Source organism: Amycolatopsis sp. NPDC043885 (assembly GCF_056435685.1).
In genome coordinates, this window is sequence record NZ_JBWKEA010000018.1 from 1 (window position 1) to 41,419 (window position 41,419).

Annotated in this window: 30 protein-coding genes and 5 pseudogenes; 11 read left to right on the plus strand and 24 right to left on the minus strand. The window is 66.6% G+C overall.

The genetic code is table 11. From position 1 onward, the window contains the following. Positions 1–185: 185 nt before the first annotated feature. Positions 186–1,067 (minus strand): RNA polymerase sigma factor, encoded by an 882-nt coding sequence (locus AC069I_RS35205; protein ID WP_478267321.1) that lies wholly within the window; start codon positions 1,065–1,067, stop codon positions 186–188. A gap of 159 nt (positions 1,068–1,226) precedes the next feature. Here AC069I_RS35205 and AC069I_RS35210 point away from each other — a divergent pair, with 159 nt between their 5' ends. Continuing rightward, positions 1,227–1,994, plus strand: coding sequence for a GntR family transcriptional regulator (locus AC069I_RS35210; protein WP_478225902.1), 768 nt, complete (start codon positions 1,227–1,229; stop codon positions 1,992–1,994). Here AC069I_RS35210 and AC069I_RS35215 read toward each other — a convergent pair. The 13 genes and pseudogenes from AC069I_RS35215 to AC069I_RS35275 all read right to left on the minus strand — a co-directional run bounded on the left by AC069I_RS35215 (position 1,946) and on the right by AC069I_RS35275 (position 14,202). Beyond that, the gene (locus AC069I_RS35215; RefSeq protein ID WP_478267322.1) at positions 1,946–2,512 is read right to left on the minus strand and encodes a hypothetical protein; all 567 of its coding nucleotides are present in this window, start codon (positions 2,510–2,512) and stop codon (positions 1,946–1,948) included. The two genes, AC069I_RS35210 and AC069I_RS35215, sit on opposite strands and share 49 nt — an antisense overlap. Positions 2,513–2,631: 119 nt before the next feature. After that, complete coding sequence (locus AC069I_RS35220) at positions 2,632–3,042, minus strand: hypothetical protein (protein ID WP_478267323.1); 411 nt, start codon at positions 3,040–3,042, stop codon at positions 2,632–2,634. A gap of 115 nt (positions 3,043–3,157) precedes the next feature. Next, positions 3,158–3,475 carry a hypothetical protein gene (locus tag AC069I_RS35225; protein WP_478225899.1) on the minus strand — a complete coding sequence of 106 codons (318 nt, stop codon included), beginning with the start codon at positions 3,473–3,475 and terminating at the stop codon, positions 3,158–3,160. A gap of 277 nt (positions 3,476–3,752) precedes the next feature. Next, a pseudogene (locus AC069I_RS35230) lies at positions 3,753–4,676 on the minus strand (ATP-binding protein); the annotation flags it as partial. Between the two features lie 87 nt (positions 4,677–4,763). Next, a pseudogene (locus tag AC069I_RS35235) lies at positions 4,764–5,438 on the minus strand (carbamoyl phosphate synthase preATP-grasp domain-containing protein); the annotation flags it as partial. After that, on the minus strand, positions 5,422–6,681 hold the full coding sequence (locus AC069I_RS35240) for an MFS transporter (RefSeq protein WP_478225898.1): 1,260 nt from the start codon (positions 6,679–6,681) through the stop codon (positions 5,422–5,424). The pseudogene AC069I_RS35235 and the gene AC069I_RS35240, both read right to left, overlap by 17 nt. A 23-nt stretch (positions 6,682–6,704) precedes the next feature. Then, positions 6,705–7,523, minus strand: coding sequence for an inositol monophosphatase family protein (locus AC069I_RS35245; RefSeq protein WP_478225897.1), 819 nt, complete (start codon positions 7,521–7,523; stop codon positions 6,705–6,707). Next, positions 7,520–7,978 carry an NUDIX hydrolase gene (locus AC069I_RS35250; RefSeq protein WP_410602526.1) on the minus strand — a complete coding sequence of 153 codons (459 nt, stop codon included), beginning with the start codon at positions 7,976–7,978 and terminating at the stop codon, positions 7,520–7,522. The genes AC069I_RS35245 and AC069I_RS35250 overlap by 4 nt, the downstream gene beginning before the upstream one ends. Then, positions 7,975–9,147 carry a DegT/DnrJ/EryC1/StrS family aminotransferase gene (locus AC069I_RS35255; RefSeq protein ID WP_478225896.1) on the minus strand — a complete coding sequence of 391 codons (1,173 nt, stop codon included), beginning with the start codon at positions 9,145–9,147 and terminating at the stop codon, positions 7,975–7,977. The genes AC069I_RS35250 and AC069I_RS35255 overlap by 4 nt, the downstream gene beginning before the upstream one ends. 31 nt (positions 9,148–9,178) lie before the next feature. Next, positions 9,179–10,168 (minus strand): NAD-dependent epimerase/dehydratase family protein, encoded by a 990-nt coding sequence (locus AC069I_RS35260; protein WP_478225895.1) that lies wholly within the window; start codon positions 10,166–10,168, stop codon positions 9,179–9,181. Continuing rightward, a complete protein-coding gene (gene hypF, locus AC069I_RS35265) occupies positions 10,165–12,459 on the minus strand; it encodes a carbamoyltransferase HypF (RefSeq protein WP_478267324.1) in 2,295 nt (764 codons plus the stop codon). The genes AC069I_RS35260 and hypF overlap by 4 nt, the downstream gene beginning before the upstream one ends. Positions 12,460–12,529: 70 nt before the next feature. Continuing rightward, positions 12,530–13,555, minus strand: coding sequence for a hydrogenase expression/formation protein HypE (gene hypE, locus AC069I_RS35270; RefSeq protein ID WP_478225893.1), 1,026 nt, complete (start codon positions 13,553–13,555; stop codon positions 12,530–12,532). Between the two features lie 56 nt (positions 13,556–13,611). Beyond that, positions 13,612–14,202 carry a cysteine hydrolase family protein gene (locus AC069I_RS35275; RefSeq protein ID WP_478225892.1) on the minus strand — a complete coding sequence of 197 codons (591 nt, stop codon included), beginning with the start codon at positions 14,200–14,202 and terminating at the stop codon, positions 13,612–13,614. 505 nt (positions 14,203–14,707) lie between these two features. On the opposite strand from AC069I_RS35275, the gene AC069I_RS35280 reads away from it, so the two are divergent. Continuing rightward, positions 14,708–14,905 carry a hypothetical protein gene (locus AC069I_RS35280; RefSeq protein WP_478225891.1) on the plus strand — a complete coding sequence of 66 codons (198 nt, stop codon included), beginning with the start codon at positions 14,708–14,710 and terminating at the stop codon, positions 14,903–14,905. A gap of 393 nt (positions 14,906–15,298) precedes the next feature. Here the strand turns inward: AC069I_RS35280 and AC069I_RS35285 are convergent, their stop codons facing one another. Beyond that, positions 15,299–18,451 carry an AfsR/SARP family transcriptional regulator gene (locus AC069I_RS35285; RefSeq protein ID WP_478267325.1) on the minus strand — a complete coding sequence of 1,051 codons (3,153 nt, stop codon included), beginning with the start codon at positions 18,449–18,451 and terminating at the stop codon, positions 15,299–15,301. 584 nt (positions 18,452–19,035) lie between these two features. On the opposite strand from AC069I_RS35285, the gene AC069I_RS35290 reads away from it, so the two are divergent. Then, complete coding sequence (locus AC069I_RS35290; RefSeq protein ID WP_478225890.1) at positions 19,036–19,437, plus strand: hypothetical protein; 402 nt, start codon at positions 19,036–19,038, stop codon at positions 19,435–19,437. Positions 19,438–19,962: 525 nt separating this feature from the next. On the opposite strand, the gene AC069I_RS35295 is transcribed toward AC069I_RS35290, so the two are convergent. Continuing rightward, complete coding sequence (locus AC069I_RS35295; RefSeq protein ID WP_478267326.1) at positions 19,963–21,537, minus strand: hypothetical protein; 1,575 nt, start codon at positions 21,535–21,537, stop codon at positions 19,963–19,965. Positions 21,538–22,222: 685 nt separating this feature from the next. Further along, positions 22,223–24,165, minus strand: a pseudogene (locus AC069I_RS35300) (error-prone DNA polymerase); the annotation flags it as partial. A gap of 160 nt (positions 24,166–24,325) precedes the next feature. Here AC069I_RS35300 and AC069I_RS35305 point away from each other — a divergent pair. Together AC069I_RS35305 and AC069I_RS35310 are read left to right on the plus strand one after the other, a co-directional pair. Continuing rightward, on the plus strand, positions 24,326–25,507 hold the full coding sequence (locus tag AC069I_RS35305; protein ID WP_478225888.1) for a tyrosine-type recombinase/integrase: 1,182 nt from the start codon (positions 24,326–24,328) through the stop codon (positions 25,505–25,507). After that, complete coding sequence (locus tag AC069I_RS35310) at positions 25,504–27,441, plus strand: site-specific integrase (RefSeq protein ID WP_478225887.1); 1,938 nt, start codon at positions 25,504–25,506, stop codon at positions 27,439–27,441. The genes AC069I_RS35305 and AC069I_RS35310 overlap by 4 nt, the downstream gene beginning before the upstream one ends. On the opposite strand, the gene AC069I_RS35315 is transcribed toward AC069I_RS35310, so the two are convergent. The 5 genes and pseudogenes from AC069I_RS35315 to AC069I_RS35335 form a co-directional block, all read right to left on the minus strand. Continuing rightward, positions 27,388–27,801, minus strand: coding sequence for a hypothetical protein (locus AC069I_RS35315; protein ID WP_478225886.1), 414 nt, complete (start codon positions 27,799–27,801; stop codon positions 27,388–27,390). The two genes, AC069I_RS35310 and AC069I_RS35315, sit on opposite strands and share 54 nt — an antisense overlap. A 556-nt stretch (positions 27,802–28,357) precedes the next feature. Beyond that, positions 28,358–29,226, minus strand: a pseudogene (locus tag AC069I_RS35320) (IS5 family transposase). Between the two features lie 47 nt (positions 29,227–29,273). Then, positions 29,274–29,915: a response regulator gene (locus tag AC069I_RS35325; RefSeq protein ID WP_478267327.1), complete on the minus strand. Its 642-nt coding sequence runs from the start codon at positions 29,913–29,915 to the stop codon at positions 29,274–29,276. Further along, positions 29,912–31,033, minus strand: coding sequence for a sensor histidine kinase (locus AC069I_RS35330; protein ID WP_478225884.1), 1,122 nt, complete (start codon positions 31,031–31,033; stop codon positions 29,912–29,914). The genes AC069I_RS35325 and AC069I_RS35330 overlap by 4 nt, the downstream gene beginning before the upstream one ends. Position 31,034: 1 nt before the next feature. Continuing rightward, entirely contained in the window at positions 31,035–31,715 is a 681-nt protein-coding gene (locus tag AC069I_RS35335) for a hypothetical protein (protein ID WP_478225883.1), read from the minus strand. Between the two features lie 430 nt (positions 31,716–32,145). On the opposite strand from AC069I_RS35335, the gene AC069I_RS35340 reads away from it, so the two are divergent. After that, positions 32,146–32,598 (plus strand): hypothetical protein, encoded by a 453-nt coding sequence (locus AC069I_RS35340; RefSeq protein ID WP_478225882.1) that lies wholly within the window; start codon positions 32,146–32,148, stop codon positions 32,596–32,598. 201 nt (positions 32,599–32,799) lie between these two features. Here the strand turns inward: AC069I_RS35340 and AC069I_RS35345 are convergent. Continuing rightward, positions 32,800–34,176, minus strand: a pseudogene (locus AC069I_RS35345) (PHP domain-containing protein); the annotation flags it as partial. Between the two features lie 633 nt (positions 34,177–34,809). Here AC069I_RS35345 and AC069I_RS35350 point away from each other — a divergent pair. From AC069I_RS35350 to AC069I_RS35370, 5 genes are all read left to right on the plus strand, one after another. Further along, positions 34,810–35,238 carry a hypothetical protein gene (locus AC069I_RS35350; protein ID WP_478225881.1) on the plus strand — a complete coding sequence of 143 codons (429 nt, stop codon included), beginning with the start codon at positions 34,810–34,812 and terminating at the stop codon, positions 35,236–35,238. Positions 35,239–35,315: 77 nt separating this feature from the next. Further along, positions 35,316–35,963, plus strand: a complete 648-nt coding sequence (locus AC069I_RS35355; protein ID WP_478225880.1) for an HdeD family acid-resistance protein — start codon at positions 35,316–35,318, stop codon at positions 35,961–35,963. 1,087 nt (positions 35,964–37,050) lie between these two features. After that, on the plus strand, positions 37,051–37,722 hold the full coding sequence (locus AC069I_RS35360; RefSeq protein WP_478225879.1) for a hypothetical protein: 672 nt from the start codon (positions 37,051–37,053) through the stop codon (positions 37,720–37,722). 331 nt (positions 37,723–38,053) lie between these two features. Then, entirely contained in the window at positions 38,054–40,648 is a 2,595-nt protein-coding gene (locus AC069I_RS35365) for a CHAT domain-containing protein (protein WP_478267328.1), read from the plus strand. A 69-nt stretch (positions 40,649–40,717) separates the two neighbouring features. Continuing rightward, positions 40,718–40,987, plus strand: a complete 270-nt coding sequence (locus AC069I_RS35370; protein WP_478225877.1) for a hypothetical protein — start codon at positions 40,718–40,720, stop codon at positions 40,985–40,987. Between the two features lie 217 nt (positions 40,988–41,204). Here the strand turns inward: AC069I_RS35370 and AC069I_RS35375 are convergent. Further along, positions 41,205–41,419: hypothetical protein (locus AC069I_RS35375; RefSeq protein ID WP_478267329.1), on the minus strand; the 215-nt coding region annotated here is incomplete at its 5' end.

Genomic DNA, 41,419 nt, shown 5'->3' on the forward strand with positions numbered 1-41,419 from the left:
AGCGAACAGGACCATCACCTGGCCACCCGAGTCAGCTGCGTGCCCGGCTACGCCCTCGTCCCCGCCCGGCGCGAGCGATACAGCGCCGACGCTGAACTGCCGCTCACCATGCCAAACACCCTCCCCACACTGGCAAGACGCCGAGGGCACCGTGGTTCAGCCTGGCTCAGGCGGGAATCTCTGGCTCAGGCTGGAATTTCCTGGCGCAGCTCGGCGACAACGGCGCCGCAGGCCACGCACTCCCTCACGTGATGACCGACCCGCGTGCTGTCCCGATGCCGCAGCCCGCCCCGAACCCACGCGCCCAGCTTTGCCGCCGTCTCCACACAGCCCCGCGAGCTTTCATCCGGCTCGGGCACGTGCGCCTGAAGGTATTCCTGCCTCAGGCGTTCACGAGCCCGGTAAGCCAGGGCGGATACCCCGTTCGGGGTCAGCCCCATCATCGGAGCGACCTGAAGGGGAGTCAGTTCCTCGACTTCAAGATGCCACAGCACTTCCTGATGCCGCTCGGTGAGCCGGGTGAAGGCACGCACGGCGAGCAGGCGGTCCAGGCCAGCGAGCACGGTGTCCCGGAACGGCTCGGTGATCGCGCCCGGGTTTCCCGTGTCGATCGCGGCGGCCTCGACGTCCGCGGTGAAGGCGATCCTGCGTTCCCGGCGTGTCCTGTCGTAGGCGACGTGCCGCAGGGTCGTGAGCAGGTACGCGCGGAACCTCGCGTCCTCCGGACCACGGTCCCCGCCCTGCAGGATGTCCAGCACTCGAAGGAATGCCTCGGAGACCAGGTCGTGGGCCTCGTGGTCCGGACAGGCCAGCTGCCCGGCCAGGTGGTACGCCGAGGCGCGATGCCGCAGGTACAGCGCGCCGAAGGCGGCCGCGCTCGTGGCGGGCTCTCCCTGACGCACGATCCGCAGCAGGTCTGCGTCACTCCGCTGTCCGGCGGGAACATCGGGCGTGACGACTGGTGCCGCGGCCTGGTGGCGATTCTGAGGGGTCGTCCGCCGACCGGCGGTTCGCTGAACGCGGAGGGCAGTGGCCGGCCGCTTGCTGGGCAACACGATGGTGGACACGACTGACTCCCCCGCTGGACGTGGTACACGACGTGGTGCGAGGTACCGACCGGATACCAGCGCAGATTCAAAGTCCTAGGACTTTGAGAATTGCATGCCGAGCTTGGATGCGCAATAGTCCTAGGACTTTGGTTTCGGCGGCGTCGAGGGGCTGGTGTGATGGTCAAGAAGCCGACGTACGAGGTGATCGCGGCGGAGCTGCGGGACTCGATTGTCGACGGCACGTACCAGCCGGGTGACATGCTTCCGCCGCTCAGCCAGCTCACCCGCCAGTTCGACGCGTCGAAAGAGACAGTCCAGCGTGCGGTGCGGGAGTTGATCGCGGAGGGCCTGGTCGAGACGAGGCGCGGGGTGGGTGGCGGCACGGTGGTGACGGCCGCGCCCGTGCGCGAGGTGATCGTGCGGGAGCGCAAAATCTTCCGCGACGAGCGGGGATACTTCTTCGACCTGGCGGCACAGTCCTGGGTCGCTGTTCGTGAGCCGCAGGTCCGGACAGTGCCACCCCCAGCCGATCTCGCCGTGCTACTGGGGACCACACCGGGTCAACCGGTGGTCATCCGCGATCGCGTGATGGGCGACCCCGACACCCGCCAGGTGCACCACGTCTCCCTCAGCTACCTGCCACCGTGGCTGGTCGACGAACTCCCTGTCATCGCCGAAGCCGAGACCGGGCCGGGCGGGATCCTCGACCGGATGGAGGAGCACCTGCAGGCGGAGCTGGACATGGAGGAGCGAGTCGGCGCCCGCCCGCCGTCCGCGCGCGAGCGCGAACTGTGGGCCCTCCCACCCAGTGCGCCGATGCTGCGACTGCGGCGGATCGCCCGCAGCCCGGACGGACGGATCTGCGAGGTCAACGAGACCGCGTTGCCAGGCCACCTTTACGAGATCGGGTACGCGCTCGAGCGCACGGACACACCGGACCGGTGAACTCGTCCAGACCAGAAGAACACGACGACGTGCGTGGGCCGATACATGCCCTGCCAATCAGGCACGCGACGATGGGAGCGATGACAATGGCTGCCGCACGGCGACAGAAGGGCCCGCCAGGAATGCGGCCGGATTCTGCCAAGGTCCAGCCGCACTCCGGCACGGCGCAGCACGCCGTGGGCCGCCGCGGCCGCCCACGGCTGTCCGCGGCGAGCGTCGTGCAGTTGGACCAGGAGCATGTCGTGCTCGGCGTCGCGCGGGTACTCGGTGGTCATGTACTCGAAGTCGGTGCGGATCATCGCCGGGCTAACCCGACGGACACCTCCTCCGCGCACGATCCTGTCCTCGATCAGCCAGAGTTGCTTCGTTTTGACCCGCGCCCGGTTCGGATTCGTCTCCCGATGGCAGATGTGCGCGTGGGGCGACCTGCAGTCCCCGCACGCCGCCCCCTCACGCAAGTGCAGATCGACCAAGTGCATCCCGCACAGCTCGCCGATGCGGAACCCGCCGTTTGGCATGCACGACAGTTCCGGTCACATCGCCGTTGACGAGGTAGTGCGCCCCGGACCGGTCAAGCATGCACCGGCCGGTGCGGTACCACCGGATCTCGATGGCGGTCGCCGACGGCAGATCGTTCTTAAATGGACGCGCGGGCAGCCCGTGAGGCGTCGGTCAAGGTGGTGCCCACACCGGAGACCAGACCGGTGTCGACGCAGGTGAGGGTGACTTTGTAGCCACCCGGAGTCGTTGCGTACACGAAGGCGCTGCAGGTGTCGCCACCGCCGAGCGCGATCTGTGCCAGGGCACGCGCTTCCGTACTGGCATCGGTGAGGGTGGTGCCGAGCCCGTCGATGAAGGAAAGCCCGATGCCCTTGCAGTTGAGGGTGGCTTTGTAACCGCCGTTGACCGCGGAGTTCATGAAGGCCGAGCACCCGGCGGCGGGTGCGGCGTTCGCGGTGGCGGGCAGCGCAAGGCTCGCAGCGGTGAACGCTCCGATCATGACCATCGTTCCTTTGGCCAGGCCGATCTTGCTGATGCTTTCGCGCATCGACACGTCCTTCCCTCTCTTGCGGCGCGAGGCGCCGGATCCGACGGGCCGAGCGGGCTGTCGGCCTGTCGGTGGTTCGACGTTCGGAAACCCTTGTCGGTTCCGGAAGCGGGCCTCAGCCAGGGCGGGCGACGAACCGGTTTCCCCAGAAGCCGCCGAACTCCACCGGTTTTTCCGCGATGCTCCAGCCGAAGATGTTGTCCTCCCCGATACTCACCAGCACGTCCCGGATGACGCTCGTCATCGGCCCGGGATGCTCCTCGTGCCAGGCATCCCGATCGTGGTAGACGACCGGCCACTCGTCCGGATCCGCCTGCCCGGTGATCCACCAGAACGTTCCGCCCGCACCGTCGTTCCCCCAGGGGTAGAGGCCACCGGGGTTCCGGGAACAACCGGTAAGGGACACCGCGCAGGTAGCCGAGGTCTTCGTCACGGAAGAACCCCAGCATCTGGTGGTTGTTCCTCTTGACGTTCGCGCATTCCTCGGCGCTTTGGCCGGGATTCGAAGTCTCGATGACGTCACGAAAACCGCCGGAAGGGAACCGCGTGAGCAACTCCTTGTAGTCACTGGGCAGCGGTGTTCCCAGTTCGCGTTCGACGGTGGTCCAGTCCAGCTCCGGCCGGAAGTCTCCGGCCCGCCAGCCGACGAGCTCGCAGATCTCGTCGACGTGCGACCGTCTCGGCGGTGTGTCACATCTTCTCCTGGTCGGTCAGACTGGTTTCCCCCGTGGGGAATCCTGCCAGGAATGGGCCGGCCACAGATCGGCGATGTGCTCCTGAAGCGAGATGACGCTCGAGTGGCCGCGGGTGACGGCCTCGATGCCTTGTACCGCGGCGGCCAGTCCCTGGACCGTCGTGAGGTACGGGATTCCGCGGGCCGCCGCTGCGGAGCGGATTTCGTCTTGTTGTGTCCCAGGCAGGGTGTCGACGACCAAAACGATCTCGCCTGCCACAACAAGGTCCACAAGGGAGTGTTCGCGGGCGATCGTGACCGGTACCCCCAGGTACTGGAGGATGGTGCCGGTTCCTTCGGCGGCCAGGATTTCGAAACCGTTGTCCGCCAGTGCTTTCACCGGGAAGATCATCGACCGGTTGTCGCGGGCGGCGAACGCGGCGTAGATCCGGCCCTTGGTGGGCAACGGACCGGACGCGGCGGCCTGCGCCTTGGCGTAGGCGGTGCCGAAATTCGAGTCGATCCCCATCACCTCGCCCTGTTTGACCGCGACGGCGGCGTCCGGCGGGAGGGTGCCGCCGTCTCCGATGAGCGGCAAGATGCCCTCGGCGCGCAGGTCGGCGATGCGCGCGCCGAGCATCACCCGTGCGGCGGCCCTGGCCAGCGGCACGCCGGTGGCCTTCGACACGAACGGGATGGTGCGGTCTTCCCGCGGATTCGCCTCCAGGACGGACAAAGCACCCGGCGTGAGCGCGTACCGGACGTTCAGCGGCCCACGCAGCCCCGTGCTTTCGCCCAGGACTCGGGTGGCCTCGCGGATCCTGGCGAGATCGGCGCGGCCGAGGGTGATCGGCGGCAGCACGCAGGCCGGGTCGCCGGGGGCTTCGAAGCGCTCCATCACCCCGCCCAGATACAACTCCTGGCCGTCGTAGAGGGCGTCGACGTCGATCTCGAGCGCGTCGCCGGTCGAGCCTGCGCCCGGCGGCCGCGGCGCTGTCACGAAACCGAGGTCGCCCAGGGTGTGACCGACGGCCAGTTTGACGGCGAGCGCACTGGACCCGGCCACCCGGGAGTCGAACCCGGTCACGACCACACGGCCGCCGGGCGGGTCGACCGCGAACCGGACGGTGCAGCCACCGGGCCCGGCACCGACCGCCCGGGTCACCGCGACGGCGAAGTCGCACATCCGCCGGTACACCCGGTCGGTCAGCGAGCCGGATCCTTCCGTCGAGCAGGCGACGGCCGCCGTGTCTTCGTGGTCACGGACCACCTCGAGCTCGAACTTCTCCCAGCCGGGCACGGACGCTTCCGGCACCATCTCGGCCCCCGCCCGCCCGGCGATCCGGGCGAGCTCCTCGGGGTTCTCGCCTGCCAGGATCGCGTCGATGCCGGTGCCGATCAGCTCGACGCCGTACCGGGTCAGCACGCCGGACTCGTACAGGGCGACCGTGGTGTCGAGCGCGGCCTGCCCGCCGAGGGTGGGGAGCAGGGCGTCCGGCCGTTCCCTGGCGATGACCTGCTCGACCGTGCCGGGGTCGATCGGCTCCAGGTAGGTGGAATCGGCGAACTCCGGGTCGGTCGTCATCGTCGCCAGGTTGCTGTCGACCATCGTGACCCGCAGGCCCTCCGCCTTGAGCACCCGGCACGCCGCGGCGGTATGCCGGAGCACGATCGGACCGGAGCCGATCACCAGCACCGACCGCGGTTCAGGACGCCGCGGCATGGGTGTCGTCGGGGGCGGGCCAGCGCCTGCCCGCTTCCCAATAGGACTGGACCTCGTCGAGCGACCGGCCCTTCGTCTCCGGAGCGAGAAAGAACACGAAGATCCAGGCCAGAGCCGTGATGGCGAAGAGGACGAGGAAGGTCAGCAGGCCGCCGATGGCGTTGAGCACGTCGAGGAAGAACTGGGCCACGAACAGGTTCGTCGTGAGATTCGTCAGCAGCATCACCGACGCCCCGGCGCCTCGAAGGTGATCCGGGAAGCCTTCGGCGGCGAAGACCCACACCAGCGCCCCGAAGCCTGAGTTGAAGCCGACGATGAACGCGATGAGACCGAGAAAGCCGACCACACCGGGAGAATCGGTGGCGAAACCGATCACCAGCAGCGCGTGTCCCAGCCCCATCAGGGTGGTCCCGGTGAGCAGCACCGGCCGCCTGCCGAACCGGTCGATCGTCAGCGCGCAGACGAGCGCCGCAGCGGCACCGGCGAGCTGGACGAAACCGGGCAGGACGAGCAGTCCGAAGTCATCGGTGTAGCCGATGTGCTGAAAGATCCGCGGGCTGAAGAAGACCATCGCGTTGATGCCGGTGGCCTGGACGAAAAAGCCCAGTGTGACGACGAAAAGCGTGAGTCTCCGGTAGCGGGGACCGAAGATCGCGCGCACGACGCCCACCTGGCGTGCGGCTCCCTCCCGCCGGAGCTGCTGCCAGCGTTCGGTCTCGGGCAGCCCCAGCAGCCACAACGCGGTGGCGAGGGCGAGGACGCCGGGAATGGCGAGCATCAGCCGCCACTGCCCGCTGTCCGCGAGGAAGTAGCTGCCGAAGTAGCCCATCGCGATCCCGACGGAGGTCGCCACCTGGTAGAGGACCGCGATGCGCCCGCGAGCTCGTGTGGTTGCCGATTCGGCGATGAAGATCGGGGTCGTCACGATGGCGATGCCGATCGCGGTGCCCTGCCCGAACCGGCCCGCGCCCAGCCACAGTGGATTCGCCGCCGTGACGGCGATGCCGGTGGCCACGAGGTACAGGAGTGTCAAGCCGAGCAGGGTCTTGCGGCGGCCGAGGACGTTGACGAGCTTGCTGCCCAAAACGGCGCCGGCGATCCAGCCCGCCGCCGTGGCGGCGTACAGCGAACCCTGCTGGGTCGTCGTGAGGTCGAAGTGGTCGGTGACCAGCAGCAGCGCTCCCGCCATCGCGGTGGCGTCGTAGCCGCAGGTCAATCCCAGGATCAGGGCGAAGATACTCACTCTGGCGTCCTGCGAGTATCCCCTCACGCCGGGGCCGCCGCTTTCAGCGCGGTCATCACGGCTGGATGCACACTGACCGAAGCCAGGCAGACTTCGAAGACCCGATCCGCATTCGTCAGCGGGTCTGTGAGATCCAGCGGCCGCCCGTCGAGATCGGTGCAGACCCCGCCGCACTCCCCCAGAACGCACAACGCTGCCGCCACGTCCCAGATTCGGCAACTGCGATGCACGAACGCCCCGTAAGCGCCGTCGGCCACCATGCAGATGTCGAAGACGCTGTTGCTCATGCGGACGCCGAGGCACGCCGTCCCCAGTGCGGCGGCGAGCCTGCCTTCGGCGGCCATCAGGCCGGGCGGGCCCTTGTCCATTCCGAAGGCCACCAACGACTTCTCCGGACCGGTGGCCGGGAGCGGTCCGAGCGGCTGCCCGTTGCGCGTGGCACCCTTGCCGGCTTCGGCGACGTAAACGGTGTCGAACGCCGGCAGCGCGAGCCCGCCCGCGAGGACGCCCCCGGCGCCGACCGCCGCCATCATCACCCCGTAGAGCGGGCTGCCCGCGGCGTAATTGCTCGTGCCGTCCAACGGATCCACGATCCAGGTGACCTCGTCGTCGCCGGGGGTCGCCCCGCTCTCCTCTTCCAGGATCGCGTGCCGCGGATACCGTTCCCCGATCCGCCCGGTCAGCAGCGCACCGACGGCGAGGTCCGTGTCGGTCACGAGCTGGTTCACGTCCGACGGCTTGACCGTCGTCTCGCCGGTGCCCCGCATTCCCACGGCCACTTTGGACGCCTCGCGAAGGCAGATCTCGATGAACTCCGCGAATCCGGGATCCCGTCCGGTCATGACGCGACCTTGGCGTATTCCGCGATGATGGGCTGCTCCGGAGTGATCACGGTGTCCGGGATCTCGTCCAGCCCGAAGAACCGCCAGGTGCTGTTCTCCGCGGTGTCCAGGACGATGGTGGCGTCTTCCGGCAGGCGGGCCACGTACGCGGCGGTGATGTTGTAGATCTCGTCGCCATGCGGATAGCGGTAGTAGTACTCCGCTCCGGAAAAGAGCCCCAGCAGGTTCAGGTCGCCGATCTCCAGGCCGATCTCCTCCTTGACCTCCCGCCGTCCGGTCTCCTCGAACGACTCCCCCGGCTCCATGAGGCCGCCGGGCAGCCCCCAGCCGCCGGTGTCGACCCGCTCCAGCAGCAGGACGCGGTCGGCCGGATCGGTGATCACGACCGAGGTCCCTGGAAGGATCAGCGGCCGGGTTCCGACCAGTTTCCGCAGTTCCGCCACGTAGTCGTTCACGATGCTCTACCGCCTGCTTTCTGTGCTGTCGCGGATATTTCGCGGACGAGGTCGCAGATCTCGTCGACGACCCCCGCGGGCATATGAGAGTAGAGCGGCAGCGTGATCATGCTCGAAGCCAGTTCCTCGGTCACCGGTAGCTCCGCGACGGCGGGGACGTCCAGATAGGCGGTCTGCTGGTGCAAGGCCGGGCTGAAGTACTTGCGAGTGCTGACGTTCTCCTGCGCCAGCCGCTCGGCCAGCTCGTCGCGGGTCATCCCGAAGCGGGTGGCGTCGACGCGGATCCCCAGGTCCTTGTACGAAGTCGCGGCGCCCTCCGGAATCGTCTGGAACTCCAGGCCGGGCAGTCCGTCCAGCCGGGAGCGATAGCGCTCCGCCAGGGAACGCCTGATGCCGATCCAGCGGGAGAACCGTTTGAGCGCGTGTACGCCCATGAACCCGGAGACCTCCGTCATCCGGCCGTTGAGCCCGGCGAACCGGCTGTCGTAGTCGCCGGGATTGCCGTATTCGCGCGCCATCCTCAGCTTGGCGGCGAGAGCGGCGTCGTTCGTCGTGATCAGCCCGCCCTCGCCGGTGCTGAGGGTTTTGGTCGGGCTGAGGCTGAACACCTCGGCCACCCCTTTGGTGCCGACCATGCTCCCGTCGGAGTAGCGGCTGCCGAAGCCGTGCGCGGAGTCGAAGACGAGCGGAATCCCCCGGGAGTCGCACAAGTCCTGCAACGGGCCGGTGTCGCACGGGACCCCGAACGTGTGCACCGCCAGCACGGCGGCCGCCCCCGGCAGGAGCGGGGCCACGGCCTCCGGGTCGAGAGTCCAGGTGCGGGGATCCGAGTCGGCGAACCGGATCCCGTGCCCTGCCCAGCGGAGGGCATGGCCGGAAGCCATGAAGGTGAAACTCGGGACGACGACGTCACCGGTCAGCTCCAGGCAACGGAACACGAGCATCAACCCGGTGGTGCAGTTGCTGACCGCGACCGCGTGATCGACCCCCAGGTACGCGCTCGCGGCCTCCTCGAATTCCCTTACATACCGCCCGTTGGTGAGCATCCCCGACTGGAGGATCTCCTTGACGGCCAGCTCCATCTCGGCATCGGCTTCCACGGTCGGGCGGACCATGGGAACGAGTTCGGGAAAACGTCTCGGCCGGGTGTTCGGGCTGAGGTCGGTCATGGTCGGGCTCCTGAGGGTGGAAGACGGAAACTCACGCCGAGACCGGGTCAACGCGCTGGGCCACCGCGGTCAGGTAGTTGCTGTACCGAGGCGAGGTGAAGTCCGAGTACTTCCCTTCGCGCATGGCGTCCCGGATTTCCCGCGCGGTGTCGACGACCCGGCGGCTCGGGGTGAAGCCCAGTTCCCGCCGGATGGGATCGAAGTTCACCCGGTAGTTCCGTGGATCGGTGTGCTCTTCGAGAATCTCCATGCGGACGCCGTCGATCTCCTCGGCGATCAGCTTGCCGATGGAGTCCATGCGGTAGTTCTCTTCGCCGAAGCCGCAGTTGTAGATGCTCGGGGCGGCGGGCCGGTCGTCCTGGAGTACCAGGTGCACCGCCGCGGCCGCGTCCTCGACGTGCAGGAAGGGCCGCCACTGGGTCCCGCCGTGCACGGTGACCCGGCCGTGTTCCACGGCGTTCGCCGTCATGATGTTGACGGCGAGGTCGAACCGCATCCGAGGGGAAAGGCCGTGGATGGTGGCGAACCTCAGCAGACGAGGGGAAAACTCGTCACGGGGCAGGGAGAGCAGATAGTGCTCGGACAGCACCTTGGATTCGGCATAGACCGACTGGGGCGCCATGGGTGACAGGACACCCACTTCCGCGTCCGCCGTGAATCCGTAGTTGCTGCAAGTGGAAGCGAAGACCAGCGACCGGATCCCGGCCCGCCGGCACGCCTCGGCGACGCGGATGGTGCCGAGATAGTTGACGTCCCAGGCGGTGTCCGTGTCGACACCGCAGGCCGGATCGCCCACGATCGCCGCCAGGTGCACCACCGCGTCCACACTGTCGAGGGCCTTGTCCCAGGCACTCGTGTCGAGGACGTCGCCGTCGATGTAGGTGACCCCGGGCAGTTCGAGTTCCGGACCGCCGACCAGACCGTTGTCGACGACCACGACCTCTGCTCCGGTTTGGCAGAGTCGCCTGGTCAGGACCGATCCGATATATCCTCGCCCGCCGGTGATCAGGTACTTCTTCATCGCGCGTCGTCTCCCAGCCTGGCGTCGGCCACCACGATCTGACCGAGCGAAATGCCGCCGTCGTTGGTCGGCACCTGCTGGTGGCAGTACGGGTCGAATCCCGCTTTCCGCAGTTCCACCATGCAGTTGACCAGCAGGAACTCGTTCAAGAAGACGCCGCCGGAGAGCACCACCCGGTGCGTTCCGGACTCCCGGAGCGCCTGGCATCGGTCGACGACCATGTCGACCACGGCCGAGTGGAAACGACGGCTCAACGTGGCGGAGTCCGGCCCCGCCTCCCGGTCCGCGGCGAGCGCCCTGATCACCGGCCGAGGGTCGATTTCCCGGTCGTTCAGGCCGAATCGGTACCGGTGTGCTTGCTCGGCCATGGTGAAGTCGCGTTCGAGTAGACCTTCCAGCTCGATCGGGCCCTGCGCCTCGTATTCGGCGTGTGTGGTGATGGCGAGCAACGCGGCGACGCCGTCGAACAACCGGCCCATACTGGACGCGGGTGGAGCGTTGATCCCACGCTGCGCCATGGTCGCGAAGACGTGCCGCGCCTGCTCGTCGAGGGTCTCCAGCACCGGAAAGGCGTTGACCGCGGCGGATGTCTCGCCGAACGCGTCCAGCGCCAGCGCGAACCCCGTCCTGATCGGTTCGGTGACCGCCTTGTCGCCACCCAAAAGCGGCACGGTCCGCAGATGCGCGACGCGGCGTGCATCGCGATAGCCGCCGACGAGGAACTCGCCACCCCAGATGGTGCCGTCGTCGCCGTAGCCGGTGCCATCGAAGATGACACCGATGGTCTCGCCGTCGAGCCGGTTCTCCGCCATACAGGAGGCCATGTGCGCGTGATGGTGCTGGACCGGGACGACCTGCTCGAAGGTTTCGCCCTGCTCCTGAAAGGCGAACCGGGTCGCGCGGAACTGCGGATGCAGGTCCACCGCGGCGTGCCGCGGATGCAGGTCGTGGAGATCGGCGAGATGCCGGACGGCCTCTCGATGCGCGCTGAAGGTCTCGTCGTTCTTGATGTCGCCGATGTGCTGGCTGACGTAGACACGTGAGCCGCTGCTCAACGCGACGGTCGTCTTCAGTTCGGCGCCGTAGGCCACCAGCGGCGCCAGTTGCGTGCCGACCTCCACGGGATACGGCGCGTAGCCGCGGGACCGACGGATGAAACCGACCAGTGGCTCGCCGAGTTCGGGATGCTCGGAGTACCGGACGATCGAGTCGTCGACCCGGACTTCGATGTCGCGGTCGTTGTAGAGGATCAGGTCGGCGACGGCGAAGAGCTGCGCCAGCGCGTCTTCGTCGCGGTACACGATCGGGTAGCCGGAAATGTTGCCGCTGGTCATGACCAGGGTGTCCAGTCCGGCGTGGTCGAGCAGAAGGTGGTGCACCGGCGCGGACGGAAGCATGACGCCGAGATTGGGGTTGCGCGGGGCGATCTGCTCCGGCAGTCCTGGGGATCGCTTGCGCAGCAACACGATCGGCCGGGAAGGCGAGAGCAGCAGCTCGGCCTCGGCGGGACGGACCTCGGCGAACCCTTCGACCGTGCCCAGGTCGCGAGCCATCACCGCGAACGGCTTGGAATCACGCCGTTTACGGGTCCGGAGCCGGGCGACCGCTTCGCCGTCTCGGGCGTTGACCGCGAGATGGAACCCGCCGACGCTCTTGACCGCGACGATGCCGCCCTCGGCGAGCGCCGCCGTGGCCGCGGCGAGCGCTTCCTCCCCCGAAGCCGTCTCACCGCCGGAACCGGCCAGCAGCAACCGGGGACCGCAGTCGGGGCAGGCGTTGGGCTGGGCGTGATAGCGACGGTCCAGCGGGTCCCCGTACTCGGTGGCACACGGGCGGCACATGGTGAAGCCCGCCATCGTGGTGACGGCCCGGTCGTAGGGCAGCTCGCGGATGATCGAGTACCGCGGGCCGCAGTTGGTGCAGTTGATGAACGGATACCGGTAGCGGCGGTCGGCCGGATCACGCAGCTCGGCGCGGCAGTCAGCGCAGACGTAGGAGTCGGCGGGTACGACCGTGGTCCGGAGGCCGCTGTGCCTGCTTTCCCGGATGGTGAACCCCTCCGGCCGCACCTCGGCCTCGGGCAGGTCGTTCACCTGGACCGCCGTGACCCTGGCCTGGGGCGGCGCCTGCGTGCTGAGGCCTTCGGTGAAGCGGTGCACCTCCTCCGGCCTGCCGGTGACCTCGATCAGCACACCCTCCGGGTCGTTGAGCACCCAGCCGGTCAGGTCGCAGTTCAACGCGAGCTTGTAGACGAAGGGCCGGTACCCCACGCCCTGGACCACGCCTGCCACGCGAATACTCCGCCGGACACTCACATCACTACTCGGCATCTCGTCATCTCCCCGCTCAGCACTTCACTGATCAGCACAGACGCGGCAGCTCGGCACCCTGAAGTTCCTCGACCACGGAATCCCGTCCGTCCGCGTCGCGCCTCAGCACGATCGGATCCGCGTCCTCCGTCACCTCGCCGATCGTCGTCGCCTCGGCGCCGTACTTGTGCGAGCGGAGCACGGCCAGCACTTCCTGCTCCGCCGCCGGATCGACGAACAGGCACAGACAGCCTTCGTTGGCGGCGTGAATCGCGTTGATTCCCAGCATGTCCGCGGCCATCACGGTCTCGAACTGAATGGGTAGCCGGTCCTGTTCGAACCGGACGGCGTGCCCGGACGCCCTTGCGTACTCGTGCAGGACGGCGGCCAGCCCGCCGCGGGTGACGTCCCGGACCGAATGCACCACGCCCTCGCCGACCGTCGTCAGCAGCGTGTCCATGAGCCCGTTGAGCGGCGCGCAATCGCTCAGCACGCGCTGTTCGAAGCCGAGGCCCTCGCGAATCGACAGCAGGTGCACCGTGTGGTTGCCGATCGGTCCGCTGAGGATCACCCGGTCACCGGGCCGGACGTCGCGCATCCGCAGCGGCGCGCGTTCGAAGACGCCGATGCCGGCGGTGTTGAGGTAGATCTGGTCGACCTCGCCCTTGCGGACCACTTTGGTGTCACCGCAGACGATCTGGACGCCCGCCTCGAGCGCCGTCTCCCGGATCGACGTGCACACCTGGTGGAGCCGGGCCATCGGCAGGCCCGTCTCCAGGATCATCCCGAGCGTCAGGTAGAGCGGCCGCGCGCCGACCACGGCGAGGTCGTTCACCGTGCCACAGACCGAGATCTTGCCGATGTCCCCGTTGCCGAAGAACGGCGGATCGGCCACGAACGAGTCCGTGGTCATCGCGATCCGCCCGGCGGGAAGGGACAGCATCGCGCTGTCCTCCATCTCGCCGATGTACACCTCGCCGAGTGTCTCGACGACGAAGGAGATCAACTCACCGCTGAGCTTGGCTCCGCTTCCGTGGTCCAGAACGACCTCGTCGAGGCCGGTCACCGAGTCTGTCATCGGGCGTCCTACCTTCCTTTCTTCGAGCGAGGGCCGGAAGCCCTTTCGGACAGTGCTCAAGGAAGGGTCTTGACGACCATTCGGGGCAGTTCACCCATCGCGTCGAGGGTCTCCAAGATCTCTTTCGAGCTCGCGACCGTGGCGCAATACCCGGCGAGCCAGGCGAGGGAACGGTCACGATCCGCCGTCTTGTCGGAAACGACGCATTCGGCGGGCACCCAGACGTTGTAACCGCGGAAGAACGCGTCGGCGGCGGTGGTCTGGACACAGATCTGGGTCTGCAATCCGGTGACCACGACGGTCTCGATACCCTCCGCCTGAAGCAGATCGTGCAATTTCGTCTCGTAGAAACCGCTGTCCTTGTTCTTCTCCACGACGACGTCGCCCTCACCGAGGAACGCGGGGAGAATCGCCGCACCTTCGGTTTCGCGTTGCAGCGGCAGGGTTCCGTCCGCCCGGCGGTTCGCGTTCGGGTCGTCGGGCAGGTTGATCAGCTGCAGGTGGTAGACCGTGTGGCCGCGGCGCCGCATCTCGTCGAGGAAGGCGATGTAGTGGGGCTGCGCGTCGGTCATCACCGCTGTGCGTTCGGGGGTTAGATAGACCACGTCACCCTGAAGATCGTTGGTGATGACGGCGATTTTGCCCATGACAGCTCCTTCTCAAGAGGAATGACGAATAAAGAAAACACCCATGAGACACAGAAAACGATCCAGCAGGATCGAACAAAGAAGTCCCCAGAGAGCGACCCGAGGCCGCAAACGAATCCCGTCAGAAAGACTCGCTCCCCCAGTCCCCCTTTATTTTCAGATTCCCGCCCCAGCTGTTCAATGGTCGAGACCACTGACACACCTTTGTCTACCCAGCGAATGCCACCATGTCAAGCCCCGAATTCGGCGCCGAAAGATCAATTACCCGAACTTCGGAGAATTCCACAGATTTCCGTCCCGTCACGTACGGATACCCGCGTCGACGAGGGCCATCACACATCTGCGGCAGCTCCGAAATCCGTAGGGCGACAAAAGGATCAAGCCCTTCGGGATCCCTGCGTCATCAGTCATCGAACCACTTCGCCCACCTCCCGGAACCGATTACTTACAACAAATGGCTCACTCCTTTCGTCCCCTGGGGAGCCAGACATCGGAACCTTCGGCCATGCGACTGTTCTTCTCCGCCGGTACGGGTTACAGCCATATCGTCCCGCTGCTGCCGCTGGCCGTCGCCGCCCGGGAGCACGGCCACGACGTCGTGTTCGCGACCGGGTCGAACGCGGTCGAGCACGCACGGGCGAGCGGCTCGCCGACGATCGGCGTCGGCGGAGCGGTCGACGAAGCCGCCGCCCGTCAGGCCTGAGGGAAGCGCTCGCCCGCCGAACTCGCCGTGATGCCGCCGGGCGAAAACTGGCGTACGTGCTCCGTGAGATCCTGCCAGGTAGGACGGCACTAGCTGTCTCAATCACTTGGCGGATCCGCCAAGTGATTTGAGACCCTACAGCGATGTAGGGTCACGCCGCGGACAACATGTCGATCTTGTGCGACCTGCAGGTCCAGAGGCTGTCTCACGGTGATGTCACCATGATCAGTCTCAGTCTGCGTGTTCCTCCGATGCTGCCGCAGTATGTGTGGTGAACGAGCAACTCGTGGCGGCGCTTGCCGAGACTGAGGCGCCGTTCCGGACGCTCGTTGATGACTCCGGCTGGGTGCACGCGAGCATGAAGGGCTGGTGCTCGACCAAGGCCAGTGGCGCTCAGGTCGTTTCGTCGCGTCCAGCCGTCATGGTGAGCAGCAGGGCCTGTGCCTCGCCCAACAGGTGCCCCGTCTCTGCGTGGATCAGTCGTGCCTGTTCGGCGTGGTCGGCGCCTGGCCGGTGGTCGCCTCGGTGCACATGGACCGCAGCGAGGGCAGCGTGGGCGTGGCCCTCGTGAGGTCGATGGCCGGTGTGGCGGGCCAGGTCGAGTGCCGAGGTGGCGTCATGGACGGCGGACGCCAGGTGGCCGCGGTGGTGGTGGACCGCCGCCAGGCCGAGCAGTGCTTCTATCCGCCCTTGTCGGTAGTGCGAGTGGTCGGCGGCTGTGAGTGCGTGTCGGTGCAGCGACTCGGCTTCGTCGAGCCGCTCTCTGAAGCAGTGCATCGCGGCGAGTGTGTTCTGTGTGTCGACCGCGACGGCGTGGTGGCCTTCTGCGGCTCCCACTGCCTGTTCGAGCAGGATTGCAGCCTGGTCGTAGTCGCCGCGGAGAGCGACGAGCCTCCCTCTCACCCCTAGGTACCAGGCGGTCTCGTAGCCAGCCGAGACCCGTCGAATGTGCGGAGCCGCCGAGTCGAGGAGTTCCTCGGTCTTCTTGAGGTCGCCGAGGTGCAAGTGGGTTTCGGCCAGGTCCGTCAGTGTGGCGCCGCGTCCTCGGTAGTGGCCGGACGCGTCCTGCGCGGCGCGTGCCCTGGTGAGGTAATCGAGCGCTTCCGTCGGGCGGCCGAGCCTCAGCGTGGTCATCCCCAGGTTGATCAGGACAGAGCCGGTGTGGATCAGGCACGTGGATTCGGCGATGGCGATCTCGTCGGCTCGACGCAGGTGTTCCAACGCTGCCGGCAGAGTACCGGTGTAGTAGTGCAGGGTGCCGAGATTGGACAATGCGGTGCACCTGCCCAGGGGCCAATCGGCGCCTGTCGCTCCGGTCAACGCCGACTCGAAGTGGTCGACCGCCGAGGCGTGGTCGCCCCTCATTAAGTCGAGCACGCCGGCGCTGTTGTCCATCGCGGCCACCGCGTGTGGGTTGCCGTCGGTTTGCGCGGCATGGCGGGCACAGCGGACGACGGTCTCCCACTGCGCGGTGTTGCCCCGCAGGAAGTACCCCTTCAACCCGTCGGTCATCTGCCAGGCCAGTCGGTGCTGACCGGTGGCCGAGGCCAGTCCCACGATCGCCGTGATGTTGGACGCCTCCACGGTGAACCAGGCCAAGGCGGCAGCGCTGCTGTCGAAGGACATCGGCTCGTGGCCTGTCCATGAAGTGCTCCCCGGCAGGCGGACCCTTCCGGCATCGAGGATGTCCGCGGCGCTGTCGACGGCGATCGCGTACCAGGTGAGCAGACGGTCTACGGGGTCGCGTCCGTCTTGGACGGCACGGTCGGCGGCATACAGCCGGGTCAGCTCGTGCAGCGCGTAGCGGCTGGGGGCAGGTTCTTCGACCAGGCTCGCAGCCACCAGGTCCCGCAGTTCGCGCTCGGCCTCGGCGAGGCCGGTGTCGGCGAGCGCCGCGACTGCGGGTGCGGTCGTGTCCGGTCCCGGCACCAGCCCGAGCAGTCTGAACGCCCGCTGCGTCGACCGGGCCCTGGCTGCGTAGGACAACTCGATGGCGGCGCCGACGGCCGCGGTTGGATCGCCGTGCAGCTCCAGCGCGGCGAGCCGGTCGCCGCCGCGCAGCGCGGTCGTGTAGTCGCCGATCGAGCGGTTCGGCTGGGCGGCGAGGTGCGCGGCGGCGATGCGGAGGGCGAGTGGCAACCCACCGCACAGTGCCACCAGGTCGTTGGCGGCTTCGGGTTCGGCGGCGACGCGCGTCCCGCCGATGATCCGGTCGAGTACCGCTTTGGCATCGTCGAAGCCCAGCACGTCCAGCCGCTGTTGCCGGGCACCCTCGTGTGCCACGAGGCCGTCGAGCCTGTTGCGGCTGGTGACCACCACGGTGCAGTCCGTCGTGCCCGGCAGCAGGGGACGAACCTGACCTGCGTCGACGGCGTCGTCGAGCACGACCAGCATCTGCCTATCCGCCAACGTCGAGCGGTAGACCGCGGCCGCGCCGTCCACGCCGGCGGGTCGCCTGATCGGCGCGACTTCGAGCGCCTGCAGTAACTCCTCCAGCGCCTGCCTGGCTGTCAGCGGCGTTCCGGCGCTGTGTCCGCGTAGGTTGACGAACAGTTGTCCGCCGGGGAAGCGGTCCCGGTTGCCGTGGGCCCAGTGCAGTGCCAGTGCCGTCTTGCCCACGCCCGCAGTGCCGGTCAGGACGTGCACTACCGGGCTGCCGTCGACCCCGTCATGTACTCCACCCATGACGCTCAGCTCTTCTTCCCTACCGACGAAACTCCGTGGCACAGACGGCAACTGCGCGATACCGGTGGCAATCGGGCGGACCTCGGATCGCGAGCGGCGCCGAGGGTGGATGCCGCGCTCCGGATCCACCCCGTGTCCGGAGCCGCCGGTCAGGATCTGGCCGTGCAGGTTTCGCAGGGCCTCGCCGGGGTCCGAACCCAGTTCCTCGACCAGTCGCGCGCGAACCTGTCGGTAGTGCTCCAATGCGTCGGCCGTGCGGCTGGCCTGGTGCAGGGCCAGCATGTACTGGCCGGCCACTCGCTCGTCCAAGGGGGCCGCACTGGACTGCTCGGCCAACCTGGCCACGAGTTGTCCGCCGCGGCCCAGACGTAGCAGGACGTCTGCCAGGTCGTGCTGCGCGGCCGATCGTTCCAACTCGAGCCGGTCACGTTCGGCATCGGCCCACTCGCCGTCCACGCCTGTCAGAGCCTGCCCCCGCCACAACTCCAATGCGAGAGTCAGCGACCGAGCGGCCTGTTCGTCGTCATCCGCATCGGCGTTGGTGCGCAGATCGCGGAACCGGTGCAAGTCCACCACCGGCTCGGTCGTATCAGTGGTCAAGACGTAGCCGCCCGACCGACGCACGATCTCCACGCCGTCCGCACCGGCCAGCACTCGGCGTAGCCGGGAGATGTAGTTGTGCAGCGTCGATCGCGCCTTCGGCGCCACATCGGTACCCCAGACCCGTTCGGCCAGCCGATCCACCGGCACCACCCGCCCGGCGTCGACCGCCAACGCGACCAGCACGCATCGCTGTCTGGGCGTGCCCAGGTCCACCGGCCGCCCGTCGACCTCCGCGCCAACCTCACCTAACAGACGCACCACTACCACGCTCGCCGCCCCCTTCCCCTGTTGCCCCTAGGGCTACAGGCATAGCGACCTGAGCAGCGCAGTACAGAAAACCTGGGAGAAGTTCACACGATCGGACCCGCATCGTTCCCATGGGCACCGAACCGCAGCACGAACAAAGCCCGTGATCGTTACTCGGGACTCGTGGGTTCGAACTCCGACAGGGAAGTGGAACAGCACCGGAACGCCCGACACCGACGACCGAGGAAGGAATACCGCACACGAGTATACGGAAGGACCCGGGATCCGTTCCCGCCCGTCGACCACGACATCGCTACAGATCAACGAGAAGGAGGGCGGAATTCGCCGGGGCGGTGGAACGACTCTCGGATGTCTCTACCGGGCATCGTTGCGAACTCGACGAAACAGCCCGGACGACAGGTAGAAACCAGGAAACTTCAGAAGGGATCGACATGCGAGTTAAACGGATGATCGCAGGATTGGCAGCCGTAATCACTGCTGTTCCCGGGCTGAGTCTGGCAACAGCCGGCTCTGCTGCAGTTGCGGAGAGCGGCACCCGGCGTGCTTGCGGCAAGAGTCGCGCGAGGAAGGGCGGCGTGGCCGTGGCGGCGGTGGCGTCGGTTGCCGGGATGGTCTTCGCGGCGGCACCCGCCACTGCCGCCGAATACCCAACCAGCACCTTCTCGATCGTGGACGGGGCGAACTACTACAAAGGCACGGTCACCTGGTACAACCGGTCGGTCGGCGTCGCCGGAACGTTCAGGGCCGTCGACTGCCGTCGGGTTTACGGGCGGGCGTGGGCAGGCAGCACCTCACTGGACTTCCAGAGTTCCAGCACCTGGTGTAACAGAACTGGATCGGCACCGATGAGCCTTGACGCGAACGTCACCGGCGGGGCCAACAAGGTCTGGCTCTACATGACCGACGCAGCCGGGACTTTCATCAAGGGACAGACCTGCTACCGCGGCGTCAGCAACTGCGTTGACAAGCTGTACTAGACCCACCGTTCAGCCACCCCGCAGGCCGAGAACGTGAAGGGCGTCCAGCGGACAGCAGGCAGTTGAATAGAGCTGAGACGGTACCCGCGACCGCGCACGGGCGTCGAATCCGCCAAGTAGGCCCGGATAACTCAGCGACCAGTCGTCCGGGCCTACTTGGCGGACCTCAGATCAACCCTAAGGTCCCGAGCGGTCGCCACAACCGCCGGACGGCATTCACCAAGACTGAGCTGGGCTGACAGCGGGCTGGCCGCGATCACCGAAGCTGTCAAGATCCGGCGTCGGCTGGCCGAACAACGTCCAGAGGTGCACGCTGCGGAACTCGCGGCTTCTCAACAAGTAGCGGATTGGCAACTGATCGATCTCGGCGACACCTCGTAGCTGTGAGATCCCTAAAACTGCATGCCGCCTCATTGAGGACCGCAGGAAGCGCGAACGTTGGCGAACGAACGCACATCGGCATGAGCGTGCGAATGGAGAGCTGGTTCTCTTCGAGATGTGGTTTTTCAGCTGAGGGTGGTTGTCTTACCGATCATGCTGCTTGTCCTCCTCTACCTGTCCGGTAGTCAGTTCGAGGGCGAACCGGCGTGCATTGTCGTTGGGATCGGAACGTGCAAGGTCGTGAATCACGTCGCGAGCGTCGGCCGGCCATGCGGTTCGCGGCCACTGTTGGAACGCTGTCAGCGCCATGTTCCGGTTGCGAGTAACCGGGCTGTGCAGTCCTGCCAGCAGCAGATCGGCTCCGGTGCCCGGATGGTCGCGCAGGGCTTGCAGGGTCCAGTCCAGCGCATTGTGGGCGCGCCATTGCGGGCCCATTCCCAGCTCATCGGCTGGCCCGGTCGTGATCTGGTCGATCGGCAGGAGGGTATGTGCCAGGTCTGCCAACTGCTGAGCACGCCCGGTGTCTGCCTGTTGCCAAGCGTGGAACCACCCGCTGCCGAACGGATCGGTCTTGATCTTCTCGAGGTGTGCGTCGAAGGTGTCCATGCCCCGGACACGGGCAGCACGGTCTGCCAGGGAGAACTCAACGGGGTCGTCTGATGCCAGCCCCTCGGTGATGCGGCCGATCCATGAATCCTGGCTCAGGATCTGGTCACTGGCGTGCTCGAAGGCTTGTCGGCGGGTGGCGGTCCAGCCGTTCTGGCTGCGCTGGTCCCACCCGGTCTCGCGGGCGAGGAAGGAGCGGATCGTAGCCACGGTTGAGAAGTCCTGAAGGGTCTGCGCCCGGGTGGTCATCGTGGCGAGAAACGCCTCCACGGCGTCGGCGCCGGACTCGTAGTCGTCGACGTCTTCCGCCGGTCCACCCGTGATCAACGCTTCCAGAATTTCACCAGCGGAGGTCAACAACCCCCGATCGACCGTCTCACCGCGCAGAGCTTCGAGCAGACCTCCGGTCGTGGCGGCAATGCAGGCCAAGTACTCGTACATGATGGAGTTTCGGAATCCCTCACGCAGGATCCACGAGCGAATGTCCGGATCGGTCGTGTCCCGCAATCGCTCCACGCAATGAATCCGGCCCCAGCCATCCACCGACGCGGCCAGCGCCCACAACTCCGACTCCGGGGCGGGTAGCCCGTTTGAGATGGCCACTGCGCAAAAGAGGGTGAACTCTTCGTGTGCGCCGAGCGTCCGCACGACGGCCACGTCGTCTCCGAGCCCGGTGACACCAAGCAGTGCGATACCCAGCTTGACCGGCCCTCGATCGGGGGCCGTGACGGCAAGCCACTTCCCGACCCTATGCAGCGCCCTCCCGTCCAGCCGCTCGCGGCCCAGCCTTTCCATCAACGCGTCGACGTAGTCCATGACGTCGTCATCCGTGATACTGGCATAGAGCTTGCGGAGCTGCCTGGCCGATGGCCGCTGGCACGCCGTCGCCAGCAAGCGTGCGACCTCAGTGGCGCGGTCAGTGCCGTCGGCGGATCCATGGTGACCGATGACCCCATCCATGGCACCAGGCACCCACCGAAGCCGATCGGACATCACCTTGGCGTCATCCGGCAACCCCACTTCTGCCGGCAGCCGCCCGGACGGATCAAGATTCCGGCGAATGTGCTCGTAGAGCGCAACCCCGGCCATCACCACCGGCAGGTCAACCGACACAGACGTCACTCCCCGCATATCCACGACAACACGCCATGGACGATACAAGTCCCGAACCTTGGCGTTAAACCAAATATCCCAGCCCGCAGCGTTACCGACGTCATCCTCAACTCGGCACATGCGCGCCTCGCGACAGCGCGGTCAGCGGCATGAGCGGACAGTCACGCGCCTCCTCGGATGGCGTATCCGCACGGCAGTAGCTGACCGTCGTCGATCTAGGCGTGCCCGCAGTGACCACCACTGCTCCCTTACACCTGGGTAGCCAATTGGCGAGGCACCCTTCCACCAGGCAAGTCCACTGGAACTGAGCCACCTCGGTGTGTCGACAACAACCACCCAGACGGCCAGTCTCATCTCCGCTTCATAAATGAACCGGGATTGAAGTCGTCAATGAGAAAATGAAGTCAGATTTGAGACCCTACAAAAGACCTGTAGGGTCTCACCGCCGATGACATGTCGATCTTGCGCGACCTGCGGCTTTCAGCTTGTCTCACCGCAATGTCACCAAGATCAGTCTCAAACTCGTGGCATTTCCGCGCCCGTGGTCGCCCAAGCGACCCCGCCTCGCGTGCGCCTGAACTGCGGAGTCTCACCGGCATGGGCGGATATGCCATCGAGATGACACGACGACTGAGAAAATGCAAGATCAAATGAGACCCTACAAAGACCCTGCATTTGTTTGTTCTCACCGAAAATCTCGCGATTTTCCGGCAAGCCCACTCAGGTCGAGTGGTTCGAAGTGGTCGGCCGAGAGGCTGGTGACGCCGTGGCGGGATTGGACGACTCCGTGGACCAGCAGGGCGGGTGAGCTGCGCACGATCTTGTGCTCCCGATCCCACAGGCGCTGGTTCACGACGATATTGAGCATGCCGGTTTCGTCTTCGAGGTTGAGGAAGGTGATGCCACCGGCGGTGGCGGGGCGTTGGCGATGGGTGACGGCTCCGGCGACCCAGATCGTGTCGCCATTCCCCGCCCGGGTGACGGCGGCGGTGGTGAGCGCGCCGCGGCCGTTGAGATGCTCGCGCAGGTACTGCATGGGGTGTTCTTCCGGGGAGATGCCGGTGGCCCACAGGTCGGCGGCGGTGATCTCGAAGGCGGTCATGCCCGGTAGGGCTGGGGCGTCGAGGCCGGAGGCGATGCCGGGCAGGTGGGTGTCGCGGCTGGCGGCTGCGGGTCCGGCGGCCCAGAGGGCCTGGCGGCGGTCCGGGCCGAGGGATTCCAGGGCGCCGGCGGTGGCGAGTGCCTGCATCGCGGGGGTGGTGAGGTCGGTGCGGTAGCCGAGATCCCGGAGGTCGGTGAAGGGGCCGTGCTGGTCGCGTTCGGTGATCAGGCGGGTGACAGGGTCGTCGCCGAGGTGGTGGATCCCGCCGAGGCCGAGCCGGATCGCGACCCCGCCGGTGCTGTCGGGGTCGGGTTCCAAGGTCGGGTGGGCGAGGCTGCGGTTGATGTCGGCGCGCCGGATCTTCACGCCGTGGTGGCGGGCGTCGGCGACAAGGGATTGCGGGGAGTAGAAGCCCATGGGCTGGGCGCGCAGCAACCCGGCGGTGAACGCGGCCGGGTAGTAGCACTTCACGTAGGCGGAGGCGTAGACCAGCAACGCGAACGACATGCTGTGCGCCTCGGGGAAGCCGTACCCCGAGAACGCCTTGATCTGCTCGTAGATCGTGTCGGCCAGCTCGCCGGTGATCCCGTTGGCCGCGGCGCCGGCGTAGAAGCGGTCCCGGAGCCGTTCCATTTTCGCCGCCGACCTTTTGGCGCCCATCGCGCGGCGCAGCTGGTCGGCCTCGGCCGCGGTGAACGACCCGATGCTGGTGGCCATCTGCATACCTGTTCCTGGAACAACGGCACACCCAAGGTGCGGTCCAACGGCCCGGCGAGCAGTGGGTGGGCGTGCGACCATGCCTCGTCGCCGCGGCGGCGCCGCAGATACGGGTGCACCGATCCGCCCTGGATCGGGCCCGGCCGGATCAGCGCGACCTCCACGACCAGGTCATAGAAGGTGCGGGGGCGTAGCCGGGGCAGCGTGCCCAGCTGCGCGCGGCTCTCCACCTGGAACACCCCGATCGCGTCCGCGGCGCACAGCATGTCGTAGACCTTCGGGTCGGCGAGGTCGATCTGCCCGAGGTCGATGACGGTGTCGTGGTGCTCGGCGATCAGGTCCAGCATGTAGTGCAGCGCCGAGAGCATCCCCAGCCCGAGCAGGTCGATCTTGACCAGCCCGGCGGCCGCGCAGTCGTCCTTATCCCACTGCAGGATCGACCGGCCCTCCATGCGGGCCCACTCGACCGGGACCACCTCCGACACCGGCGTCTTCGAGAGCACCATGCCGCCGGAGTGGATCCCGAGATGCCGCGGGAACCCCTCCAACCGGGCCGCGAGCCCGAGCACATCCCGCGGGATCCCGTGCCCGTCCTGTCCGGCTGTCGCGGCGACGCTGTTCCACCGGTCGGCGGCCTTGGCGAACGCGTCCTGCTGACCGGGGCTGTACCCCAGGGCACGGGCGGAATCCCGGATCGCCGACGGCGCCCGGTAGGTGATCACGTTCGCCACCTGCGCCGCGTTGCGGCGCCCGTGCGTGTCGAAGACGTACTGGATGACCTCCTCGCGCCGATCGGACTCGATGTCGACCTGTTGACCGGACTAGCAGACGACACGCCGACACGAGGCCGCGTCTCATCAGAACCTTTCGGTACAACTCAGCTTCCTGATCATGAAGCGAGGAGTTGCCGTGTTGGATGGCTGCCACCGAGACGTCACGGCGATCCGTCTCCCGAGGTGGGGACGTGTCGTGCACGCGGCCGGCGTGGTGCCCTGGCTGGTCGTGGACCCCGACGGTGTTCCGGTTGAGGCCGTCCGTCGTTTTCTGGCTGACTTCGTCGCAAGGGGCAATCGTCCGAGCTCGGTGCGCAGCTACGCCTACGCCCTGTTGCGGTGGTGGCGCTGGTTGATCGCGGTGGAGGTCGCATGGAACAGAGCGAGTTCAGCCGAGGTGCGGGATCTCGTGTTGTGGCTGGGGCAAGCGGACAAACTGCGCAACTCGCCGCGCAGAGGCTCAGCGGCGACGGCAGGCACGGTGAATCCGTTGACCCGTAAGCGTTATCTCGGCGATGGATATGAGCCGCGAACTGTGCGGCACAGCAACGCGGTGTTGCGCAGCTTCTATGAGTTCTGGCTGGACTCTGAAGTGGGTCTGGTCAACCCGGTACCGCTGGCTACGCGCGGCCGCCGCGCCAACGCGCACCACAACCCACTGCAGCCCTTCCGTCCTGGTGGCAGGCTCCGCTACAACCCGAAGATCCCGAAGCGCACCCCGCGGGCTATGTCCGACGCGCAGTGGAACGCTGTGTTCAGCGCCCTGCGGTCCAACCGGGATCGCGCCATGCTGGCGATGGCGATCAGCAACGCAGCCCGCGCGACCGAACTGCTGGGAATTCGAAGTTGTGACATCGACTGGGGCGACCAGCGCGTTCGGGTGCGCCGGAAAGGCAGCGAGTCCGAGCAGTGGTTGCCGGTCAGTCCGGACGCCTTTGTGTGGCTCATGCTCTACCTCGCCAAACTCGGTTCCCCGCTGGAACCAGATCAGCCGCTGTGGCGGACCTTGCGCCGACGCGACCATGGACACGGGCTACACCACCATCCGGTGAACTACGACGCCCTCCGAGCGGTATTGCGACGTGTCAACGCCGCACTCGGAACCAACTGGTCCATGCACGACCTACGGCACACGTGTGCACTAAGGATGGCCAGAGACAAGAACCTGTCAATGAAGGACGTGCAGAACATCCTTGGCCACCAACACCTCTCGACCACCGCGGACATCTACCTCGAAGAAGCCGAGTCCGAAGTGATCGGTCGGGTTCAGCAGCATTTGACACATCGGGCAAGCCGCGTCTCGGAGAAAGTCGTGCCGCCGGCAGCCGGATACGACGCAGCGGATCTGGACGTGTTGTTCGGCGGCGAGGCGAAATGACGGAAACCGTGAACTCGCCACAGCGTCCATCGGCCAAGCCTTCACCACTGTTTCAGCTTCACGACAACCTCGCCAGCAGCGCAGACCGGGTTGGCCCGTACAACCATCTTGCCGCCGACGACGTCGAGGGCCTCCTGCCGACACTGCCGCTATGGGCGGATGCCGCAGACGGCACACGTTCGCTGCGGCGCTCCGGAACGCGCGCAGTACTCACCTGGCTCATGACCTGCCCCGGAGACGGATGGCAGCAGAGATGGCTCTCGACTGGCGTGGATGGCGAGAACAACACGACGTGGCTCGGAACTGCCAACCCCACGGACACTCGCAGCCTGCACACGATCCGTACCGAATTCTCGAGCGGAGTGACGACTTTGATTCTCTGCCGCGTTCTGTTGCCCAGCTACAAGTTCCTAGCCGTCTTCCACCCACCCGGCATGTGTGAGGAGTTGCTGCGAACGACCCCTCCTGACGTCCGTTCCTCACTCGACGAGCGCGCGACCGAACTGCGGATAGCGGCCCACCACGTTCGTGAGGGCCGGGGGACCATCGCAAAAATGAGCATCCACACCGGACGCGCGGTGGAGTCGCTGACCGCTGCGGATGTGCTTGCCTACCGAGCCGCGGTCCGCACGCCCGCTGGCCATAGCCGAGGTGCCCATGCCGCGTGGGACCTTCTGCGTGGAGTCGCTGACCTCGGCGAGCACGACACGCTACGAGACGCGATCAGGTTCGGCCAGCGGTCTATGGCAGACCTGGTCGATGCCTACAGGGTCAGGTGCAAACCAATACGCGACGTGCTTGTCCGCTATCTCGAGGAACGTCGCACCTCACAGGACTACAGCACCGTCGCCAACCTGACTGTCCGGCTGGTTAGGAACTTCTGGACTGATCTCGAACAGCACCACCCCGGCATCGACAGTCTTGCCCTGTTGCCAGAGGTCGCAGAGGCGTGGAAGCAGCGGCTGCGTGTGGTGACCCGCAAGGACGGCACAACACGGCCACGAAAGGCATATTTCGAGATTTTGCAACAGGTTCGCAGCTTCTACCTCGATATTCAGGAGTGGGCCCAGGACGATCCGAGCTGGATTACGTGGGCTGCTCCCAGCCCAGTGCGTCGCGGCGAGACCACCGGCATCGCCAAGGCAAGGAAAGCCACCACCGCCAGAATGCACCAACGAGTCCGAGACCGCCTGCCGAGCCTTCCCGCGCTGGTCGACCTCGCCGAACAACAACGCACCAACTACGCGGCCTTTCTCCAGACTGCTCAGACCGCCTCGCCAGGCGCAAGATTCAGCCATGACGCACAGCACTATCAGCGCGTCATCGGCACGTCACACCAGGCTGGCACTCGGCGAGATCAACACCCGGCGACCACGGTCGTCGAGAACCTGGCCACCGGCGAACGGGCCGACCTGACGCGCGCCGAGGACGAGGCGTTCTGGACATGGGCGATGGTGGAGACGCTCCGCCACACCGGTGTCCGGGCAGAGGAACTGCTCGAACTCACCCATCTCGCCCTGGTGTCCTACCAGCTTCCGGACACCGGCGAGATCATTCCGATGCTGCAGATCGTTCCTTCCAAGAGCCATGAAGAACGACTGCTCCTCGTCAGCCCGGAACTGGCCAGCGTTCTCGCGGCGATCATCACCCGGCTCCGACGACACAACGGCGGCACCGTTCCGCTGACCAGCCGCTACGACTCGCACGAGCGGCTCGTCGGGAGCCCTTTACCGCACCTGTTCCAGCGTAAGGTCGGCTGGCGCTGGAAAGTGCCCAGCCATCGTACTGTCCAGGAGTTGCTCAACCAACTGCTGGCCAAAGCCGGCCTGCGCGACACGGCCGGGGAAGCGTTGCGTTTCACACCGCACGACTTCCGCCGGCTATTCGCTACTGACGCGATCAGCGGCGGCCTGCCCGTCCACATCCTCGCCTGACTGCTCGGCCACGCCAACATCAACACCACTGCGGCATACCTGGCCATTTTCGACGAGGAACTCATCCGCTCGTATCGAGCCTACGTCGACCGGCGACGATCCGAACGACCTCAAGCAGAATACCGTGAACCCACCGACCAGGAATGGCAAGAGTTCCAACAGCACTTCCAGGTCCGCAAGCTCGAACTCGGCGAATGCGGAAGGCCCTACGGCACGCCCTGCCAACACGAGCACGCCTGTATCCGTTGCCCCAGCCTCCGGCTGGACCCCCGTGCCCGGCCTCGTCTGGCCGAGATCATCGTCAACCTCCGCGACCGTATCCAGGAAGCGAAACTCAACGGCTGGCTCGGTGAAGTTCAAGGCCTTGAAACCAGCCTGAACGAAGCCACGCGGAAGCTCGTCGCGCTCGACAAGACGCTTTCTCGTGAGGACAGGAGCCCGGTCAGCCTCGGCATGCCGATCATCACCGAGAATCGTGCTGGACGGTGACTGTGTTTCTGGTGGCGCGAACGGCGACTTCGGTGTCGGTTCCGCGCCGATTTTCGTAGAGTCTCAGGTTCGACTGTTCCGGGGTCGTGGACTGGTTGTGGCGCTGGCTGCCTTGTGACCGCGCTGATCATGAAGCCCGGCTCTGGATTCGTCTGTCCGTTGACAGACCGTCCCGGCATCTGGTGCTGCGCTGCCCACGGAAGTCCGACCCCGGTAGATTCAAGGCGGCAGGTGAAGGGACAGTGCTGGGCGGAATGTGCCCGTGTCGCGCAGTTGCTAGAGCTTGAGATCAATCAGGTGCTCTCGCTACGCGGAAAGTCCGACCTTGAAGAACGTAGCTCTACACGGGTGCCCGCCGAAGGCCTCGAGCATCACGATCGGGCTGGTGGACGTTCCCCGCTCGCCTGACTAGGTCGTGTCCTGTAAGTCATCGGAGCCAGAGGATGATGGCGGCGATGGTGAGTTCGGCCTGGTAGTAGGCGGCGCGTTTGGCGTAGCGGGTGGCCAGGTCGCGGAATTGTTTGAGGCGGTTGAAGCACCGTCCGATCACGTTGCGCTGTTTGTAGACCTCTGCGTCGAAGGCCGGTGGTCGCCCGCCGCGGGAGCCTTTGGCGACGCGGCGGGCGATCTGGTCATCGCGGTCCGGGCTGACAAACGTGATCTGCCGGTCCCGCATCGCCTGGCGGGTCGAGGGATGCGAATAGGCTTTGTCCGCGATCACCGTCTCCGGCCGGCACCGCGGACGCCCCGGTCCGATGCGGGCGACACTGATGTCGTCCAGCAGCGGAACCAGTTGCGGATTGTCCCCGGCTTGGCCCGGGGTGAGCAGGAACCGCATCGGCAAACCCCGTCCGTCGACAGCGAGATGGATCTTGGTGCTCAGCCCGCCGCGGGACCGCCCGAGTCCCTCCCCGTCGACGGTGAGGGCTTCGATTCCCTTGCCGCATCCCCTTTTTTCCGGGCCCCAGCGGAGTGCTGGTGCGCCCGGACCACACTCGAGTCCACCGAAATGATCCATTCGAGGTCCCCGACGGCGTCGTCTTTGACGATCACCCGGTCCAGGATCCGATCCCAGGTGCCGTCTTTGGTCCACAACCGCAGTCGTTCATGCGCGGTCTTCCAGGGCCCGTAGCGATCAGGCAAGTCACGCCAGGGAGCGCCGGTGCGCAGTTTCCACAGGATCGCATTGATCACCTGGCGATGATCCCGCCACCGACGGCCACCACCTTGCCGCGGCGGCAGCAGCGGCTCGATCACCGCCCACGCCTTGTCCGTCAACTCACTCCGACCAGCCACCGGGCACAACTACCAGACCCACAGCTCAACCACTTACAGGACACGCCCTAGCCGGCGTCGCGGACGAGTAGCGCGATCTGTACCCGGTTGGTCAGTCCGAGTTTGGTGAGTGACCGGCTGATGTGGGCCTTGACCGTGGTTTCGGTCATGCCGAGTTCCCTGGCGATCTCGGCGTTGGCCAGCCCCCGGGCCACCGTCCGGGCGACCTCTCGTTCGCGCTCGGTGAGAGCGGCCAGGCGTTCCCTGGCGGAGCGGGTGTCCGGGGCATGCGTGTCGGCGAAGGTGTCGATGACCCGCTTGGTGACGGTGGGCGAGAGCACCGCGCTTCCGTCCGCCGTCGAACGGACAGCGGCGATCAAGTCCTGCGGGGCGGTGTCCTTCAACAGAAATCCTGCCGCCTTCGCGCGCAGTGCACCGTAGATGTGTTCTTCGCGGTCGAAGGTGGTCAGCATGACGACCTTGGGTGGGTTCGCGGAACGATTGATCTCCGCGAGCGCGGTGACGCCGTCCATGCCGGGCATCTGCACGTCCATGAGCACGACGTCGGGCCGGTGACGGGCGACGGCGGTGACCGCCTCGGCGCCGGTTTTCGCCTCGGCGACCACCTCGATGTCGTCCGTGGTTTGAAGGATCATGCGGAGTCCGGTCCGCACCAGGGCTTCCTCGTCGACGAGGAGCACCCGGATCATGCCGGAAGCTCCGCGACGACCAGGAAGCCGCCATCCGGTTCCGGACGGGCAGTGAAACGGCCACCCTGTGTCTCGACACGCTCGCGCAGGCCCTTCAGTCCGAGCCCACTGCCGGGCATCGCCGGCGCGGCCCCGCGCGGCGCGGTGTTCTTGACGGTGACCTGCAGCGTCGAGGGCTGATACCGCAGCACGATGTGTGTGGTGGCGGTGCGGGCGTGTTTGTGCACGTTGGTCAATGCCTCCTGGACGACCTGGTAGGCGATCTGGCCCACCGTGGTGGGCACTTCGCGCGGTGTTCCCTCATCGCTCCGTTCCACCGCGACGCCGACCGATCTGGACTGCTCGATCAGCCAGTCGAGATCAGCCAGCGTCAAACGTGGCGGGGATGCGTCCTGTCCTGCCTGCTCCAGGACACCGAGGACGGCCCTGAGTTGGGTGAGCGCTTCCTTACCGGTGACGCGGATGAGCTCGGCCTCGGCCGCGGTCTTCTCGTCGTCTGCGTTGATTTCCAGTGCCCCCGCCCGAAGGACCATCAGTGAGACCCTGTGGGCCACCACGTCGTGCATGTCCCGCGCGATACGCGCCCGCTCGTGTGCACGGGCTTGTTCTGTATGCGCGGCCTGCTCCAGCACCAGCCGTTCGGCGCGCTCGCGCAGCCCGGCCACCACCTGGGCCCGCGCGTCCAGCCACAACCCGATGATCAACGGAAACCACACGAACAGCGGCGCGCCACCGACCGAGGAGACGAAGTCGGCACCGGGCCGGGGCAGCACAGCCAGCAAGCTGGCGGCCACCGTGTACACGATCAGGTGCCGAGGCCGCCGGTACGTTGTCGCCGCGACACAGGACGCCACCGCCAGCAGAAACCCTGGTGACCGGATCCCCGCGTCGGCCGCCGCGACCGCGAACAGAGGCCAGTGCCGTCGCGGCACCATGCGGGCTGCCGCGGCGGCCATCAACCCGACCACCACAGCCTGGGCGTACACCGGCACCGTGGCGAACCCGAACCCGGGCGGCCTGGTGACCGGCAGGAAGGCCGCGCAGAACGCCGTGGCCGGAAGCACCCACCTCATCAGCCGTTCACGCATGCACGGATCCCACTCGATGAGCTTACGCATTTCACCAGCTCAGGAGCCGCAACGGCCGAGCCTCGCTGGTCGGACACAAATCGGCACGTAGCTCGGTGACCCGGTCCCGTAGCACCCGGACACCCAACGGCACCAATACCAGGCACAGGGCACCGTACTCGACAAGGTCTGCGAGGTGCACCGCCTTGAGCACACCTCCCCACAGCGTCCCCGCCCACAGCAGCAGCAGGCAGCGCCCAAGGCCGAACGTTCCCGACCGGAACGCACCGATCGCCAGCAACAGCATCCCGAGGTACAGGCACGCATGTGCCGTGACGGCGATGCGCCAGGGACCGTAGGAGATGTCCGCGTAGTTGGCCAGCACGAACTCGGTTGCTCGGTCGAGCCCCTGTGATTCGGCCAGTTGGAAGGCGGTGTGATCGACTCCGGCGCGCCACAGCCGCGCGATCAGGCTCATGATGACGAGAGTGCCGCCCCAGAAGGCGAGCACCGGAGCCCGCGACGCGACGACACGGGCGAGCGTGGCGAACGCCGGCCACAACAGAAGGGCGCCGATGGCGAAGCACGCGTATCCCGCCGTGACCAGAGCGGGTTTCTGCAGGTAGGCCGCCAACTGTGACGGAGCGGCGAACGTCTGCCGGGCGAACTTCGCCAACTGCTCATCCGTGAAGTCCGCCGACTGCAACGCCAGGTACCGCAGGAACAGTCCCATCCACCACAGGAGTGGGCCGAGCACAAGCGCCGCGCCCCCGATAACCCGGCCTGGGAACCAGGCATTGCGATCCATCAGAGCCGGCGTTCGCCACCAGCGGCCAGACCCGGCGGGAACAGGCATTGAGTTCGTTTGTTTCATAGCCGACACGCTGGATCGCCGGGCGTCCACAACGCATCGTCCGATGGATACGCCACGTGTCTCTTTAGAAGCGGCCCATGATCCTGACAGCGCGCCGCTAACGCGCTCTCATGCCGATGAGCGGACGAGCCGAGCCAGGCAGTACCGCCGCCAGTTCAGTGGCATCATGCCTCGATTTCGCTCGCGGCACGCCTGACCGGCACCGTATCCTGCGGCGATGTTCGCTCCGGACGACGGCTCCCGGGCCACGACGCTGCTTCGAGCCCGACTTGGCTTGACACTGGAGTCGGTGACCGAAGAGTGGCACTGGTACCAAGGCAAGCAGAACGCCCTGCTGAGGTTCTGGTTGCATTTTCGCCACGCACCTGTTCTGCTGCTACACGGCACGGGCGATCTGCTTCACCTGGACGACTCAATGCCCGATAGCTCCTATGACATGGACGAGTACGGCGAAGGCAAAGTCGCTCCCGCTCAGGCACCTAACCTTCTCACGAGGTACGTCGGCTCCCGACTTCGCGATGCCACCTTGATCCGGCAGTCTTCCACGGAGCCATCCGTGGGCGGAGTTCTCCTCAGATTCGACGCCGGCGACTTAGCTGTCGCGTCCTCAGCTGACGAATGGCTGATCACCCCCGATGAGCTTCCTCACGACGCCGCACCGCACCACCACATCGAGACAGTGACGATCACCGGCCGCCCATGGCCCCCGCCGGCGAACCCAGCCTCCGCTCCGAACCGTTGATCACCACTGTCACTTAACCGAGCAGGCTGCTGCGACCGCCGCCGAAACCATGCACCACCAACGCACTCTCATGCCGCTGGTCGCGCGTTGCCGTTCCATCAGGCCGCCGAGCTGGCTGAGGATGCAACTCAAGGAGACGGGTCGGTCACGAGGCACACCTGCTGAGCTGGGAGCTGTCACCTCGATGGCTAGTCCGGTGAAGACGTCGATGTCGGGGTAGCCGTCGCGCTCGGGCGCGAGGAACCGTTCGAACAGCAGCCCGTCGCGCACGGCGTCGACACTGGTGATCCGCAACGCGAAACACACCGCGCTGTTCGCCGCCGACCCCCGGCCCTGGCAGAGGATCCCGGACTCGCGCGCGAACCGCACGATGTCCCACACGATCAGGAAATACCCCGGAAACCCCAGCTCGGTGATCACCCCGAGCTCGTAGTCCAGCTGCGCGTACGCGCGCGGCGCGTCGTCCCGGGTCCCGTACCGCTCCCGCGCACCGGCGTAGGTCAGCTCGCGCAGGTAGGACGCCTCGTCGTGCCCGCCCGGGACCGGGAACGGCGGCAACTCCGGCGCCACCAACGTGAGGTCGACCGCGCACTCCACCCCCAGCAGCGCCGCCCGCTGCACCGCACCCGGGTAGCGGGCGAAGATCTCCGCCATCTCCTCCCCCGAGCGCAGGAACTGCATCCCCGCCGCCGGGAGCCAGCCCTGCATGTCCTCCATGCTCCGGCGCGCCCGGATCGCCGCGACCGCGTCCGCGTACACCGCGTCCTGCGGGGCCGCGTAGTGCGCGTTCGTGGTCGCCACCGTCGCCAGTCCCAGCTCGGCGGCCATCCCCGCCAGCAGATCGTTATGTGTCGAATCCAGCGGCAGGCCGTGATCGATCAGCTCGACCGTGACCGAGTCCCGCCCGAACCGGTCCACCAGCACCCGCAGCTCCTCCGCGGCCGCCGCCGGCCCGGACTCGACCAGCGCGCGCCGTACCGCGCCCTTACGGCACCCGGTGAGTACCTGCACATGGCCACGCAGGTCCTCCACCACCTGATCCAGCTCGTACCGCGGGGCGCCCTTCTCCCCCGCCAGCTGCCCGGTCGAGATCGTCCGGCACAACCGCTGATATCCCTCCAGCCCGCGGGCGATCACCAGCAGATGCGTCCCCGCCGGATCCGCCACCCCGTTCTGCGGCTCCGTCAGCCCCAGCGACAACTCCGCGCCGAACCCCGTGCGGACACCGAGCTCTTTCGCGGCCTCGGCGAACCGCACCGCCCCGTACAAGCCGTCGTGATCGGTCAGCGTGATCGCGTCCAGCCCCAGCCGCGCCGCCTCCTCCACCAGCTCCTCCGGATGACTCACCCCATCCAGGAAGCTGAAGTTTGAATGACAGTGCAGTTCCGCATACGGGGTTCGGGCCAGCGCACCACCACCGTCATCCGACCTCGGCGTCATCAGGTCTGGCGGCGGCCCCGCGTACCCCTCACGCTTCCGCGACCACGCCGGCGCGTCGTTACCGTCACCCGCCGGTGGACGGCCCGACGCGATCCGTTCCAGCTCAGACCAGCTCGCCGGACCACCACTCCACGCCATCGACCACTCCACGACACACCAGAGGAGCCGTGGGGAAGACAGCACCAACATCGAACGCCTGTGCGATCGTGCGTCTTACCTGCAACTTTGTCAAATCCCGAATTGTGACGACAGTCGCTAGTTGGCATCTCCCAGCGCTAGTTGGCATGGAGGTGGCCGAGGCCACTCTGTTGTGACCGTGAGCAATATCTGTCACTTGTGAGCGCTTGTTGCCACAGACTAGGACGAGGCGGTCCTGGTGTACTGGGATATCTAGCCCAAGGCATCGATAGCCTCGTCCGCGCTCCAACGACGCGGCCGCGACGAGCCCGTTGTTGGATGCTGTCCGGTGCTGATCCTTGCGCTTTTGGATCGCCCGCTCCGGCCGTCATCATGCACTTCCTTCCGCACCCGGTCGCGCAGTGGTCTTCCGTGGAAGTCATGACGTGAGGGTCTCTCCGGTCACGCAAGGACTACGTCCCGATTTCTCGGGACCTTCGCCCCAAGCGACGAGCAGGCGGAGCGACGATGGTGGGCACGCGGCGCGAGCGGGCCAAGGCGTCGACATCGGCACCGAGCCCGTGCGCCGTCCATTCGGAGGTTGGTCCGAAGGAACGGCCAGCCCCCGACAGTCGATACTGAAAGGGGTTCGTGGTGAAGCAACTCTCGGACGAGCTCAACGAGCTGTCTGCGCGCGCGAAGAAGACCGAAGACGTCGTCCAGGCCGCCGTGGCCCAGGACCGGGAACGGTTGCAGGCCAGGCTGCACACGCTGAAGACCGCCGTCGAGAACCAGCCCGCGAAGGCCAGCGAGCGGATGGCGAAGGCCCGGGCCGACGCCAACACGAAGTGGCGCGAGCTGCACACCAAGCTGGACAGCCACTTCGCCGGCATCCGGGCCAAGGCCGAAGAGCACAAGACCGAGCGGGACACCCGGCATGCCGAGCACCGGGCCGACGATGCCGAACAGGACGCGATCGTCGCGGTCGACTTCGCGGTCTACGCCCTCGACCAGGCCGAATACGCCATCATCGAGGCCGCCGTCAGCCGCGCGGAGGCCGACGAACTGACGGCTCGGCACTGAAAACTCCCTCACATCCCGGCCGGCCCGGGCGTCCTGGAAATGCCCGGGCTCCGGCCTTTCGCAGGATGGAGCACACCATGAGGTTCAGCACCACCGGGCTGGTGTGGCGGGGCATCCTCGCCATCCTCGTCGGGATCGTCGCCCTCGCCTGGCCCGGTATCACCATCGGCGCGTTCGTCATCTTGTTCGCCGTCTACACCTTCCTCGCCGGCGTCACGGAACTGGTGCTCATGGCCATGTCCCGCCGCGCCGGCCCGGTCCTCGGGCACCTGCTGTTCGCCTTGATCAACGTCGCCGCGGGTGTCGTCGCGATCATCTGGCCCAGCGTCACGGCGCTGGTCCTGGTCCTGGTGATCGGAATCTGGGCGATCGCCGCGGGGATCGCCGAAATCGTCATGGCGGTCCGCCAGGGCGGAACTGCGGGCCGGAGCGTGGTGTACACGCTATCGGGCTTGCTGTCGATCGCCTTCGGCGTGGTCGTCATGCTGCGCCCGGGCATCGGTGCCGTGGCCATCGCCCAGGTCTTCGGGCTGTTCGGCATCTTCTTCGGCATCTCGGCACTGGTGGCCGCAGCAGACGCCCGAGCGACGACCAGCGGACCGCAGGACACGACACACCGTCACGCCGCAGAGCAACACGGCGCGCAGCCCGGTCAAGCCGCCACCGGCACACTCGAGCACCCGCCCCAGCCGGACGCTCAGCACACACGCACAACACCGAAGTAGCCATCGTGGGGCGGCGCGGCCCGCGCTCGACCGCGCCGCTTCCCAGGTCTGCCCCACTGGCCCGCGCCGTCGAATCGTCCGGTGTGGCCTGCGGACGGCGGCCGTCCTAGCGGCACGGCCGCTGGCACACGCAGGGCGACAAACAACCGAAGGTTGACCGCCGCCGAGACGAACCACCGCCGACCACCGGCGAGGCCAGTCCTCCAGCCGCAGCCGCGCAGAGCCGTCGACGAACGACGACGCGCTCCACGCCAGATCCACCCAGCTGCACGCAAGCGGGGAGTTCAAACTGGCCACCAACATACGACACACCCGCCAGGTTTCGTGCCAAGCAGCACCTGTCGTTCATGCCATCCATCACCTGTACCCGACCGAGATACGCCACGTCAGGCGAAATCGTGGTGCCAACTAACAGCTGTCGTCACAAGAATGAGTGGAGTTGCATCTATCACAACAGGACTAACGCGCTACGTTTCAGCAGTTCGCAGGCTTGCCGACATTTCCGAGGGCGTCAAGCCGCGCGTCCAAGGTGGAGTGACGAACGCCGCCATCGGGCAGTTCGATCGACGTTTTGACTTTAGCCCGAACGCGTGAAGCCTACCGCAACCCAACGCCAGATCGTTGTGTCTGATGAAACATGCGGGAGATGGAGGACGACTTGGCTGGCACGGCCCGCATGATGCTCACTGAGGGTGTGTAGTTCCTTGATCCGGAGACGACGGGATTCAAGGCGATTCTGGAGGGCTGGGCGCGACGGTACTGACCGGCGTGATCGCTGACCTGCCGGAGGCAGTCGCCATCACCGCGACCGCCTTGGCCCTTGTCCGACCTGATGCGCGGCAGGATGATCGCCGACCTCCGCGCCGCCGTGCGCGTGCGGACCGTCACGTCTACGAGTTCACCGATCACGACACGACCGCGCCGCCCCCGTCCTCCGGGTGGGTCGCGAAACCGCCGAAACCCTGATCGACAAGGGGCTTCAGGCAGACGACTGATCCGCCGTCGCCGCGCGTGCCCGGTCCGGTTCGGACCGTTAACCTGGACCGCGCGAGTGTTCCGGGGAGGGCGTATGCAAGCTGAACCGCCAGTGGCTGAACTGTCCGAGGTCGAAGTCGACCTGGTACGGAGGCGGACGCTCGGTGGCCTCGACGACCTTGTGGTCCCAGGGCAGGTCAGTCTCGGGAGAACGGACGCGATCCGGCTCGGCCCGGATACACCGGGGGTGTCGGAGGAATTGGCCGCCCTGCTGGACGCGGAAGCGGAGGACCACCACTACTACCTTGTGCACCTGAGTTGCACTTTCCGCTCGGGTGATTCGCCGATCGTCAGTGCGTTGCTGTCCGTGGAACTGCGGCAGGCGCGGGTCGCCGGTGTGCCCGATCCGGTGGTGTGGTCGATGGAGCCCCTTCGAATGGCCACACCGGTGCGCCGAAAGCGGGTGGTGACACTCGGTCCTGCAGGGAAGTTCATCCCGGTGGACGGCGCCCTGGAACGAGCCACTGAGTACGAGACGGACGTGCAGCATCTGGTCGCGCAAGGTGAGGGGGAAAGCCAGAGCGAATGGGTGTTCACCGCTACCGCTGCGGTGAATCTCGTGGGTGTACACCACTTGAGGCTTGTGGCACGCACGTCCGCGAGAGTGGCGTGCCGTGCGGACCTCGCGCTGGCCGCGACAAGACGGGAGCGCCGGTTCGGCCTGGTCCCGTATCGAGCGGACATCCCGGCGTCAGTGCGGACCATCCGGTTGTCGGCGAGTTGACATGCAGGATCCTGCGGTCGGGCACCTGGTCGCGTTGCTGCGGCTTGTCCGGATCGGCTCGATCAGCGAAGGAGAGGCTCGCCGGCGGGTGCGCGAGGATCCCGGCTGGCTCGCTACGGACGACCTGCTGAGTCTGGCGTCAGGGGTATTGCGCGTCGCGTGGGACGACCGGCATCTGGGTTGCCTGCTGAGCGAACTCATCTACGAGTGGGCGGTCGTTTACGCCTCGGACCCGGTGGCGGTACGGGCGACCGGGCAAGTCTTCGTCCGGGCGGCGACCGAGGTGTTGACGTTTCGGGACGACGTCCGGCTGTATCGGCGTGCTGTCGCTGTGGCCGAGAAGATCGGGCTCGCCGACAGCCACGATCACTATTGGGGCGGGATGCTGCGCCTGGCTCCGTACGCCCTGGACCCGGTCAACATCGAGTACAAGGTCCACCGCGGGTTCCGTCGCCAGCAGGCGCGGTGGCGGGTTCGGCGCCTGTCGTCCTCCGGCGTCGCCGATCCGGATATGCCCGATGCGGCGACCGAGTTGGCCGCCGCCGTGAACCATTTCCGGAAGGCTTGCGTTGAAGCGAAAGAAGCCCACAGGGGCGCGATTCTCGCTCAGATGGCCTTCGCCGAGTACAGCAGGCACGAAGCAGGCGGCGATGTCGATCTATCCGTCGTGGATGCCTGGTGTACCGAAGCGATGACGCTGCTTCCCGTCGGCCGGAACGAACTGGCGTGCAATCGCCTGTACTGGCTGCTGTGCCTGCGAGGACGCAAAAGCGCCATGTTGTCGCGAAATGTCGTGGCGCCGCTTGTGGACACCATGCCGGACGGACCGGCGAGTACGGTCACCGCCGGTATGACCGCCATGCGGGCGCTCGGCGCGCTGGGACTCTCGCAGGAGCTCGAGCAGGTGATCAGGATGCTGGTTCCGCTCCTCGAGGACCCCGAGATGGAGAGTCAGCGCCGGTTCGCCGAAATCGCGATCGCCCATTGCGTCCCGGACGAGCTCCCAAGCTGCCTCGAACTGGAGCGGGCCGGCCCACCCACGGACGAGGACGAGGAAGGACTTGCCGGCTGGGCTGTAGCCTTGGGCCGGATCCACGCGCTCATCCATACCTACGACGCCTCCGATGGCCGGGCCGCCGAAGCCGTGCGAGAGTACGCCCCAGAACTGACCGACAGGCTCGCCAGGGTCTCGACGCATGTAGCCGCTTATCGGTCGCGTATGGAGCTGAACCACTCACCGGCCCGATCGGTGCCCGCGCTCATCGCCGCTGCCCGCGCGCTCGCCGAGTGGTCCCACACGGATTGGGCGACGTTCTCCCTCGACGCCGTCGCGCAGCTGCTGGAGGCCGCGTCGTCCGAGGATCTCGTGGACCTGGATCGCGGCGTGGTGGAAGACTTGACGGAACTCGGCCGCGACGTCCTGCCGTATCTGCCCGAGGCCGCGTGGTCGATCATGAACGACTGCCTCACCTCCTTGCTCGGCCGATGGGTCGCCGACCGCTCGATCACAATCGAGGCCGTGCTGAGCGTTCTCCAACAGGTCAAAGGCCGCGGATTGAGCGTGGCGCTGGCGGCTCCAGGCCCGATGACGCCGGATCCGCGGAACGAATGGCCGCTGACAGACCTGTCGACGGCGGAGATCGAACGAGACAGCCCGATCACGGAATTCGTCGACGACGAGATGTTGCTCAGTGCCTATCTGCAACCGGCAGAACGCGAGCCCGGCGCGACGCCGGCCGAGCAACAGCGGAACCTGCGTCGCCGGATCCAAACCTCCGACACCGACCGGCTGCTGCTCTCCACCGCCGGAGCGCCTGCCCGATCGCTCCAGGAGATCCAACGGGCGCTGCCCAAGGACGCGGTACTGCTCGCCTTGCTGGTCGGGGCCGCGGGGGCCAAGCTGACCCGCGGATATCACGGCATGATCATCACCTCCGACAAGGCCATGATCGCGGGCATGTACGACCCGGTCAAACCTGGACGGATGCTGAGCAGTCTCACGCTTCCCGGGGACGACCTCGAAATCGGTCAGACGGTCTTCTCGGACTTCGGCCGTGCGGTCGAGTCATTGCGCCGGGCAGTGACCGACGAGCCGCTGCATCGGGTGGTCACCCGCGCGGCGACCGCCGAGCTGCGGGATATCGCCGGCTACTTGCATGAGCCCTTTCTCCGTGCACTCGACGAGATCGCGGGCCCGCAGCGGGACCACCTGATCCTGTGGCCACACGAGTCGACGTATTTCCTGCCGTTGCATCTAATCCCGTTCGGAGACGGGATCTTCGCCGACAGATTCGCGATCAGTGTCATCCCGTCCACGGAATGCCTCTTCCGCCCGGCCGCAGCCGCGCCCGGCGGCGTGCTCGCGGTCGCTTCGGCCGCCGGTGGTGTCCCGGTAGGACTGACCGAAGAGCCTTCACTCCACGAACAAGCACGGCACATCGCGGCACTATTCGGCTCCGCCGCCCTTGTCGGCGAGGACGCCACTCCCTCCGCCGTTTTCAAACAGCTACCCGGTCGGCGATACCTCCATATCGCCGCCCATGGCCGTCAAGACGCGGACGCGCCGATGTTCGCCAGGGTCTATCTGGAGGGAACGTCGCTCCATGCCATCGATATTCTCCGGCAGGATCTGCGAGGCGTCGAATTGGTGACGCTGAGCGCTTGTGAGTCCGCCCTCCTGCGATACGACTTCCACGACAATTTGCACGGACTTGCCGCCGCGTTCCTGCGTGCGGGCGCACACGCAGTCGTCGGTGCGCTGTGGCCGGTCGCTCCGGACGTGGCCCACACCTTCTTCGTCCGGTTCTACACCGGCCTGCGTGAAAATATCGCGCCCGTGTCCGCCTTTCACAAGGCTCAGCGACACACCCGCGAGCATCATCCCAGTTATCGAGACTGGGGCGCGTTCATTTATCTGGGCGGGTAACCGTCGTGGCTCATTTCACGATCGGGCTCAGCGCCGCCGAAGCCCATATCGGCATCGCCAGGCGTGGCGATGAACCGTCTGGAACTGGTGCTGTTCGCTCCCGACCGCAAGCCGCCCGCCGACCCAACTCTCACTCCGCCGGAACAGAAGCGGGCGGCGACCAACTTCAAGGCCAACGGCGCCCGCGTCGTACGTCGCCACCTCGCCGACCTGACTCGTACCTTCGCCGGTACCGAGACCCCATTACATCAGCCCCACCGCTACGCAGGGAGAAAGGACCAGCAAGCTCTGTTCCGGCGGCTCTACCGCACCCTACGCGCTGTCATCGACGAACCGTAACTACCCAACCCGGTCGCGCGACTCACCAACGAAGGGCTGTGCGCCACCTGTGAGGCGTCGCTGACCGACGCCGCCGGGACATGAGCGAGATGGGTCTGGCCAATTCCGCACGATCGAATATGTGCACTGCACCAGTAGAAAGAAGCTATGTTGCCGCCGCCACAACGGGTTTCCCCAGACTTTCTGGCACGTGGGAAGTGGCCGTTCCTCCGCGGATTCAGCGTCTCGCGATGTGATCTAGGACTGTGAGATCCCACCCTGCCGCAATGATGAGTTCACCCCCCGGCCCAATCGCTACGCCGCGAATACTGCGAAGGTCGAAGATTGCGACCTCGTCGCCGGTGTCCAGGTCCCAGACCCGCACGGTGTCGTCTTCGCTGGCGGTGATGGCGACGGGTCGACCGTCGAGGGTGCTGCTGGCCACCGCCATCA

Excerpts from the sequence above, each read along its gene's own strand:
- AC069I_RS35330 (WP_478225884.1), bottom strand. The coding sequence starts at position 31,033 with ATGCGTAAGCTCATCGAGTGGGATCCGTGCATGCGTGAACGGCTGATG.
- AC069I_RS35310 (WP_478225887.1), top strand. The coding sequence starts at position 25,504 with ATGACGGAAACCGTGAACTCGCCACAGCGTCCATCGGCCAAGCCTTCA.
- AC069I_RS35325 (WP_478267327.1), bottom strand. The coding sequence starts at position 29,915 with ATGATCCGGGTGCTCCTCGTCGACGAGGAAGCCCTGGTGCGGACCGGA.
- AC069I_RS35210 (WP_478225902.1), top strand. The coding sequence starts at position 1,227 with ATGGTCAAGAAGCCGACGTACGAGGTGATCGCGGCGGAGCTGCGGGAC.
- AC069I_RS35280 (WP_478225891.1), top strand. The coding sequence starts at position 14,708 with ATGCGACTGTTCTTCTCCGCCGGTACGGGTTACAGCCATATCGTCCCG.
- AC069I_RS35245 (WP_478225897.1), bottom strand. The coding sequence starts at position 7,523 with ATGACCGGACGGGATCCCGGATTCGCGGAGTTCATCGAGATCTGCCTT.
- AC069I_RS35335 (WP_478225883.1), bottom strand. The coding sequence starts at position 31,715 with ATGGGACTGTTCCTGCGGTACCTGGCGTTGCAGTCGGCGGACTTCACG.
- AC069I_RS35275 (WP_478225892.1), bottom strand. The coding sequence starts at position 14,202 with ATGGGCAAAATCGCCGTCATCACCAACGATCTTCAGGGTGACGTGGTC.
- AC069I_RS35260 (WP_478225895.1), bottom strand. The coding sequence starts at position 10,168 with ATGAAGAAGTACCTGATCACCGGCGGGCGAGGATATATCGGATCGGTC.
- AC069I_RS35255 (WP_478225896.1), bottom strand. The coding sequence starts at position 9,147 with ATGACCGACCTCAGCCCGAACACCCGGCCGAGACGTTTTCCCGAACTC.
- AC069I_RS35370 (WP_478225877.1), top strand. The coding sequence starts at position 40,718 with ATGAACCGTCTGGAACTGGTGCTGTTCGCTCCCGACCGCAAGCCGCCC.
- hypE (WP_478225893.1), bottom strand. The coding sequence starts at position 13,555 with ATGACAGACTCGGTGACCGGCCTCGACGAGGTCGTTCTGGACCACGGA.
- AC069I_RS35215 (WP_478267322.1), bottom strand. The coding sequence starts at position 2,512 with ATGCCAAACGGCGGGTTCCGCATCGGCGAGCTGTGCGGGATGCACTTG.
- AC069I_RS35355 (WP_478225880.1), top strand. The coding sequence starts at position 35,316 with ATGAGGTTCAGCACCACCGGGCTGGTGTGGCGGGGCATCCTCGCCATC.
- AC069I_RS35220 (WP_478267323.1), bottom strand. The coding sequence starts at position 3,042 with ATGCGCGAAAGCATCAGCAAGATCGGCCTGGCCAAAGGAACGATGGTC.